The 55,161-nt window shown below is 65.5% G+C and carries 53 protein-coding genes and 2 tRNA genes (1 of these 55 running past the window's edge); 23 read left to right on the forward strand and 32 right to left on the reverse strand.

Going from position 1 to position 55,161, the window contains the following annotated elements; all coding sequences use genetic code 11:
* Positions 1-44: 44 nt before the first annotated feature.
* The 4 genes from BraRD5C2_RS28430 to BraRD5C2_RS28445 form a co-directional block, all read right to left on the reverse strand.
* Positions 45-209: a hypothetical protein gene (locus BraRD5C2_RS28430; protein WP_223974327.1), complete on the reverse strand. Its 165-nt coding sequence runs from the start codon at positions 207-209 to the stop codon at positions 45-47.
* 179 nt (positions 210-388) lie between these two features.
* Entirely contained in the window at positions 389-736 is a 348-nt protein-coding gene (locus BraRD5C2_RS28435) for a hypothetical protein (protein ID WP_223974328.1), read from the reverse strand.
* 191 nt (positions 737-927) lie between these two features.
* The gene (locus tag BraRD5C2_RS28440; protein WP_223974329.1) at positions 928-1,611 is read right to left on the reverse strand and encodes a haloacid dehalogenase type II; all 684 of its coding nucleotides are present in this window, start codon (positions 1,609-1,611) and stop codon (positions 928-930) included.
* Between the two features lie 82 nt (positions 1,612-1,693).
* A complete protein-coding gene (locus BraRD5C2_RS28445; RefSeq protein WP_223974437.1) occupies positions 1,694-2,299 on the reverse strand; it encodes a CGNR zinc finger domain-containing protein in 606 nt (201 codons plus the stop codon).
* Positions 2,300-2,467: 168 nt separating this feature from the next.
* On the opposite strand from BraRD5C2_RS28445, the gene BraRD5C2_RS28450 reads away from it, so the two are divergent.
* The 5 genes from BraRD5C2_RS28450 (at position 2,468) to BraRD5C2_RS28470 (ending at position 6,016) form a co-directional block, all read left to right on the forward strand.
* Positions 2,468-3,163 (forward strand): alpha/beta fold hydrolase, encoded by a 696-nt coding sequence (locus tag BraRD5C2_RS28450; protein WP_223974330.1) that lies wholly within the window; start codon positions 2,468-2,470, stop codon positions 3,161-3,163.
* Between the two features lie 30 nt (positions 3,164-3,193).
* Positions 3,194-3,793, forward strand: a complete 600-nt coding sequence (locus BraRD5C2_RS28455; RefSeq protein ID WP_223974331.1) for a TMEM175 family protein — start codon at positions 3,194-3,196, stop codon at positions 3,791-3,793.
* A 43-nt stretch (positions 3,794-3,836) separates the two neighbouring features.
* A complete protein-coding gene (locus tag BraRD5C2_RS28460; protein WP_223974332.1) occupies positions 3,837-4,691 on the forward strand; it encodes an alpha/beta fold hydrolase in 855 nt (284 codons plus the stop codon).
* 31 nt (positions 4,692-4,722) lie between these two features.
* Positions 4,723-5,493, forward strand: a complete 771-nt coding sequence (locus tag BraRD5C2_RS28465; RefSeq protein WP_223974333.1) for an SDR family oxidoreductase — start codon at positions 4,723-4,725, stop codon at positions 5,491-5,493.
* A 73-nt stretch (positions 5,494-5,566) separates the two neighbouring features.
* The gene (locus BraRD5C2_RS28470; RefSeq protein ID WP_223974335.1) at positions 5,567-6,016 is read left to right on the forward strand and encodes a tautomerase family protein; all 450 of its coding nucleotides are present in this window, start codon (positions 5,567-5,569) and stop codon (positions 6,014-6,016) included.
* Between the two features lie 4 nt (positions 6,017-6,020).
* Here BraRD5C2_RS28470 and BraRD5C2_RS28475 read toward each other — a convergent pair whose 3' ends face one another.
* The 3 genes from BraRD5C2_RS28475 to glf form a co-directional block, all read right to left on the reverse strand.
* Positions 6,021-7,322 carry a PQQ-dependent sugar dehydrogenase gene (locus BraRD5C2_RS28475; RefSeq protein WP_223974337.1) on the reverse strand — a complete coding sequence of 434 codons (1,302 nt, stop codon included), beginning with the start codon at positions 7,320-7,322 and terminating at the stop codon, positions 6,021-6,023.
* 365 nt (positions 7,323-7,687) lie between these two features.
* Positions 7,688-8,959: a serine hydrolase domain-containing protein gene (locus tag BraRD5C2_RS28480; protein WP_223974339.1), complete on the reverse strand. Its 1,272-nt coding sequence runs from the start codon at positions 8,957-8,959 to the stop codon at positions 7,688-7,690.
* Positions 8,960-9,024: 65 nt separating this feature from the next.
* Positions 9,025-10,233: a UDP-galactopyranose mutase gene (gene glf, locus BraRD5C2_RS28485; RefSeq protein WP_223974341.1), complete on the reverse strand. Its 1,209-nt coding sequence runs from the start codon at positions 10,231-10,233 to the stop codon at positions 9,025-9,027.
* Positions 10,234-10,445: 212 nt separating this feature from the next.
* On the opposite strand from glf, the gene BraRD5C2_RS28490 reads away from it, so the two are divergent.
* The gene (locus BraRD5C2_RS28490) at positions 10,446-11,678 is read left to right on the forward strand and encodes a hypothetical protein (protein ID WP_223974343.1); all 1,233 of its coding nucleotides are present in this window, start codon (positions 10,446-10,448) and stop codon (positions 11,676-11,678) included.
* A gap of 74 nt (positions 11,679-11,752) precedes the next feature.
* Positions 11,753-12,913, forward strand: coding sequence for a caspase family protein (locus BraRD5C2_RS28495; protein ID WP_223974344.1), 1,161 nt, complete (start codon positions 11,753-11,755; stop codon positions 12,911-12,913).
* Positions 12,914-12,954: 41 nt separating this feature from the next.
* Here the strand turns inward: BraRD5C2_RS28495 and BraRD5C2_RS28500 are convergent, their stop codons facing one another.
* The 3 genes from BraRD5C2_RS28500 to BraRD5C2_RS28510 form a co-directional block, all read right to left on the reverse strand.
* Positions 12,955-13,518, reverse strand: a complete 564-nt coding sequence (locus BraRD5C2_RS28500; RefSeq protein WP_223974345.1) for a DUF488 domain-containing protein — start codon at positions 13,516-13,518, stop codon at positions 12,955-12,957.
* Positions 13,511-13,720, reverse strand: a complete 210-nt coding sequence (locus BraRD5C2_RS28505) for a hypervirulence associated TUDOR domain-containing protein (RefSeq protein ID WP_223974346.1) — start codon at positions 13,718-13,720, stop codon at positions 13,511-13,513. The genes BraRD5C2_RS28500 and BraRD5C2_RS28505 overlap by 8 nt, the downstream gene beginning before the upstream one ends.
* Before the next feature lie 170 nt (positions 13,721-13,890).
* Complete coding sequence (locus BraRD5C2_RS28510) at positions 13,891-14,331, reverse strand: cupin domain-containing protein (RefSeq protein ID WP_223974347.1); 441 nt, start codon at positions 14,329-14,331, stop codon at positions 13,891-13,893.
* Between BraRD5C2_RS28510 and pdxR the strand changes: the two genes are divergently transcribed.
* From pdxR to BraRD5C2_RS28530, 4 genes are all read left to right on the forward strand, one after another.
* On the forward strand, positions 14,323-15,798 hold the full coding sequence (gene pdxR / locus BraRD5C2_RS28515; RefSeq protein WP_223974348.1) for a MocR-like pyridoxine biosynthesis transcription factor PdxR: 1,476 nt from the start codon (positions 14,323-14,325) through the stop codon (positions 15,796-15,798). The genes BraRD5C2_RS28510 and pdxR overlap by 9 nt on opposite strands.
* Before the next feature lie 652 nt (positions 15,799-16,450).
* Entirely contained in the window at positions 16,451-18,094 is a 1,644-nt protein-coding gene (locus BraRD5C2_RS28520; RefSeq protein ID WP_223974349.1) for a hypothetical protein, read from the forward strand.
* 68 nt (positions 18,095-18,162) lie between these two features.
* Positions 18,163-20,364, forward strand: coding sequence for an AAA family ATPase (locus BraRD5C2_RS28525; protein ID WP_223974351.1), 2,202 nt, complete (start codon positions 18,163-18,165; stop codon positions 20,362-20,364).
* Entirely contained in the window at positions 20,345-21,148 is an 804-nt protein-coding gene (locus tag BraRD5C2_RS28530; protein WP_223974353.1) for a hypothetical protein, read from the forward strand. Before BraRD5C2_RS28525 ends, BraRD5C2_RS28530 begins: the two co-directional genes overlap by 20 nt.
* 261 nt (positions 21,149-21,409) lie before the next feature.
* Here the strand turns inward: BraRD5C2_RS28530 and BraRD5C2_RS28535 are convergent, their stop codons facing one another.
* The 3 genes from BraRD5C2_RS28535 to BraRD5C2_RS28545 all read right to left on the reverse strand — a co-directional run bounded on the left by BraRD5C2_RS28535 (position 21,410) and on the right by BraRD5C2_RS28545 (position 25,303).
* Positions 21,410-23,047: an autotransporter outer membrane beta-barrel domain-containing protein gene (locus BraRD5C2_RS28535; protein WP_223974355.1), complete on the reverse strand. Its 1,638-nt coding sequence runs from the start codon at positions 23,045-23,047 to the stop codon at positions 21,410-21,412.
* 2 nt (positions 23,048-23,049) lie between these two features.
* The gene (locus BraRD5C2_RS28540; RefSeq protein WP_223974356.1) at positions 23,050-24,513 is read right to left on the reverse strand and encodes an autotransporter outer membrane beta-barrel domain-containing protein; all 1,464 of its coding nucleotides are present in this window, start codon (positions 24,511-24,513) and stop codon (positions 23,050-23,052) included.
* Positions 24,514-24,643: 130 nt separating this feature from the next.
* Positions 24,644-25,303 (reverse strand): peroxiredoxin, encoded by a 660-nt coding sequence (locus BraRD5C2_RS28545; RefSeq protein ID WP_223974358.1) that lies wholly within the window; start codon positions 25,301-25,303, stop codon positions 24,644-24,646.
* Between the two features lie 169 nt (positions 25,304-25,472).
* Between BraRD5C2_RS28545 and BraRD5C2_RS28550 the strand changes: the two genes are divergently transcribed.
* On the forward strand, positions 25,473-27,062 hold the full coding sequence (locus tag BraRD5C2_RS28550; RefSeq protein WP_223974360.1) for a winged helix-turn-helix domain-containing tetratricopeptide repeat protein: 1,590 nt from the start codon (positions 25,473-25,475) through the stop codon (positions 27,060-27,062).
* A 61-nt stretch (positions 27,063-27,123) separates the two neighbouring features.
* Here the strand turns inward: BraRD5C2_RS28550 and BraRD5C2_RS28555 are convergent.
* The 13 genes from BraRD5C2_RS28555 to BraRD5C2_RS28615 all read right to left on the reverse strand — a co-directional run bounded on the left by BraRD5C2_RS28555 (position 27,124) and on the right by BraRD5C2_RS28615 (position 36,384).
* Positions 27,124-27,199, reverse strand: a tRNA-Phe gene (locus BraRD5C2_RS28555).
* 140 nt (positions 27,200-27,339) lie between these two features.
* Positions 27,340-27,522 (reverse strand): DNA gyrase inhibitor YacG, encoded by a 183-nt coding sequence (yacG, locus tag BraRD5C2_RS28560; RefSeq protein WP_223974362.1) that lies wholly within the window; start codon positions 27,520-27,522, stop codon positions 27,340-27,342.
* A 233-nt stretch (positions 27,523-27,755) separates the two neighbouring features.
* Positions 27,756-28,385: a Maf-like protein gene (locus tag BraRD5C2_RS28565; protein WP_092123132.1), complete on the reverse strand. Its 630-nt coding sequence runs from the start codon at positions 28,383-28,385 to the stop codon at positions 27,756-27,758.
* A gap of 195 nt (positions 28,386-28,580) precedes the next feature.
* Positions 28,581-29,045, reverse strand: coding sequence for an arsenate-mycothiol transferase ArsC (locus tag BraRD5C2_RS28570; RefSeq protein ID WP_212317204.1), 465 nt, complete (start codon positions 29,043-29,045; stop codon positions 28,581-28,583).
* A 63-nt stretch (positions 29,046-29,108) separates the two neighbouring features.
* Positions 29,109-29,615 carry a UPF0262 family protein gene (locus BraRD5C2_RS28575; RefSeq protein ID WP_092123128.1) on the reverse strand — a complete coding sequence of 169 codons (507 nt, stop codon included), beginning with the start codon at positions 29,613-29,615 and terminating at the stop codon, positions 29,109-29,111.
* On the reverse strand, positions 29,612-30,907 hold the full coding sequence (gene hisD / locus BraRD5C2_RS28580; protein WP_223974364.1) for a histidinol dehydrogenase: 1,296 nt from the start codon (positions 30,905-30,907) through the stop codon (positions 29,612-29,614). Before hisD ends, BraRD5C2_RS28575 begins: the two co-directional genes overlap by 4 nt.
* 164 nt (positions 30,908-31,071) lie before the next feature.
* Positions 31,072-31,500, reverse strand: coding sequence for a DUF2948 family protein (locus BraRD5C2_RS28585; RefSeq protein ID WP_223974439.1), 429 nt, complete (start codon positions 31,498-31,500; stop codon positions 31,072-31,074).
* A gap of 89 nt (positions 31,501-31,589) precedes the next feature.
* Positions 31,590-32,249: a Rossmann-fold NAD(P)-binding domain-containing protein gene (locus tag BraRD5C2_RS28590; RefSeq protein WP_223974366.1), complete on the reverse strand. Its 660-nt coding sequence runs from the start codon at positions 32,247-32,249 to the stop codon at positions 31,590-31,592.
* Positions 32,250-32,300: 51 nt separating this feature from the next.
* Positions 32,301-33,125: an alpha/beta fold hydrolase gene (locus BraRD5C2_RS28595; RefSeq protein WP_223974369.1), complete on the reverse strand. Its 825-nt coding sequence runs from the start codon at positions 33,123-33,125 to the stop codon at positions 32,301-32,303.
* 140 nt (positions 33,126-33,265) lie between these two features.
* A complete protein-coding gene (locus BraRD5C2_RS28600; protein ID WP_223974370.1) occupies positions 33,266-33,766 on the reverse strand; it encodes a hypothetical protein in 501 nt (166 codons plus the stop codon).
* A gap of 171 nt (positions 33,767-33,937) precedes the next feature.
* Complete coding sequence (locus BraRD5C2_RS28605; protein WP_223974371.1) at positions 33,938-34,246, reverse strand: UBP-type zinc finger domain-containing protein; 309 nt, start codon at positions 34,244-34,246, stop codon at positions 33,938-33,940.
* A gap of 163 nt (positions 34,247-34,409) precedes the next feature.
* A complete protein-coding gene (locus BraRD5C2_RS28610) occupies positions 34,410-36,107 on the reverse strand; it encodes an FAD-dependent oxidoreductase (protein ID WP_223974372.1) in 1,698 nt (565 codons plus the stop codon).
* Between the two features lie 34 nt (positions 36,108-36,141).
* Positions 36,142-36,384, reverse strand: a complete 243-nt coding sequence (locus tag BraRD5C2_RS28615) for a hypothetical protein (RefSeq protein ID WP_374708054.1) — start codon at positions 36,382-36,384, stop codon at positions 36,142-36,144.
* Positions 36,385-36,658: 274 nt separating this feature from the next.
* Here BraRD5C2_RS28615 and BraRD5C2_RS28620 point away from each other — a divergent pair.
* A tRNA-Thr gene (locus tag BraRD5C2_RS28620) sits at positions 36,659-36,733 on the forward strand.
* A 50-nt stretch (positions 36,734-36,783) separates the two neighbouring features.
* On the opposite strand, the gene BraRD5C2_RS39445 is transcribed toward BraRD5C2_RS28620, so the two are convergent.
* A complete protein-coding gene (locus BraRD5C2_RS39445; protein WP_263010018.1) occupies positions 36,784-36,909 on the reverse strand; it encodes a hypothetical protein in 126 nt (41 codons plus the stop codon).
* Between the two features lie 101 nt (positions 36,910-37,010).
* Between BraRD5C2_RS39445 and BraRD5C2_RS28625 the strand changes: the two genes are divergently transcribed.
* The 6 genes from BraRD5C2_RS28625 to BraRD5C2_RS28650 all read left to right on the forward strand — a co-directional run bounded on the left by BraRD5C2_RS28625 (position 37,011) and on the right by BraRD5C2_RS28650 (position 47,033).
* A complete protein-coding gene (locus tag BraRD5C2_RS28625; RefSeq protein WP_223974373.1) occupies positions 37,011-37,331 on the forward strand; it encodes a hypothetical protein in 321 nt (106 codons plus the stop codon).
* A 227-nt stretch (positions 37,332-37,558) separates the two neighbouring features.
* Positions 37,559-38,305, forward strand: coding sequence for an outer membrane protein (locus BraRD5C2_RS28630; protein WP_223974374.1), 747 nt, complete (start codon positions 37,559-37,561; stop codon positions 38,303-38,305).
* A gap of 237 nt (positions 38,306-38,542) precedes the next feature.
* A complete protein-coding gene (locus tag BraRD5C2_RS28635) occupies positions 38,543-40,687 on the forward strand; it encodes a methyl-accepting chemotaxis protein (protein ID WP_223974375.1) in 2,145 nt (714 codons plus the stop codon).
* A 241-nt stretch (positions 40,688-40,928) separates the two neighbouring features.
* A complete protein-coding gene (locus BraRD5C2_RS28640; protein ID WP_223974376.1) occupies positions 40,929-41,993 on the forward strand; it encodes an MBL fold metallo-hydrolase in 1,065 nt (354 codons plus the stop codon).
* Between the two features lie 186 nt (positions 41,994-42,179).
* Positions 42,180-43,409, forward strand: a complete 1,230-nt coding sequence (hemA, locus tag BraRD5C2_RS28645; protein WP_223974377.1) for a 5-aminolevulinate synthase — start codon at positions 42,180-42,182, stop codon at positions 43,407-43,409.
* A 114-nt stretch (positions 43,410-43,523) separates the two neighbouring features.
* Positions 43,524-47,033: a PAS domain-containing hybrid sensor histidine kinase/response regulator gene (locus BraRD5C2_RS28650; protein WP_223974378.1), complete on the forward strand. Its 3,510-nt coding sequence runs from the start codon at positions 43,524-43,526 to the stop codon at positions 47,031-47,033.
* Positions 47,034-47,050: 17 nt separating this feature from the next.
* On the opposite strand, the gene BraRD5C2_RS28655 is transcribed toward BraRD5C2_RS28650, so the two are convergent.
* Positions 47,051-48,457 (reverse strand): MFS transporter, encoded by a 1,407-nt coding sequence (locus BraRD5C2_RS28655; protein ID WP_223974379.1) that lies wholly within the window; start codon positions 48,455-48,457, stop codon positions 47,051-47,053.
* 94 nt (positions 48,458-48,551) lie between these two features.
* On the opposite strand from BraRD5C2_RS28655, the gene BraRD5C2_RS28660 reads away from it, so the two are divergent.
* On the forward strand, positions 48,552-49,187 hold the full coding sequence (locus BraRD5C2_RS28660) for a helix-turn-helix transcriptional regulator (RefSeq protein ID WP_223974380.1): 636 nt from the start codon (positions 48,552-48,554) through the stop codon (positions 49,185-49,187).
* Position 49,188: 1 nt separating this feature from the next.
* Here BraRD5C2_RS28660 and BraRD5C2_RS28665 read toward each other — a convergent pair whose 3' ends face one another.
* The gene (locus tag BraRD5C2_RS28665) at positions 49,189-49,863 is read right to left on the reverse strand and encodes a response regulator (RefSeq protein WP_223974381.1); all 675 of its coding nucleotides are present in this window, start codon (positions 49,861-49,863) and stop codon (positions 49,189-49,191) included.
* Positions 49,864-50,217: 354 nt separating this feature from the next.
* Between BraRD5C2_RS28665 and BraRD5C2_RS28670 the strand changes: the two genes are divergently transcribed.
* The gene (locus tag BraRD5C2_RS28670) at positions 50,218-51,843 is read left to right on the forward strand and encodes an MFS transporter (protein ID WP_374708056.1); all 1,626 of its coding nucleotides are present in this window, start codon (positions 50,218-50,220) and stop codon (positions 51,841-51,843) included.
* Positions 51,844-51,950: 107 nt separating this feature from the next.
* Here the strand turns inward: BraRD5C2_RS28670 and BraRD5C2_RS28675 are convergent, their stop codons facing one another.
* The 3 genes from BraRD5C2_RS28675 to BraRD5C2_RS28685 all read right to left on the reverse strand — a co-directional run bounded on the left by BraRD5C2_RS28675 (position 51,951) and on the right by BraRD5C2_RS28685 (position 53,770).
* Positions 51,951-52,424 carry a secondary thiamine-phosphate synthase enzyme YjbQ gene (locus BraRD5C2_RS28675; protein ID WP_223974385.1) on the reverse strand — a complete coding sequence of 158 codons (474 nt, stop codon included), beginning with the start codon at positions 52,422-52,424 and terminating at the stop codon, positions 51,951-51,953.
* Between the two features lie 181 nt (positions 52,425-52,605).
* On the reverse strand, positions 52,606-53,115 hold the full coding sequence (locus BraRD5C2_RS28680; RefSeq protein WP_223974386.1) for a hypothetical protein: 510 nt from the start codon (positions 53,113-53,115) through the stop codon (positions 52,606-52,608).
* 31 nt (positions 53,116-53,146) lie between these two features.
* Positions 53,147-53,770 carry a 2-hydroxychromene-2-carboxylate isomerase gene (locus BraRD5C2_RS28685; protein WP_223974387.1) on the reverse strand — a complete coding sequence of 208 codons (624 nt, stop codon included), beginning with the start codon at positions 53,768-53,770 and terminating at the stop codon, positions 53,147-53,149.
* A gap of 276 nt (positions 53,771-54,046) precedes the next feature.
* Between BraRD5C2_RS28685 and BraRD5C2_RS28690 the strand changes: the two genes are divergently transcribed.
* Both BraRD5C2_RS28690 and BraRD5C2_RS28695 read left to right on the forward strand, forming a co-directional pair.
* The gene (locus BraRD5C2_RS28690) at positions 54,047-54,418 is read left to right on the forward strand and encodes an AtpZ/AtpI family protein (protein ID WP_223974388.1); all 372 of its coding nucleotides are present in this window, start codon (positions 54,047-54,049) and stop codon (positions 54,416-54,418) included.
* A gap of 72 nt (positions 54,419-54,490) precedes the next feature.
* Positions 54,491-55,161, forward strand: the 5' portion of a protein-coding gene (locus tag BraRD5C2_RS28695) for a F0F1 ATP synthase subunit A (RefSeq protein WP_223974389.1). 79 nt of this gene lie beyond the right edge of the window; the window shows 671 of its 750 coding nt (coding positions 1-671); it begins with the start codon at positions 54,491-54,493; its stop codon lies off the right edge, out of view.

Below are 55,161 nucleotides of genomic sequence, written 5' to 3' on the forward strand. Positions count from 1 at the left end.
TACGCTGACGCTAACGCGCTCTACAAGGCTGATGCTTCAGGTGCCTACTTGCCCCAGGTCGCCTTCCTGATCCGCCCCTTGCCGCCGCATTTCTTGCAGGGCTCGGGATAGATCTTCCGTCCCGGCTCGCCCGGCTGCTTCACCTCCGGAAAGCCTGTCCCGTTACACGCGTCACACTTCTCTTCATTGGAAATAAGGTGCTTCACCATCAACCGTCCCGGATTGAAGAATCAGAACCCCGCGGGCGCGGACTTCTGCCACCTATCGAATACGAACGGCGGCGGGTTGTGGTTTCAGGTGCATGGCTGCCCTGCGTAGCGACGCAGCAGACAGATCGGGGGAACGACAACGGCACCATCGCCGTTGTCGGCTTCTTATTGACGGCACCTCACTTCGCCTTGAGCGCCTTCTCGTGGCTCTCGAGTGCGGATGCCATCAGCTTCGGCAGTTGCGCGGCATAGACCTCGATGAAGGTGGCATCGCCGCAGGCCTCCGGATCGCGCGCGGCCTGCTCGGCGACGCGCGCGGCCTTGGCTTCGCATTTCGCGAACATGTGCCAGAACCAGTCCGGGCTCTTGCCGAGCGCCGGCCTGTGCTTCTTGATGACGGCGGCGCCGACCGCGCTCATCGCGTTGACGACGCCGGCGCCCAGCGTGCTGATGGCCCGCGCGTTCAGGATATCCTCGCGCGATTGCGCGGTAGCGTTGCTTGCGGTCGCTCGTCCTTTGGCCGGCATGCTCAAGCTCCTTGTCGATCCCTGGTCCGTCCTGTGCGGCGGACAAAAGCATCGGCCGGGGAGGTTGAGGAAGGCTCAAGGGGCATGGTTGAAAACCGCTATGGATTTCATTCCGGTTTTAGGCGCTTCCGAGCGATCGGGCCTGGAGGGGATTTTGACCTCCCCTCCGCCGTGGAATCCGTCAGCGACCGTTACCCATTGGCACCGTAGCGGTGGATCAGCTGGTCGGCGACGTCGTCGAGATTATCTCCGACCATCTGCGGCTGCGGACCGACGCCAAGCACATCGTTGCCGGGCCGCTTGATCAGCGCGGCCTCCCAGCCGGCGGCGACTGCGCCGAGCGTATCCCAGGTGTGGCAGGCGATCAGGCAGAACTCCGACGGCTTGGCGCCGAGCTGCTGCTCGACATAGCCGTAGGCCTGCCGCGACGGCTTGTGATGCTTGACGCCGTCGGCGGAAAAGCGCCGCTCGAACAGATCGACGATGCCGCCGTTGGTCAGCTGCCGCGTCTGCACTTCCAGCAGATTGTCGGTCAGCGTAAACAGCCGAAAGCCCGCCGCGCGCAGCTTGCGCAGCGCCGCCGGCACTTCCGCATGCGGCGGCATGGTGGAGAATTTCTCGGTCAGCTCCCTCTTGTCTGAATCAACGATCCTGATGCCGCGGGTGTCGGCCAGCATCTTCATCACGGCCGCGCCGATGTCGGTGAAGGGCACGTAGCAGCCTGCCACCGTGAGCGAGGCCGAGTACATGATGAAGTTCGCGAACCACAGCCGCATCGCGCTCTTGTCACCAAAGATGCGCGCGAACACCGGCTCCATGGTCTCGAGGTCGAGCAGCGTTTCGTTGACGTCGAATACGATCAGAGGAAGCGCCATTCTGGTCTCCATTTGCTTGGGTTTGGTCTCGCCTTTCCTTGGAGCATGATCTCTTCGGAAAACCGCTACGCACTTTTCCGGATCATGCTTCCCTGTCCTTGATCCGGCTGCGATGCGCGGCCTGCTTGGCGCGATTGCCGCAGACCGCCATGCTGCACCACCGGCGCGCACGCGCACGCGTGTGATCGGCAAACATCAGCGTGCAGGCAGGGCCTTCGCACGCCTTGATGTCGGAAAAGCTTTCCTCGCAGACGACCTTGGCCATCGCCTCGCCGATCGGCAGCAGCAATGTTTCGGCCGAGCGCCAGCGCCGCGTCCGCTCCAGCGCGAAGCCGTCATGATCGTCGTGACGATGCGCCACGATCCTGCTGAACGCCTGATCGCTTTCGAGCAGCCGGTTCAACGGCTCCAACTCCTTAAGCGCCCGCGGCGTCAGCGGCCGGCCCATATGCTTGCGGACGAAGCCGCGGAACCATTCGCGCAGATCGCGCGCCTGACCGGCGACGCGGTCGAACTCGCCCGGCGCCGCACGCGCCTTCAGCTCGTCGAGCACATCCGACGGCACCAGCTTCGCCTGTGCGAGCCACCGCAGCAGGCCGTCGCCATCGGCGATCCAGTCGACCGGCGTATCGACCGGGGTCGCGATCGAATTGATGAAATCGAGGCCCAGGCTATCGGCGATGAACATCGCGGGCGGGTGGGGTTGCACGGCGGCACTCTCCTGGACGGCTTTCTCTGAACTCGGCTCGGAATAACCTGCTTAATGGACGTTGACAAGTTACGAACATTGAGCCACAAGCGACGTAACCTGTCAATTTGGATTTTACTGGTTACTACTAAAACAAGGGAGCTCAGGATGTCGAACAAGGATGTCAGCGTGGTGCTTGCCCATGGCGCGTGGGCGGACGGGTCGAGCTGGGCGCGGGTGATCACGGCGCTCGACGCCGAGGGCATCACCGCCGTGGCGGCACCGCTGCCGCTGACGTCGCTCGCCGACGATGTCGCCGCGCTGAACCGCACGCTGGACCGCGTCGAGGGACCGGTCGTGCTGGCGGGCCATGCTTACGCCGGCGCTGTGATCGCCGAGACCCGCTCGCCGCGCGTCAAGGCGCTGGTCTATGTCGCGGCGCTGGCGCCGGACGAGGGCGAGACGGTGGCTGACGTGTTCTATCGCGCACCGCCGCATCCGTTCGCGCCAAAACTCGCGCCCGATGCCAACGGCCTGATCTGGTTGCCTGAGTCCGCTTTCGCATCGGCCTTCGCGCAGGGCGCGCGGGCCGATGATCTCGCGGTGCTCGCCGCCGTGCAGCGGCCGATCTCGCCGGCCTGCATCACGGTGCCGGTCGGCCGTCCCAACTGGAAGGACGTCCCGAGCTGGTTCCTGGTCGCCGAGGACGACCGGATGATCGCGCCCGAGACCCAGCGCAGCATGGCCGCGCGGATGAAGGCCGCCGTGCGTTCACATGCCGTCGATCACACCCCGATCGTGACGGCGCCAAAGCTCGTCGCCGACATCATCCGGGAAGCGATCTACGGCGTTACAGAGCACTGACGTCTTTGATCAAAGGACAGGAGCGCTGCCATGCAGGAGAAACATTTATCGGCCGACCGGCTCGGCGCGTTTTCCGATGCGGTGATCGCCGTCATCATCACGGTGATGGTGCTGGAGCTGAAAGCGCCGGACGGCTCGCGGTTCGCCGACCTGCTGCCGCTGTGGCCGACCGCGATCAGCTACGCGGCGAGCTATCTGTTCATCGCGGTGATCTGGGTCAATCATCACCATCTGCTGCATCTGGTGCGGCAACCGACGCCGCGGTTGATCTGGCTGAACTTCGTCCATTTGTTCGCAGTCTCGCTGCTGCCGTTCGCGACCGCCTGGGTCGCACGCTCGCACATGGCCGCGGCGCCGGTGGTGGTCTATGCGGTGATCTTCCTCCTCATTGACCTCGCCTATCTCGCCTTCGAGCGCGCGGTGCTGGCACAGGCGGATCAGAGCATGATGCCCCAGCAGGTGCGGACATGGACCCAGCGCCGCACGCTGCTCGCGCTGCTGGTGTTCGCGGCCGGCGCCGCCATCGCCCCCTTCGTGCCGCTGCTCGGCTTCGCCACCGTGTGCTGTGCGCTGCTGCTCTACCTCAGACCCGAGGCGATCAGCGGGTTTGCGAAGCAGACCAAATCCTAACCCGCCAACCACACCACCACATCGCGACCACAAGGAGTGACAGATGTCCGATATCAATTACCGCACGGCCGATGTAGACGGCTTCAAGGTGTTCTATCGCGAGGCCGGTTCGCCGGGCGCGCCAAAACTGCTGCTACTGCACGGTTTCCCGAGCGCGGGACACATGTTCCGCGATCTGATCCCGTTGCTCGCGGACAAGTTCCACATCGTGGCGCCCGACCTGCCCGGCTTCGGCCAGTCCGACATGCCGCCGCGCGAGACGTTCAGCTACACCTTCGACAACATCGCCGGCGTGATCGACCGCTTCACCGAGGTGATCGGCTTCGATCGCTTCGCGGTCTATGTGTTCGACTATGGCGCGCCGACCGGCTTCCGCCTCGCGCTCAAGCATCCGGAGCGGATCACCGCGATTATCTCGCAGAACGGCAACGCCTATGAGGAAGGCCTCAGCGACGGCTGGACTCCGATCAAGGCCTATTGGCAGGACCCCTCGCAGGCGAACCGCGACGCGCTGCGCGCCTTCCTGACGCCGGAGACCACGCGCTGGCAGTACACTCACGGCACATCGGATCCGGCGGCGATATCACCTGACGGCCAGAACCTCGACAATTACTACATGGCACGGCCCGGCGCGCATGACGTGCAGCTCGATCTGTTCGGCGACTACAAGAGCAACGTCGCGCTCTACCCGGCCTTCCAGTCCTACTTCCGCACCCATCAGCCGCCGTTCCTCGCGGTGTGGGGCAAGAACGATCCGTTCTTCCTGCCGCCGGGCGCCGAGGCGTTCAAGCGCGACAATCCGAAGGCGGTGGTCAAATTCCTCGACACCGGCCACTTCGCGCTGGAAACCCATGCCGCCGAGATCGCGCAAGCCATCCGCGAGTTCCTGAGCCGCTGACATCGCGCGCCGATCACCCCAGGGAATGCACATGACCAGATCCGTCGCCATCGTGACCGGCGCAAGCTCCGGCATCGGACGTGCCACCGCGCTGCGGCTCGCGCGGGATTTTTCTGCCATCGTCCTCGTCGCGCGCAGTGGTGAGAAGCTGCGCGAGGTCGCTCAGGAGATCGAATCCAGCGGCAGCTCGCCGCTGGTGCTCGATCTCGACCTGGCCTCGCCGGCGGCCGCCGACGACGCCGTCAAGGCCGCGCTGGATCGCTTCGGCCGCATCGACGCGCTGGTCAATGTTGCGGGCTCAGTACCCGGGCTCGATCTGTTCGAGATGACCGACCAGCAGTGGGATGCGGGCCTCGCGCTCAAGTTCCATGGCGCCAGGCGGCTGACGATGCACGCCTGGGACGCGCTGAAGGCATCGCAAGGCGCCGTGATCTTTACCTCAGGCAATGCCGCAATATTGCCGCGCGCCGGCGCGGCTGCGGTGGGTGCGATCAACGCTGCGATCGAGGCGCTGGCAAAGGCATTCGCCGAGCGCGGCATCGACGACGGCGTGCAGGTGAACTGCGTGTCGCCGGGCGCCATCATGACCGGACGCCGCCTTGCGATGCTGGAGAAATCAGCGACAGCCAGGCAGGTCGACATCGACACCGCCAAGGCAGGCTTCCTCAAGCAGGCTGGCATCAAGCGCTTCGGTTCGCCGGAAGAAATCGCCGACCTCGTCGCGTTCGCCGTGTCGCCGCCGGCGCGCTGGATGACCGGTACCGTGCTTCGCATGGATGGCGGCGAGATCAGGACCGTGTGAGACAGCACTCGACGCGTGAGAGCAAATGCGTGATCCTCGCAGCCTCGACTGACATCCAAGCGAGGTCACGCCAATGCCAACCTATACCTGCACCAGTGCGCAAGGCCGCCTCAGCGCGGAACAGAAGGGCCGGATCGCGGGCGAGATCACCCGGATCCACGCCGAGGTGACGGGCGCGCCGAGCTATTTCGCACAGGTGATCTTCAACGAGGTCACGCCCGGCAACTGGTTCATGGGTGGCGTCCCGGTCGCGCATGACCACATCTTCGTCTACGGCCATATCCGCGCCGGCCGCGCCGCCGTCGACAAGACGCGAATGATCAAACTGATGGCGGACGCGGTCGGAGCCGCCGCCGGTGTCGACAGCAAGCGCGCGGTGTGGGTCTATCTCAACGAGTTGCAGCCGCGGCAGATGATCGAGTTCGGCCATGTGCTGCCCGAGCCCGGCGACGAGCCGGCCTGGACCGACGCTCTGCCGGAAACGGATCGCGTTTTCATGCAGTCGATCACCGGGCGGCGTTGAAGCGCTACGCCCCCGTGACGCGCCAGATCACGTTGCCGACATCGTCGGCCACCAGCAGCGAACCGTCGGGGCCGAGCGCGACGCCGACCGGGCGGCCGTACGACACCTTCTCGTCGGGCGCGAGGAAACCCGACAGGATGTCGCGCGCCGGCCCCGAAGGACGGCCGTTCGTAAACGGCACAAACACCACCTTGTAGCCCGACAGCGTCGAGCGATTCCACGAGCCGTGCTGGCCGATCACCATGCCGTCGGGGAAACCCGGCAGCCTGCCCGCCGGCATCCAGCACAGCCCGAGCGAGGCGGTGTGGCCGCCGAGCGCGTAGTCCGGCTGGATCGCCTTGGCGACCATCGCCGGATCCTGCGGCACGCGATCGTCCACCGTCTTGCCCCAATAGCAATAGGGCCAGCCATAGAAGCCGCCGTCGCGCACCGAAGTGAGATAGTCCGGCGGCGTCTCGTCACCGATGCCGTCGCGCTCATTGACGACGGTCCACAGCACATTGGTGGTCGGCTCCCAGGCGAGCCCGACCGGGTTGCGCAGGCCGCCGGCGAAGTTGCGGCTGGTGCCGGCTGCGAGATCGAGCTCATAGATCGCGGCCCGGCCCTCCTCGACCTTCATGCCGTTCTCGGCGATGTTGCTGAGCGAGCCGACGCCGGCATAAAGCTTCTTGCCGTCGGCGCTCGGCAGCAGGCTGCGCGTCCAGTGTCCGTCGGGCTTGAAGGTGACGAGCTTGCGTCCCTCAACCGTGATGCGGTCCGCACCCGCGGTGTAGGGAAACGCGACCACGCCGTCGGTGTTGCCGACATAGAAGGTGTCGCCGATCAGCGCCATGCCGAACGGCTGGCGCAACCCTTCCATGAAGGCACCGCGGCTTTCGGCGACGCCGTCGCCATCGCGGTCGCGCAGCAGCGTGATGCGGTTGGCGCTGACGCCGAGCGCGGCGGCGCGGCGCATCGTCGCCTGCATCGCATAGTGGAAGACGCTGCGCGGGGTGCCTGCGATTTGCGTTGCCTCCGCGATCAGGACATCGCCGTTCGGCAGCACGTTGATCCAGCGCGGATGATCGAGCCCGGCGGCGAAGGCGTTAACCTTGAGCCCTGCCGCTGCGGTCGGAAGCTGGCCCTTGTCCCAGCCGCGCGCCGTCGGCATCTTCAGCGTCGGGATCGCGCCCTGCGACTTCGCCGCCGGAATCTGCGGCGCGCTGCCCCAGGCCGGTGCGGGCTCGGCGCCCTGCATCCGCCGCCACGCCACGGCGCCGGCCCCGATCGCCGCGACGACGCGGGCAAAAACTCCAGACGTGCTCATCAACTTCCCCTGTTATTCGCGCCCCGTTATTGCGCCCTGCCGGGCGGCCGCGGCCCGCAGCAGCATTCGCATAATGCCGGCGCTGATGACAGTAGTTATACGATCTTCGCATCCGCCATCGAATCGGGGAGACTGGCCATACGCTCCCTTGTCAGAGCGTTTTCCTCCCTGAGACCTTGCCCGCCCCGGTCGGCGGGCTTCCTTTTACGAAGCGCCAGGCTTTTCGAAGCACTGCGGGCCCGGCCGGCTGCGGGGCGTTATAGCCGGAAACGCATAGCGGCCCAGCACCGGATGCATTGGACCGGGCACAGCGACGGCGCAACCGGGCTGGCAACCGGACACATATGACGCCGCAGCGATGCGGCTTACTTCACCATCGCCCCATAGACGATGTCCTGCACGTTCTCGCGATAATATTTGCGCAGCTCGCCGGGCGCTGCGGTTCCAACCACCACGACGAGGCGCTCCTTCGGATCGCAGAAGAACTGCGTGCCGTAGGCGCCGTTCCAGGTGAACTCGCCGGGATTGCCCGGCACCGACGCCAGCCCCTCGCTGGTCCGCACCGCGACCGCCAGCCCGAAGCCGAAGCCACCGCGATGCGGCTCGACCGCGGCGACGTTGTTCTTGATCTCCGGCCCGAGATGGTTCGACGTCATGAGGTGCACAGTCTGGGGGCTGAGGATGCGCTTGCCGTCGAGCTCGCCGCCATTGAGCAGCATCTGTCCGAAGCGGACATAGTCGCCGACGGTCGCGAACGAGCAGGCGCCGCCGCAGTCGAACTTGGTCGGCGCGTCGAGCAGCTTGATGGCTTGCGGCTTGCCGGAGAGCGGATCGTTGGGGAACGGATGCGCCAGACGCGTGCGCTGGGCGTCGGTCGGGTGGAACGTCGCGTCCTTCATGCTGAGCGGCTTCCAGACATTGACTGAGAGATAGTCGCCGAGCCGCTGGCCGGAGACCTTCTCGACAACGGCACCGAGCACGTCGATCGAGAAGCCGTATTCGAACTCGGTGCCGGGCTGGTGCACCAGAGGCAGCTTGGTGATGCGGTCGATGAAGGCCTGAGTGTCGCCTTCGACCGCCGGCGCCGCGCCGTCCGGATAGAGCCGCGCCAGCGCGCTCGAGCTGTCCGGCCGGCCGCCATACATCAGGCCCGAGGTGTGGCGATAGAGATCGTGGATGAAGATCGGCCGGGCCTGCGGCTCCATCGTCAGCGAACCGTCGGCCTGCTGTACGCCCACCTTCATGTCGGCAAACCCCGGATAGAACTCGGCGACCTTGGCCTGCAGCGGCAGGCGGCCCTGCTCCATCAGCGTCAACCCGGCCACCGCCGCCATCGGCTTGGTCATCGAGGCCAGCGCGAACACGGCATCGATCGGCATCGGCGTGCCCTTGACCGGGTCGAGCTGGCCGTAGGCCTTGTAGTGCACGAGCTTGCCGTCGCGTGCGATCGCCACCACGGCACCGGGCACGCGCTTGGCCGCGATCTCGCGCGCGAAGAAGTCATCGAGCCGCGCCAGTCCCTGATCCGAGAAACCGGCCTGATGCGCCGAAGCTTCCGGCAGCGGCGGCGCGGCATGGGCGATGTTGACGGCAAGACATGTGGCGGCGACAGCCGCGGCAATGGCGATTTTTCTCATTGTTTCCTCACCGGGGACCGCGGGCGGTTGTTATGTGGTTCGCGGCCCGCGCTGGCAGGATTAGATCACGCCGGCAAGGGCGACAAGGCGTCGCGGCGCGCGGCGGTGTCACCGGGGCGCATGTCTGCGCCAGCGAAGAACGGCTCGACCTCGTGCTCGAACGTCTTCAGCGCGGCACCGATCGCCTGGTGCATGTCGAGATACTTGTAGGAGCCGAGCCGGCCGCCGAAGATGACGTTCGGATGCGATGCCGTCATGGCGTGATAGGACGTCAGCATGGCGCGGTCGGCTGCGGTGTTGATCGGATAATACGGCTCGTCGGTGCGGCCAGCGAAGCGGGAATATTCGCGGTAGATCGTGGTCCGCGCCCCGGCATGCGCGCGCTCCGGATGCAGATGCCTGAACTCGTGGATGCGGGTGAACGGCACCTCGGCGTCGGCATAGTTGATGACGGCGGCGCCCTGGAAATCAGCGACGTCATGGACCTCGCGCGCGAAGTCGACGGTGCGCCAGCCGAGATGGCCGCAGGCATAGCCGAAGAAGCGGTCGATCGGGCCGGTATAGATCACGAGCTGGCGCGGGTTGATGCGGTCGGCGACGTCGAAATAGTCGACACCGAGTTGCACCGCGATCCTGGGATGATCGAGCATCCGACGGAAGATCGCAGTGTAGCCATCGAGCGGCATGCCCTCGTAGCGGTCGGCGAAGTAGCGATCGTCGAAGGTGAAGCGCACCGGCAGGCGGCCGATGATGTCGGCCGAGAGCTCGCGCGGATCGGTCTGCCACTGCTTCTGCGTATAGCCGCGGATCAAGAGATCGTAGAGCGTGCGGCCAACCGAGGCGATCGCCTTGTCCTCGAGATTGCCGATCCCGGAGGCACCATGAGCTGCTGCCTCAGCCGCGATCACGGCTCGCGCCTGGTCCGGCGACATGATGCGGCCGAACGCGGCGCACACCGTTGCAAGGTTGATCGGCATCGAATAGACGCGACCGTTCGCCACCGTGAAGACGCGGTGGCGGTAGCCGGTGAACTCGGTAAAGCGGTGCAGATAGCGCCAGACGGTCTCGGAATTGGTGTGGAAGATATGCGTGCCGTAGCGATGCACCTCGACGCCGCTGTCGGAATCGACCTCCGAATAGGCGTTGCCGCCGATATGCGGCCGGCGGTCGAGCACGCAGACGGAGCGGCCGAGCCTGCTCGCCACCTGCTCGGCGATCACGGCGCCGAAGAAGCCGGCACCCACCACGACGACGTCGAAGCTCTCAAGCTGCATGTGGCCCCCGCTCCCCGCGCGGGCCCGGGCAGTAGCCCGCCGCGACATCCCGACGGAGCTTCAACGGCGCTGCGGCCGACTTCCGGCGAAGATTTTGGTTAAGGCCGCGATAATTTCGTGCCCGGAACAGCGGGGTCGGCCGTTCAACTGACATCATGCGAGGCGCTGGGTTTATCCGCGCGCGCAACAACAGCATCATGCGCGGGGGCCCGATGTCCGTAATCTGCGTCCTGTATTCCAGCAACACGACCTATGATTCGCTGCGCGGCATTCTCTCGATGGCGGCCGCCGAGCTCGACCGGCTCGGGCATGAGGTCAAGATGCTCGACCTGCTGGCGCCGGATTTCTCGGCCCGGCTCAATGCGCTGCTGCCGCGAAAAACCGAGACGATGGCGCTCGGCTTCTCCGGCATCGGGCTCGACATCCACACCAAGGACGGCAAACTGTTCTGGGACGTCGCCCAGATCCCCGTCTTCACCTGGTTCTGCGACCACCCCTGCTATTTTGCCAAGCGGCACGGGCTTGAGAGCCGCTATACCGCGCATGGCTACGTGTTCCCCGACCACGCCGCGTTCAACCGCGATCATCTGGGCGCAAACGGCGCCGTGTTCGCGACCCATATGGGCATCCCCGATCCCGGCTTCTTCGGCGGCCTGCCGCCCGAGAAGCGCAACGGCCGGCTGATCTTCGCCAAGTCCGGCTGGAATCCGCTGGCGCTCGAGCGCGGCTGGCGCAAGACGATGCCGCCCAAGCTGTTCGCGCTGCTGTTCGACGCAATCGCCGAGGCGCGCGGCAAGACCTGCGGCGCGTTTCCAAAGATCATCGTCGATGTCGCCGAGCGGCATCTCGTCTATCTGAAGCCGGGCGGCGACCTGTTCAACGTGATCCTGACCCGGCTCGACAACTACACAAGAGGCGTGCGCACCCGCGAGGTGGGCGCGGTGCTCGCCGACTATCCGGTCGATTTCATCGGCGGCGGCTGGAGCGATCTCGACGTCAGCGGGCGTCCGGCCCGCGTGCTCGGCGCGATGACCTTCGATGCGATGCGCGAGGGCCTCGGCAGCCATCTCGCCGCGGTCTCGCTCAATCCCAATATCGACCTGTCGGTGCACGACCGGGTGTTCTTCGCGCTCGGCGCCGGCACCGTGCCGGTGTTCGACGCCAACCGCTTCTCGACCGCGGAGATGCCGCATCTCGCCCGCTACAGCTTCGGCCAGGACACGACGAGCGTCGCTGCCGCCGTCGAGGCCCTGCTGGCCGATCCCGCCGCCGCCCAGGCGGCGACCGCAGCCACCATGAGCGAACTCTATCCGCGCTTCTCGATGCAGCGGTCGGTGCAGGATATCCACGAGATCACGATGTCGATCGCGGGCGCCGCCGGCGCCAATCTGTTGCCGGCCGAGCCGGTGCCGGCAGGCGTCTGGACACCGAAGCAGGCGGCCTGATCGCACCGCCATTTCCGTGGCCGCCTCGCGCCGGCTGCGCTACCGTGGGCCCGTCACCTTCGATCGGGTCCAGCATGAACCGCCGCGCGTTTGTCTCGGGACTGGCCATCGCCGCGGCGCTCGCGGGCTTTGCCGCGACACCGGCCGCAGCCGACGGCAAGCGGGTGGCGCTGGTGATCGGCAACGGCGCCTACAGAAGCGTGCCGGCACTGTCCAATCCGCCGACTGATGCCGGCGATATCGCCGCCGCGCTGAAGCGCCTCGGCTTCGCCGTCACCCTGATCACCAACGGAAGCTTCGACGAGATGCGGCGCGGCCTGATCGCGTTCGGGCGCAATGCCGCCGGGGCCGACATGGCCGCGGTGTATTTCGCCGGCCACGGCATGGAGATCAACGGCGACAACTGGCTGATCCCTGTCGATGCCGAGCTGAAGCGCGATACCGATGCCGCCAATGAAGCGATCAGCCTGCAAAGCGTAATGCTGCAAGTCTCCAACACTGGAAGCCTCGGCCTCGTCATCCTCGATGCCTGCCGCAACAACCCATTCGCGGCGAAGATGAGCCGCTCGCTCGCGACCCGCGCCGCCGCAAGCAATGGGCTCGGCCGCATCGAGCCGGTCGGCAACGTGCTGGTCGCCTACGCCGCGCGCGACGGCACCACCGCGCTCGACGGCAACGGCCACAACAGCCCGTTCGCCGCAGCGCTGTTGCGCAACATCGAGGCGCCGGGCGTCGAGGTCACCTTCATGTTCCGTAACGTCCGCGACGACGTGATGGAGGCGACGCGCAACGAGCAGCAGCCCTTCGTCTACGGCTCGCTGTCGCGCAAGGCGATCTATCTGGCAGCACCGCCGGCCGACGCAACGGCGCCGAAGCAGGCGAACGCGACACCGGCGGCCGCGGCTCCCGCCTTGTCGGCGCCACCAGCGACCGCGGCCGGCCCCATCGATCCCGCGCTGGTCGGCACCTGGGAAATCATGGTGGCGGCCAGCCGCGGCCAGTCGCGCTGGATCTGGCAGATCATGACCGACGGCACCTACAAATTCCACGCCGAGCCCTTCCGCTCGGCGCAATCACATGAAGGCACCGTCACCTTCGCCAACGGCCGCTGGACGCTGCACGCGCTGAAGGGACTGCGGAACTACAGCGATGCCGGCTCCTACGAAATCCACGACAGCACCGCCGTGATCACCGGCAAACTCGGCACCGGCTATTGGAAACGCAGCGTGGAGTGAGGGGCAAAGCGCGATGATGCGCCGCAAGCTTCGCCACCCGTTCATAAATCCAGTTGCCCCGTCGCCGGATAGACCACCGTGCCATCGCTCTGCACGACGGCGCCTTCGGTGAGGCGGGCGGGTTCGAGGCGGCCTTCCCCCATGATGTGGACGACGGTCTCGCCCGACGCCATGAGATAGTCGGCGACGATGCGGCGGTGGCAGCGCCACCACACGGCTTCCGAGCACATGATTGCGCAGCGCAGCCGGTGGCCCTCGTCGCGCAGATGCTGCAGGCTCGCGTGAAATTGCGGCGACAGCGCATAATCCGCGTAGTTGTGGAAGCTCTCGTTGCTCCAGAACCCATTGACTGAAGGCGGCACGCCTCGCGCCTTGCCGCGCAGCCCGCCGAGATCGGCCAGATGCTCATACGAGATGCCCGCGGCCGCCAGCGGATCGGGGAGCGCGTCCCTGTTGAACTGCGGATTGGTCCGCGACCTCGGCACCGTTCTGATGTCGACGACACGGTCGATCTTGGCCGCGGTGAGGAGGACGATGAAGTCCTCGAGACTGCGGTTGGAATGGCCGACCGTGAAGAACGGAAGCGCCGCGCTTTTGCTAGTCATGATGGAGCGCGCTGCCCTTGTGCGCCGCGACGTGATCGGTCTTGTCGCTCTTGATCTCGTATTGCGGATCGGCGTCCGAGGCACGGTGCGTGTGCCCCTTGTAATCGAAATCGCTGGTATGAACCGCGATGATGGTGCCCGAGACGCGGCCGGCCTCGGAATTCCATCTGACGTGATCGCCGACCTTGAATCGTCTGGCCATCTCGCAACCTCCGGCTTGGTTCGAGCACGGCAGGTTCTGGCGATTGGGCGCGACCAACTCCAGCAACCTGACCGGCACAGCATAGCCGGTCTCGTGGCAATCGGCGAAGCCGATACCGATTCCCAAGGCGCGAACCGCCGTGGAAGGCGACGGCGCCTTGCGAATCCCGGCTACAGGGGCTTCATCAGGTCAGCGGCGGTTGCGCCTTCCGGGGCGATGTAGATCGCAAGCAATGTCGCCGGAACGGTCGCGCTCGGATTGCGCGAGACTCGATGGACGGCGCCGGCCGGCTCCCACCAGGCGTCGCCCGCCTTGTAGGTCTGCTCCGGTCCCTCGCCGACTTGCGAGGAGATCGAGCCTGAGACGACGAACGCCATCACGCCATTGGCGTGAGCATGCGCCGGCGATCCGGTGCCGGGCGGATAATGGACTTCCACAAGACTGATCTCGCGCCTGGGATCGCCAGGTAGCACCTGCTTGATCACCTCGCGCCGGGTCGACGCGGAATTTTGCGCTTGCGCTGCCGCGTCCGCGCCGTAGGCCGCTGCGATCGCCGCGAACAGGGATAAGAGCGATGCGCGGTTGACGTCCCGTCTGGTCAAGTGTGCCATGACGATGACTGCGAGGACACCGGCGAAACGCCCGCGGGGCCTGATCCGCGGCCACCGCACGCCGCTGTACCGGCAGATCTACGAGCGCTTCCGGCAGGCGATCGCAACCGGTCAGCTCCGCCCGGCGACCGGCTGCCGTCGGTGCGCGACCTCGCCCGCGAGTTTGCAACCGCGCGCGGCACCGTGGACGCGGCCTTCGCCATGCTCGCACGCGAAGGCTACGTCGCGAGCCGCGGGCCGGCAGGCACGATCGTCTCGCCCGAACTGAACACTGCGGCAGCGACGGTGCCCGGCGATCGCCCCAATGCGTCGCGCGCCCGGCCGCAGGCGCGCGCCGAGCCGAAGCATCTTCAACTGGGATTGCCGGCGCTCGACCTGTTTCCGCGCAAGGCCTGGGCGAACATCGTTGCCCGCGAAGCCCGCCGGATCTCGTCCGCCGAGATGACATATCCGGATCCGGCCGGCCTGCAGCCCTTGCGCCAGGAGGTCGCCGCCTATCTCGCATCCTCGCGCGGGATCGCCTGCCAATGGCAGCAGATCGTGATCACCAGCGGTTTTCAGGACGGGCTCGATCTGGCGCTCCGGGTGCTGCTTCGGCGCAATGACCGGGCCTGGATCGAGGACCCGTACTTCCCGCCAGTTCGCGCCGCGCTGGACATGGCGGGCGCGAGGCTCATTCCGGTTCGCGCCGATGCGGACGGGATGCGGGTCACTGACGGCATCAGGCAAGCGCCGAAGGCCCGCATCGTCGTGGTCACGCCATCGCATCAATCTCCGCTGGGGGCTGCACTGTCGCTGCCGCGGCGGCTGGCACTGCTCGGCTGGGCCAACACCGCCGACGCCTATGTGATCGAGGACGATTACGACAGCGAATTCCGCTTCGTCGGCCGCCCGCTGCCGGCGCTGAAGAGCCTCGATCGGGAGCAGCGCGTGATCTATGCGGGAAGCTTCAGCAAGACGCTGTTTCCCGGCTTGCGGCTCGGCTATCTGGTGCTGCCCGACCAATTGCTCGGACAATTCGTCGAAGCCAGCGCAACGCGGACCGCGGGACATGGCCTGTTCGAGCAACGCGTCGTCGCGGCCTTCATGGCCGAGGGACAGTTCGCGCGGCACCTGAAGCGCATGCGCAAGCTCTATGCCGCACGCCGCGCCGCCCTGGTCGATGCGCTCGAGGCCGAATTCGGCGAGCAGATTACGATCGCGCTCAAGCCGGGCGGCATGCATCTCGTCGTTCAGTTCACAGGAGGCGTGCGCGACGTCGCGCTGGCGGAGCTTGCGAAAGCCGCCGGCTTCGGCGCCGAGGCGCTGTCGGCACGAACCATCACGCATCAATCCGTCGAGGCGCTGCTGATCGGCTTCACGAACGTGGCCGAACCGGATGCTCCGGCGGTCGCGCGGCGACTGCGGCACGAGCTCCAGCCAGGTCTGAAAACGCGGCCGGGGCGGCTGACCCTGCGCTGCGGTTGATCTCTTCCCTGCAAGCGGCGAGCAGGGCTGGTCAAAGCGGCTGGGAAGTGGGAAGCCAGTTCACTCGGAAAAAAATCCGAAACTCGCATGCCATTGAAATTGCTATTGGATTTCTCAAACTGCGAATAGTCATCCCAGAGCCGGCCAGAGTTCACGCACGGCCAAACTCGTCATGGCGGGAGGGGCATTTCAGAAGAAGGTTCAAACATTTAGGCCGTGAAGAGGCTCGTTTTCTTCGGATCGTCGCAGCCTTGAGTTCAAATCGTCGTGCGAACCTTGCGGACGTCAACCTAAGGGCCACCTGATGCGACGAATGTGAAGGACCCTACATCGGGACCGGCCTCCCGCCCTAGGCTCGATCGAGCCAGCCGGTCATGAAGGGACAAAAACGCTGATTGAAAAACAATGAGCTTCCTTCCGGGCTGAAACTTACAGCAAGCGCAGAACGATGCGTAAAGAATGTCACGATTTCATTTGGTTGACGGTCCAAATTGAGCATCCCTATGGTTGTGCGGCCAAGGAGTCGCATCTAGCGTCGGCGCCAGCCGGATTTTGATGCAAGCCCCCTAAGGACGATTTCCCGCGACGCGGCCTGACGGCTGCGCCGCCCATGCGGCTCCTTTCGGAGTCGCCAGACCTGGAGACGACTGCAATGTCTACCTCTGCATCCCCGAAACTCGCAGAATCGACCGCCGTCAACGAAGCCATCAAGGCGCGGATGGCGCCGAAGCAGGCGACGCAGGCCGCGCCGGTCGACATCACCGCCAATCCGGTGGCCAAGATCGTCTTCAATCCCGAAGCCGCGCCGGAAGAGCGCAGCCGCCAGATCGGCACCCTGCTCTCGCCCGACCTTGCCGAGGAGTGCAAGGCGTCGATCAAGCAGCTCGAGGCCTACAAGGAATATCTGGCGCAGCAACGCACGCTGATGCAGCGCAAGCTGATCGAGCTGTCGTCGACGACCGTGTTTGCCAAGATGAAGCAGACCTTTGCGGACATGAACAAGGGCGTTCTCGACTTCCGCGAGATGATACATCCGCTGGTCGACAATCTCGATGCCCTCTACACGCTGCGCACCGCCGGCGACAATGTCGTGCTGGATACCTTCGCGGAGATCGAGGACGATCGCAAGCGCGAGGCCGATTGGGACCGCCGCACGTCGGGAGTCGAATCCGAAGCGCGGCAGATCACCTCCGACAAGGAGATGCTCGAGCGCGACATCGCCAAGCTGAAGACGCAGACCGGCCTGTTCGGCGGCATCAAGAAATCCGCACAGGCCGAAATCGCCGCCAAGGAGCTCCTGATCGCCAAGCGGATCGATGACCTCAAGACCTGCCGCGACAAGGCGCAGGCGATCATCGTGGAGAAGGCCGAGCGCGACGCCAAGCAGGGCAAGTTCAAGGCCGAGAAGGACCAGGTCCGCAAGATGCTCGACATTTCGGGTCCCGAGCACGTCAAGCGCGTCGAGGGCATCATCAAGGCGGCGCTCGATTACATCGACAAGTCGCAGGTCACGGTCTCGGAGCTGCGCGACGAACTCGGAGGGATCGAGGGGCAAGCCGACAAGCTGGTCAAGATCAATTCGCAGATGATCACGGTGGTCGCGATTCTCGACAAGGGCATCGACCTCGCCTCCGCGGCGAACAAGGACAAGGTGCAGGCGCTGTCGACCGCAAAAGAGGGCGAGGACACGCTTGCCCGTCTCGAGCGCGAGCGCAAGAAGAACGATTTCGAGCGTCACGTCACCGCTCTACTCGACAGCGGGCGCGGCACCAAGAAGACCGTGGCCGATCTCGAGAAGGATGCGGTCGACGCCAACACCTTCCACGACGCCCTCGGCAAGCAGAACGTCAACCTGCGTGAACTGTCCAGCGACGGCATCGCGAGTGTCGCCACCAGCCTGAACACCACCATTCAGGCGCTCAACAACTCGGCGCTCAATGAGGCCTCGGAGAGCGTGCGCGACTCGATGCGGGCAATGAATGCGGTGACCGACGACGTCGCCAACAAGGAGGTCATCCGCCAGGCGCTGCAGGTCGACGAGCAATCGAAGCGGATCATGGAGAAGGTCGAGTCGATGTCGAACATCGCCGAATCGCTGCAGGCCGCCAACAAGCTGCGCGAAGACGGCCTCTCCAACATCCAGAGCCGGCTCGGCGAGCTCAGCGACGTCACCGCCACCGTCCGTGCGCGGCTGCAGGAGAGCATCGGCATGGACGCCAAGGATCCCGGCGCGTCGGCCGCTGCCGCGGCGCCGAAACCGGTCGACGACAAGGAGATCACGTTCGGGCAGATCTGAGCTTGTTTCCCGGACCGGCACTGCCGGTCCGGGCCTTCCCGCGTGCAGCCTGACCGATGGACATCCCCATGGCCGACAATTTTCTGATCACCGGCAGCGACAAGCTCGCCAGCCGGAAGAACTTCAAGCTGGTTGGCCGCGCGGAGAAGTTCGAGGAGCTGTGCACCATCCTGACGCGGATGGAAGCCAACAGCGTGATCGTCTCCGGTCCGAGCGGCGTCGGCATCACCACGCTGGCGCTGGCGCTGCAGGCGCGCAAGGCCGATCCCGACGCGCCGTTCGACATCGTCAACAAGCGGCTGTTCTGGCTCGACACCGACGGCCTGTTCGGGCTCGGCGACAACGACGCGATCGTCAAGCAGTTCAAGGCGATATTTGCCATCCTGAACCGCACCCCCGATAGCGTTCTGATCGTCGAGGACACGCTCGATCTGATCGATGCGCTGCGCAACAGCGGGCTAATGCACATCGTCAACGCGCTGACGGCGATGGTGAAGGCGAAGAAGACGCAGGTCTTCCTCGAGGTGCGCGAGGCCGACCTGACGCAGGTCCTCAAGTGCCATTCCGACTTCCGCGATCACTTCACGCTGATGGATCTGACCGAGCCGGTCGGCGCCGAGCTCGAGGAGATCGCGCTGCATGGCGCCAGGGATCTCGAGGAGAACTACGAGGTCCGGATCGATCCGGCGGCGGTCAAGGCCGCCATCGACATGTCGAGCAAGTATCGTTCGCTCGACACCGGCCTGACCGCGGCGCAGCCGGCGCGCACCCGCACCCTGCTCGACCGCGGCATGGCGCGCTATCTGTTGCGGGCGCATTCGACCCCGCCGCTGCTCGCGGAGCTGGAGGCGGAGCTCGCGCGTCTCGTGGCCGGCGGGCCGGCTTCCGGAAATGAGGAAAAAGCCGCTGCCGTGCGCGCCGCGATCGCGCGCCACAAGGCCGAGTTCGCCGAATACCAGGCCAGGATCAAGGGCTACTACGCGGCGCAACGCGAGGGCGAGAAGTCGATCGCGCACATGGAGGCCCAGCTGCGCACCCTCGAGGAAGAAGAAAAGAAGCGGCACCTCGACGAGCCCGCCGGCAAGGCCTCGGCGAGCGATGCCGACTTCGATCTGATCGCCAGGGCGTCCGGCTATGCGACGCCCGAGATACTCCAGCTGCGCGGCGACATCGCACGGACCCAGGCGGCCGTCGACGAAAATCGGGTGAAATACAAGGCTGTCACCAGGGAGATCAACGATCGGCTGCTGTTCACCGCAGCGATGGTGATCGATGAATTTTCGCTGATCTCCGGCATCGACGCCTCCAAGCTCAAGCAGAACGACGCCGTCAAGCTGCTCAATCTCCACGGCGCGCTGAAGCGGCGCGTGTTCGGTCAGGACGCGGTGCTCGATCACGTCGATCGTGCCGTCAAGGTCTGGCGGCGGGGACGGCGCACCGACAGGCCGCTGCCGTTCCTGTTCTGCGGCGCCAGCGGCGTCGGCAAGACCGAGGTCGCCAAGGGGTTGGCGGAGGCGTTGTTCGACACCGACAAGGCGTTGAACCGCTACGACATGGGCGAGTTCATGGAGAAGAACGACGTCACCAAGCTGATCGGCGCGCCTCCGGGCTATGACGGCTTCGCTGCCGGCGGCGAGATGACCAATTCGGTGCGGGCCAATCCGTATCAGGTCATGCTGTGGGACGAGATCGAGAAGGCTCATCCCGACATCTTCAACATCTGCCTCAACATCCTCGACGACGGGCGCTGCCGCGACAATCTGGGCCGCAAGGTCGAGTTCGGCGACGTAGTGATGCCGATGACCACCAACATCGGCGCGGATCATGCGCTGCGGGTCGGCACCGGTCCCGGCGATTTGACCCAGGAAGAGGCCTACGAGCTCACCATCCGCGACCTGAAGAAGGCGTTCCGGACGGAATTCCTGAACCGCTTCGAGGGACGCGAGAACATCATCCTGTTCCACAAGCTCAACATGGACACGATCGAGAAGATCGTGTTCCGCGAGATCTCACGCATCAACGCCTTTTACGCGGCGCAATCGATCGAGGTGCGCTTCCCCGAGGCGCAGCTGCGGGAGTTCTGCGACAAGACCTATTCGCCCGAGATCGGCGCGCGCGGCCTGCCGGGCCGCATCAAGCGCATCGAGGCCATGATCGTCGAGAAGACGATGGCGGACGGCGCCTTCGGCGGCACGCTCGACATCGGCTTCGATGCCACGAGCCGTAACTTCACGTCGAGCTGGATCCCCCATGACAGAAAAGCCGCATAACGACGCCGATGCGTTGCTGGACGGCATCGACAAGACGCTGTCCGACTTCAAGACCAAGGCCTATGAGGCCAAGAAGTCCTATGACCAGTCGGATCTCGGACGCGCCCACCGGGAGCTGAGCATGCTCGGCCGGTTCTGGTCGCAGTTCGTGCGTTCGTGCGGGTGGATCTACCTGACATTGATCGCGCCGGTCACCTGGCGGCTCTATCGCTTCGTGCGATGGGCGTTCGCGCGCTACCGCGCGCTTTGGGCGCGCTGCGTCTACACCAAGGACGCCTATGGCGATCCGCAATTCAGCAAGGCGCGCGGCGGAATGACGATCCTCGCGACGATCGTCGCCTGCTACCTCATCTACGGCGCAGCAACGGTCGCGGCGACCTTGCCGTGGTACCTTGCCACGGTGCGGCACGACGAGCAGCTGTACCTCTCCAACTCGCAGAACCTCTCAAGCTCGCAAACCGACGGCCTGGAGACCCACGAGGTCTACGGCTGCGAGACGCTGCCCTGCACCGATCAGAACACGGTGACGTTCCGGGTACGCTCGACCTGGTTCAACGAGATCTGGAGCGTGCTCCATCATGGTGCGCTGTTCTATCCCGGCTACGTCGCAGCCGCGGTCAGCCCGGTGCTGAACCGCTGCATCATCACCTCCTACGGCATCCGCAGGAAATTCCTGGTGCGGACCTGGGAACTCTATCCCGACCTCGTGCAGGTCGAATGCATGCCGACCGACGCCGGTGGAGGCAAGGACGGCAAGGTGATCGACAACAAGGACTATCGCTAGGGCCGCATCAATCGACAGGCAAGCTTGGCTCGCCACCGACCTTGAAGAACCTTCCTTCAAAGGTGAGCCCTGCCAAAATATCGCAAAACAACCCCATGCAAAGGTGCAGGCGGCCGACGCCGCTCGAAGCCCCGCTTGACACGTCGGGCAACTCAGCAGCATAATTCCATTATTCCGAAATCATGTAACCACGCGTCGTCCCGACTTGGCGAGCCCGCCCGCTTGCGATCACCGTAACACCGTTGCTGCCTCGCCGGGGCGTTACCATTGATACCTCGCCACACCCTTGCCGGCGTAGCTGCGCGTGACGCTCGAGAACTCGCCTTCGAACGTCGCGGCAGCGGACCAGCCGTTGCGCCACGTCATCTCCGCCGAAGCGGTGGTGAGCGCGGCATCGTGCGCCTGCGCAGCGCCGTTGACCACGAAGCTTGCACCGGGCAGCGCCTGGAAGGTCGCCGCAACATTGCGATCGGCGTTGAAGTCGTGCGCCCAGGCGGCGCGGCCGCGCAGCGTGAGGATCGCGTCATTGAGCGCGAACGGCCTGTCGGCGCGCAAACCGAGTTCGCTGCGCGTGGCGGTGACGCTTTTCGCGGCGTAGCTCAGCGCGAAAGTATTGGTGCCGACGATCGCCTGCTCCGCATAGGCCGGTAGATCGAAAGTGGTGAATTGGCCGGCTGCGTACGGCGTGAGGCCGACATTGCCTGTCCACGGCGCCACGAAACGATAGCCGCCTTCGAGCCTGCCGGAGTAGGCATTGGCATTGAAGCGGGCCTGAAGATGATCGGCCCCCGCAATGGTGACGGTGCGGTCAGTGGTGACGTCCTGCCAGCCATAGGCCAGCGCGCCGGTCACATAGGCCGGGCCCGAATTGTGCCGGACGAATGCGCCAGCCTGGAACAGATCGGAGCGGCCGGTGCCGCCGTTCGCGACGCTGAAGCTGGTGCCGCCGCCGGCCAGCGCAAAGCCCGCAACGGTGGAGGGTGAGAACCAGTAATCGGCGCCGGCCGTTCCACCGGCGATGCGGCTGGTGGCGGCGTTGGAGCCGAGCGCTCCGTTGCCGTCGGTGGTCTGCGAGCCGCCGAAGCCCGCGGCCCACACACTCCAGCGCGGTGCATCGGCTTGCGCGGGCGGCGCCTTGCGATAGACGGCGGCATAGGCATCGCGCTCGGCACCCGAGTGCTGGCGGGCACCGGCGTAAGCGAGCGTATCGCTGTCGTCGGCCGCATAGCCCGTCGCAGCACCGCCTGGCGAAGCGGCGGGATCGCCGCGCCCGGCCACGAACGGGTCGGTCAGCACGCCCATGAACAGGTTCATCGCGTCGAACGTGGTCTGCTGCGTGCCGGTCGCGGTCTCGCCCGAGGCCTGCGTCAGCGCATTGAGCAGAGGGGCACCCGACAGCGCGAACAGGGCGTTGAAGCCGGCCGGCATGGTGCCGCCGCCGGTCAGCGCGTTGTCGATTCCTGCCGCGACGTTCCTCTGATTGATATTGGCGTTGCCCGGCAGCGACGGCGACAGCAGACCGGGGTCGAGCGTCAGCAGCACGTCGTTGCCGACATAACTGAGCCGTGCGTTGCGCGCGAAATTGCCGGCGGTGAGAAAGTCCACGCTGGAGAACCGGCCGCTCACGCTGCCCGTCGTCACGATCGTGTAGGTCGTCGTCGCCGCAAGGCGCGCCAGCGGATCTACCACCACCTTGCCGGCGAGTGCCGCCGCGCCGGTGACGACGGTCTTGTCGGCGATGCTGCCCGACACCTGCACCAGATAGGTCGAAGCCGCGGTCAAAGTCAGGCTCCCGCTCACGGTGAGCGTGCCGATCGAATTGCCCGGCGAAAGGGTACCGCCATTGATCAGCGTCGAGCCGACCGTGCCGGTGCCGCCGAGCGTGCCGCCGCTGTTCACAGTCAGGCTAGCCGCCGAGGCGAGATTGCCGACAGCGTGCCGCCATTGACCGTCACCGGCCCTGCGTAAGTCGACGTGCCCGTGAGTGTCCAGTTGGACGATCCGGTCTTGTCGAGCAGTGTCCAGCCCGCGCCGATCTGGCTCGCGTCGAAGCTGTTGCTGCCGGAGCCGGCGAACTGGAACGTATCCGTGCCGCTGCCGACCGCGTGGCCGGTCAGCGTCGCCGCCGGTCCACTCATGATGAAGAGATTGTTGGCGCCGCCGAGGGTCACGGCGGTGCCACCGGTGCCGGTGATGCTGCCCGCATTCGTCACCGTGAAGCGGCCGGCTCTCGTCTCGAGACCGGTCGCGCCGCTGATCGCGCCGTTGTTCGTGACCGTGTTGGCGCCGCCGCTACCGCCGGCTAGCAATAGGCCGGCTTCGGTCGTGCCCTGCACGGTGGCACCGGCGCCGACCGAGATATGCGCGTTGCCGGTTCCGAGCGTACCGGCAGAAACGCCATCTATATTGGAAACGATGTTGCCGTTCACCACGACCGTGAGGTCGCTGGCATTTGTCCGGTTGAGGATCGACGCATCGATGCCGACCGTCGCCGCGAAGATCGTGCCACCGGTCTGCGACACGCTCACGCTTCCGATTCCGGCAGCTCCTCCGTTCGCGAAAATACCATAATTGAACGCGGCGCCGGCGGTACCGATATTGGCGTTCGACGTGACGTTGATGCCACTGCCAAAAGCGACGATGGCGAACGCGTTACCGGCGGCGCCGGGGACGCCGCTGGCATTCGCGATTGTCGTGTTACCGGTCAGCGTGGCGGAGACGTTGCCGCTGGAATTCAGCAGCAAGCCGGTCCCGTTGCCGTCTGTCGTCGTGAGGCTGCCGCCATTCAGGAAGACCTCGATCGCGCTGGTACCCGATTGTGTCCGCAGGGCGGTCACGCCGGAAAAGCTTGCCGTGACGGGCGCGCCGCTCGTGCCGACCTCGATGGCGCCGCTACCACCAGCGATTGTTGTGTCAATGGAGAGGCCGAAGCCCGAGGTTGAGCTGGCACTGCCGTTGCCCGAATAAGCGATGTCTCCACCGCTGGAATTGAGAGTGAGCCCGTTTCCGGCCCCCGTCACCGCGCCGTTGTTGGTGAAGGTGATGGGAGCCCCGGACTGGGTCGTGGTGATCCAGAGCCCGTTGCCGCTGATCGTCTGGCCGGCATTGACCGCGCCCACTGCGCCGCGCAAATTGAACAGCTGCGTATAGGCGTTCGACGTCGTCGATGCCCCGTCGACGTTCGTCGTGAGGATCGTCGCCGTAGTATCGCAGGTGACGGAATTTGGTAACGCTGTGACAGTGCAAGCGGCAAGTGCCCTACCTGGATCGCCGGCAATCACGGCGGCGAAGGTCCCCGAGAAGGCCGTCCCCGCGAGCAACGCGCGCCTGAGCGTCGCCCGCGATTGTTGAAACTGTTGCTGCATTGCCCCATCTGCAATTTGGTGCCCACGTTCCCGGGCCGTGATCTTGGATTCGTCAAGCGCGCACCACTGATGGGCGTCGATCGCACCTGTTGGATGGAAAGTATCCGTCAGGCATCCTCATTCAGCGGCGTCAGCGCGGCTGCGGCACGATGCGAATGTAGGGCTTCGGCGCCTTCCAGCCTTCGGGGTAAGTCTTCCTGGCGTCCTCGTCGGACACCGACCCCGCGATGATCACGTCATCGCCCTGCTTCCAGTTCACGGGCGTCGCGACCTTGTGCTTCGCGGTCATTTGCAGGCTGTCGATGACGCGCAGCACCTCGTCGAAGTTGCGGCCGGTGGTCATCGGATAGACCAGGATCAGCTTGACCTTCTTGTCGGGCCCGATCACGAACACGTTGCGCACCGTCTGATTGTCGGCCGGGGTGCGCTTGAGGGGATCACCGGAGACGGCCGCCGGCAGCATGCCGTAGAGCTTCGAAACGCTGTAGTCGGTGTCACCGATCATCGGATAGTTCGGCGCGTGACCTTGCGTCTCCTTGATGTCCGCGGCCCAGCCGGCATGGCGGTCCACCGCATCGACCGAGAGGCCGATGATCTTGACGCCACGCTTGTCGAACTCCGGCTTGATCTTGGCCATGTAGCCGAGCTCGGTGGTGCAAACCGGCGTGAAGTCCTTCGGATGCGAGAACAGCACCGCCCAGGAATCGCCAATCCAGGCGTGGAAGCCGATCTTGCCCTCGGTCGTTTGGGCCTCGAAATCCGGCGCGATATCGTTGAGCGCGAGTGTCATCGCGGTGTCTCCATGCCTCTTGTGGACCGCCACGACCCGCGGGGCCGGGAATTGCTGCCTGACTTCCACGTTCGGGTCGCCGAAGCTTGCGCCCTGGACCGGCCGGAAGTCATTGCGTAACCCTGAAAAAGTTCTTAAGCGTTTTTGAAATGGGGCGTTTATCCGGGTAATGGCTGCGACTTGCATCATTGGTCCCTTCCGTCTTGATACGCAGGCCGGGATCCTGTTTCGCGGGACCGAACCCGTTGCGCTTGGCCAGCGCGCCGTGGCCGTGTTGCGCGTGCTCGTCGAGCAGGCGGGAATCCCGGTCTCCAAGGATGCGCTGATCGAGGCCGCGTGGGTCGGCCTGAGGGTCGAGGAAGGCAACCTCCCGGTCCAGATCGCAGCCCTCCGCCGGGTCTTTGCCAACGAGCCGGACGGCGAGCGTTGGATTGAGACCCTGCCCAGGCGCGGCTATCGGTTCGTCGGCCCGGTGAGCCTCACCACGCAGGCTTCCGCCGCTGGGGCGCCACCGGCCGCGGATTCTCCCGCTGCGACCGAAACGCTTTCGCTTCTGGTCCAGCCGGCCGTCGCTGTGCTGCCGTTCCAGAACATGAGCGGCGACCCGCAACAGGAATATTTCGCTGACGGCGTCGTCGAGGAGATCATCACGACGCTGTCGCGCTTTCGCTCCCTGTTGGTCATCGCGCGCAATTCCAGCTTTACCTACAAGGGCCGCTCCGTCGACGTGAAGCAGATCGGCCGCGAATTAGGGGTTAGCTTCGTCCTCGAGGGCAGCGTGCGCAAATCGGCCGACCGCGTGCGCATCACCGCACAGCTCATCGATGCGTCAACCGGCGCGCATCGATGGGCAGACCGGTTCGATGGCGCGCTCGAGGATGTGTTCGATTTGCAGGACAGGATCGCCCGGCAGGTCGTGGGGCTCCTGGTGCCCAAGCTGGAGCACTCCGCGATCGAGCGGGCCAAGCGCAAGCCGACCGAAAGCCTCGGCGCCTACGAATATTATCTGCGCGGCACCGCCGCCATCTACCGGTTCACCATCCGCGAGGCCAATGTCGAGGCCTTGCAGCTGTTCAAGCGGGCAATCGAGCTCGATCCGGAATTTGCATCCGCCTACGGCATGGCCGCCTATTGCTACGTCAAGGACAGAACGAACCGATGGCCGACGGATGATCTCGCGCGGGACATCGCCGAGACCGATCGGCTGGCCCGTCATGCGATCCGCCTCGGCCGCGATGACGCACTGGCGCTGGCGACTGGTGCAGGTGCGCTGGCCTATGTCGTCCGCGATCTCGACACCGGCGCCGCGTGCATCGATCACGCCCTTCAGGTCAATCCGAACCTAATGTGGGCGTCCTATTTCGCCGGTTTCATCAAGAGCTGGATGGGCGAGCCGGATGCCGCCGTCACGCATCTCGCTTACGCGATGCGCCTCAGCCCGGTCGATCCGCTGATGCCGCTGATGCAGGCCGCGATGGCGCACGCTCATTTCTTCGCCGGCCGCTACGAGGAGGCGTCGTCCTGGGCCACCACGGCGCTGCAGGGTACGCCGAACCTGCTGCCGGCTTTGCGCATCGGCGCATCGGCGGATGCCTTTGCCGGACAATTGGAGCCGGCGCAAAGGACCGTGGCCCGGCTGCTGCAGATCAATCCCAACGAGCGCGTGTCCAACCTGGAGGCCATCTACGGACCCTACCGGCGTCCGGACGATGCCTGGCGATACGGCGAAGGACTGCGGCGAGCCGGATTGCCGGAATGAGTGCCGCAGGATTATCCGACTGCGGATAGTTTGTTGGCTGTGGCAGCGCTTAGCTGCTGGATGGTGCCCAGGGGCGGGATCGAACCACCGACACTGCGATTTTCAGTCGCATGCTCTACCAACTGAGCTACCTGGGCAAACCCGCGGGGCCGAAAAGGCCGAAGCGAGCGGGCGGTTTATAGAGAGGTCGGGGCGCTGTGTCCACCCGGGTTCGCGAAACGCTTCGCCGGACGCCGCCCACTTGGCGTTGTTTCCCCAACTTGTTGGAAAATCTTGGCTATTCCGGGTCCTCCGCGTCGTCCTCGCGGCCGGGAACGACATAGCGGCCGCTGAGCCAGCGGTTGAGGTCGACGTCGCGGCAGCGCGACGAGCAGAACGGGAGAAAGGCCTGCTGGGCGGGCTTGCCGCAGATCGGGCAAGTGCGCGCGGTGGCCGGGGGTGTTCGGGCTTGGTCGGTCATGGCTGGGACGGAGTTTACACCAGTTGGCGATTGAGAAGGCGGCCGCGTGTTCCACTCCGCTCCCTCTCCCGCTTGCGGGGGAGGGTTGGGGTGGGGGTATCACAACAAGTCATGTCGCGGAGAGAGCCCCCTTCCGCCGCGCGTAGCGCGTCGACCTAAGAGCGAGCTTCGCTCGTCTCGACCCCGCACGCGGGAGCGGTGCACTGCCGATGCCGCAAGAGATCTGGATTACCTTAAACCGCGACGGCGTTGAGCCAGCCGTGGCGGATCGGAAAGCCTTCGCCGCCGAGCAGGGTCACGGTTTCGTAGAGCGGCAGCCCGACGACGTTGGTGTAGGAGCCGACCATCTTGACCACAAAGGATCCGGCGATGCCCTGCACGGCATAGCCGCCGGCTTTGCCGCGCCATTCGCCGGAGCCGATATAGGCCTGGATGTCGTCGTCGCTGAGCCGCTTGAAGCGCACGCGGGTCTCGACCAGGCGCTGGCGGAACGCCTCGCGCGGCGTCACCACGCAGATCGCGGTGTAGACGCGGTGGTTGCGGCCCGACAGCAGCCGCAGACACTGCGCGGCCTCGTCGACCAGATTGGCCTTGGGTAGGATGCGGCGGCCGACCGCGACCACGGTGTCGGCGGAGATGATGAAGGAGCCGCGCAGATCGTCGTCGAGTTGCACCGACTTCAGCGCCGCATCCGCTTTCGCACGCGCCAGGCGGTTGGCGCAGGCGCGCGGCAACTCGCCCCGCCGCGGAGTTTCGTCGACATCGGCCGGACGCAGCGCGTCGGGCTCGATGCCGGCCTGGTTGAGCAGGGCCAGCCGCCGCGGCGAACCGGAAGCAAGAACGAATTTGGGACGGCCTAGCATGCGGGCTTTTGGGCTGAATCGGGGGGACGGACGCGGGCGGAACCTATCGGATGGGGCATGGATGCACAACCTTGGAACCGGCCGCGAATCGCGCTTCCCCGTGGGCGACAAGGCCCCATAAGCACAGCTGTTTGTCAGTCTGGCGACAAGGGGCCGACCCTGCGAATCGGAACATGCGGGTCCCAGCGCTGAGCCCTACAGGTTCGCTACACCGGCCTTGGTGAAGCGGCGGCGGATGCGCATCAACAGGCCGTCGCAAACCTCGCGATAGGCGGCGAGCTTCTGCTCGCGATTGCCGCTGGTGCCGGTCGGATCAGGGGTCGGCCAGTATTCGACAGCGGCGGCGAGCGTCCGGGTCAGATCCAGCGCCTTGTGGTGCGCCTCGGGCGACAGCGTGATGATGAGGTCGAAGTTCAGCCCTTCCCAGTCCTCGAGCTCCTCGAAGGTCTGCGGCTTGTGGCCGGAGATGTCCTGGCCGAACTCGGCCATCACGGCGACCGCGAACGGATCGAGCTCGCCCTTCTTCACGCCGGCGGAGCGGACATAGACGCCTTGCGGAAACATCTGCTGCAGCAGGCTTTCGGCCATCGGCGAGCGCACGGCGTTGTGCCCGCATGCGAACAGCACGGCCTGCGGGGAGCGCGCGCGCGGCGCTTCCATGCGATCAGGCTTTTTTCGACCGGGGTACGCCCCCGTCGTCTGGCGAAGTGAAGATGGTCGGGATCATGCGCCTTCACCCTTCCAGTGCAGCACAGTGATCAGCGTGAACAGCCGCCGCGCGGTCTCGAAATCGACGCGCACCTTGCCCTTGAGCCGCTCCTGCAGGGTGCGCGAGCCCTCGTCATGGATGCCGCGGCGGCCCATGTCGATGGCCTCGATCTTGTCCGGTGTCGCGGTACGGATCGCCTGATAGTAGCTGTCGCAGATCATGAAGTAGTCCTTCACGACGCGGCGAAACGGCGTCAGCGACAGCAGATGCGCCACCACGGGCGCGCCGTCCTCTTTCCTGATGTCGAACATCAGCCGGTTGCCGGTGATCGCGATGTGCAGGGTATAGGGCCCCGGCCCGGCTGCGCCTTCGGGCGCGAACAGGTTCTGCTCGACCAAATCGTAGATGGCGATCGCCCGCTCATGCTCGATGTCGGGACCGGAACGGCCGATCGATTCCTCGTCGAGCGTCACCGCGACGATGCGATTGTTGGAATCCTCGTCGTCTGGTGGCTTGTTCATGAGAGGTTGAGGCGCAATCCGACGGAACGTGAATGGGCATCGAGACCCTCGGCCTGGCCGAGCGTCATCGCGGCGGGCCCGAGCGCACGAAGCTGATCCGGCCCGCACCGCAGGATCGAGGTTCGCTTCATGAAGTCAAGCACCCCGAGGCCCGAAGAGAATCGCGCCGAGCGTGCGGTGGGCAGCACGTGGTTGGAGCCGCCAACATAGTCGCCGATCGCCTCCGGCGTATGGGGCCCGAGGAAGATCGCGCCGGCGTTGCGGACCTGTTTCGACAGGCCCTCGGCGTCCGCGGTCATGATCTCCAGATGCTCGGCCGCGACCGCATTGGCGAGTTCGACCGCGTCGTCGAGCTTTGCCACCATGATGATCGCGCCAAAATCGTCCCACGAGGCGCGCGCAATCGCCGCACGCGGCAGCGTCGCCAGCTGCGCCTCGACCGCACGCTCGACATCGGCGGCGAGCCGCGGGCTGTCGGTGATCAGGATCGACTGCGCGCTGACGTCATGCTCGGCCTGCGCCAGGAGATCGGCCGCGATCCAGTCCGCATTGCCGGTGTCGTCGGCAATGACCAGCACCTCGGAGGGGCCAGCGATCATGTCGATGCCGACCTTGCCGAACACCAGCCGCTTGGCCGCGGCAACATAGGCGTTGCCGGGGCCGACGATCTTGGCGACCGGCGCGATGGTCGCGGTGCCATAGGCCAGCGCCGCCACCGCCTGGGCGCCGCCGACCCGGTAGATTTCCGAGACGCCGCCGAGACCCGCTGCTGCGAGCACCAACGGGTTGAGCTTGCCGTCCGGCGCCGGCACCACCATGACGACCCGCGGCACGCCGGCAACCCGGGCCGGCACCGCATTCATCAGCACCGAGGACGGATAGGCCGCGGTACCGCCGGGCACGTAAAGCCCGACCGCATCGACCGCGCTCCAGCGCCAGCCGAGCTCGACGCCGACGGCGTCAGTGAAGCGCTCGTCCTTGGGCAGCTGGCGACGGTGGAAGGTCTCGATCCGGTCGCGCGCGAAGGTCAGCGCCTCGACGGTCTTGGGGTCGCAGGCCGCAACCGCAGCGTCGATCTCGGCGGCGGTGATGCGCAGGCCGGCGGCGTCGATGTCTAGCCGGTCGAACTTCTTGGTCGCCTCGAGCAGCGCCGCATCGCCGCGGGCCGCCACGTCATCGACAATGGCGCGGGTGGCGCGCTCGACGTCGGCCGACACCTCGCGCTTGGCCGCCAGGAATTCGCGGAAACGCTGGTCAAAATCGGCGCTCTGTCGGTCCAGGCGAACGGGCATGGCGGCTTTCTGAAGAGGAATTCGGGTCCCTGCTCAATGGCGCGGCGGATAATGGCCGTCAACCCTTGGGGCTGCGTCATTCCGGGGCGATGCGAAAGCATCGAACCCGGAATCTCGAGATTCCGGGTTCGGTCCTGCGGACCGCCCCGGAATAACGAGCTCAATTACCCCGCCCCCACCCCGAGGTCGTCTTCCCCGAGATCGGTCAATTCGCACTCCAGGCACTCCACGTCGAGCCGCAGCGCTCCGCCCTGGCCGAACATCAGCAGCGCGCTGCCGCCCGGCGGGTCGGAGGCATGGAATTCGATCCCGAGCAATTCCAGGCTGGCCTCCGGGGCATCCAGGTCGATGTTGCGCGACTTGCATGCCAGCACCCGGTCGAACCTGAGCGCGGCGATCAGCCGGCGCGAGCAGGTGCCACCGGCCAGGGTCTGCTCCCAGTCCAGCCGGTTCAGACCGACCACGAGGCGCTTCTCGTCCTGGCGCCAGACGATGTCGGCGGGCTGGACGCGGGCGTCCTGGACATGGGCGGAGATGACCGCGAGGTCATCGGCATCGAGGGCGATCAGTTTCAGCGGTGCGGGTGGAGACATGACGGTGGTTATAACGCCTTCGGCCGCCGGAGGTACCACCTCGCCGAAGGAAATCCGGCGCAAGGGAACCGGCCCCTGCCACCGCCCCGTCAGAGGCTGTTGATGTCCTCGCTCTCCAGCACCGGCTTCGGGTAGCCGTCGCGGGCGACTTTCAGCATGGCGCGGCCGAGCTGTTCCGAGGTCGTCATGTAGCTCGGGGCAACCCGCACCAGGAACGAGAGCAGCGGCGAGGTCGCGACATAGATCGCCTGCACCCAGCCGGTCTTCGAGCTGACCCCGTGCAGCGGCTGGATACCGGCGGGCCGGAACATGTAGGCGGCCTTGAACGGCAGCTTGAGCAGGTCGTTCTCGGTGCTGCCCTTCACCCGCGCCCACATCACCGCGCCCTGCTCGGTGGAATCGGTGCCGCGCCCGGTGACATAGGTGAACACCATGCCGGGATTGAGCCGCGCCAGCGTTGTCGCCGCTGCCAGGGTGATGTCGTAGGTCAGATGGCGGTAGCGCGCCTCGTCCATGCCGATCGAGGAGACGCCGAGGCAGAAGAAGCACGCGTCATAACCCGTGAGCTGCGGCTCGATCACGCTGTAATCTGTGAAATTGTCGTGGATCAGCTCGACGAGCTTTGGATCGCGCTGCCCGGTCGGGCTGCGCCCCACCGCGAGCACGCGCTCGACGCCGGGATCGAGCAGGCACTCGCGCAGCACGCCCTGCCCGACCATGCCGGTCGCGCCGAACAGGATGACTTTCATATTGCGTCCTCTTCCCCGGCTTTACCGGATGCGCTCACGCGCAGCCGCCCGTCAGCCCTTGATGAACGCCAGCAGATCCTTGTTGATCGTCTCGGCTTCGGTGGTCGGCATGCCGTGCGGAAAACCCTTGTAGGTCTTCAGCGTGCCGTTCTTCAAAAGCTTGGCCGAGAGCGGACCGGAATCGGCGTAGGGCACGATCTGGTCGTCGTCACCATGCATCACCAGCACCGGCACGTTGATCTTCTTCAGATCCTCGGTGAAGTCGGTCTGCGAGAATGCGACGATGCCGTCGTAATGCGCCTTGGCGCCGCCCATCATGCCCTGCCGCCACCAGTTCTGGATCACGGCTTCCGACGGTTTTGCGCCGGGCCGGTTGTAGCCATAGAACGGCCCGGCCGGAATATCGCGATAGAACTGCGAGCGGTTGGCCGCGAGCTGGGCCTGCAGGTCGTCGAACACCGACTTCGGCAGCCCGCCGGGATTGGCCGCGGTCTGCACCATCAAGGGCGGCACCGCGCTCAGGATCGCGGCCTTCGCCACCCGGCTCTCGCCGTGGCGGGCGATGTAATGCACCACCTCGCCGCCACCGGTGGAATGGCCGACATGGACGGCATTCTTCAGGTCGAGATGCGCGGTGACGGCCGCGAGGTCGTCGGCATAGTGGTCCATGTCATGGCCGTCGGCGACCTGGGCGGAACGGCCGTGGCCGCGGCGGTCGTGGGCGACCACGCGAAAGCCGTGCCCCACGAAGAACAGCATCTGCGCGTCCCAATCGTCCGACGACAGCGGCCAGCCATGACTGAACACGATCGGCTGACCCGAACCCCAATCCTTGTAGAAGATGTCGACGCCGTCTTTGGTGGTGATGGTGGGCATCTGATTGCTCCTCTTGTTGCGTTACGTCATTCCGGGGCGACGCGCAGCGTCGAACCCGAAATCTCGATCGATTGACTCTGGATTCCGGGTTCACGCTAGCGCGTGCCCCGGAATGACGTGGCATGAACAAATGTGTCAGATCAGGCGAACGTGACCGGCCTGAATCGGCGCCAGGCGCCGATGATCACCACGGCGAAGAACACCAGCACGATGCCCTGCACCACCGCAAACACCGGCCCGGACGGCGGGTTCGGCGGCACCGCCGGCGCCAGCGCCTGTAGCGCGGGCACCTTGAGGAAGCTCTGGATCACGAGCACGAAGACATTGAGATAGAGCGAGACCATCGCGGTCACGATATAGATCGGGCGCCAGGCGCCCTTGAGCTGCATCGCATACAGCGCGATGCAGGCGATCGCGAGCAGCACCAGCGAGAGGCCGCCGATGATGTGCGAGGGCAGCAGCTTCTCGGTCACCAGAGGCGGGATCACGAAGCCGGTGGCGTTGGTCAGAATCGTGAGGATGAGGAAGATCGCGGTCAGCCCGAGCATCGCCCGCGAGCCGAGCAGGCCGAACATCACGATCACGCCGGCGACGATGGCGATCAAACTGATAATGACGTGCACAAGCACTAACGTCGTCATGTGGCGCACTCCCCGCTGAGACCCGCGCACGAGGTTACGATGCGTGCCGGAAAATTGCTACATGGTTCGATAGCAGGACGGCTGACATCTCATGAAAATTCGTCGGCGCCGACACTTGCCGAAAATTGTCGCACGCGTGTCGTACGCACGTGCGCCTCGTGAGACATTGAATCAATAATAGCGCGGGATCGGCCCGTTATGCGGCGTCTTGCGCTTCGACAGGTCGAACAGCACCTCGTCGACATAGCACCAGCCCCAGCCTTGCGGCGGATCGTAGCCCTCGATCACGGGATGCCCGGTGGCGTGGAAATGCGCCGTCGCATGCCGGTTCGGCGAGTCGTCGCAGCAGCCGACATGACCGCAGGTCCGGCAGATCCGCAAATGCAGCCAGCGGCTGCCGCTCTTCAGGCATTCCTCACAGCCGAGCGCGCTCGGCGTGACGTCCTGGATGCCGGCGATATGGGTGCAGCCTTTTGTCATTTGCGATCTCTTACTTTGTGCGCCTCTTCAACCCGTCATCCTGAGGCGCGAGCGGAGCGAGCCTCGAAGGATGGACGGCCCAGCTGGTGGCCGATTCATCCTTCGAGGGCTGCTGAAGAAGCGGCCACCTCAGGATGACGGGGATAGTGCCGTACCGACATTGCTACAACGACGGACTGCCGTCATCGGCGAGATAGCCATGCAGCGCGGCAACGACCTGCGCGCCCTCGCCGATCGCGCCGCCGACGCGCTTGACTGATCCGGAGCGGACGTCGCCGACCGCGAACACACCGGGCACCGAGGTCTCGAGCAGCGGCACCGCGGGCGCGCCCTCGCCGTTCTGCACGCCGGTCATCACGAAGCCGCCGCGATCGACCTGCACGCCGCAGCCCTCGAGCCAGCCGGTCGCCGGATCGGCGCCGACGAACAGGAAGAGATTGCGGATATCCATGGTGAACTCGTCGGGCGCGAGCCGGCTGCGCCAACGGACGCGCTCCAGCGTCTCCGCGCCTTCGAGCCCGGTCACCTCGGTGTTGAACATCAACTCGATGTTCGGCGTCGCCTCGATGCGCTCGATCAGATAGCGCGACATGCTGGCCCCGAGCCCGCCGCCGCGGATCATCATGTTGACCCTGCGCGCATGCGCCGACAGGTACACCGCGGCCTGGCCTGCGGAGTTGCCGCCGCCGACCAGCACGACATCCTGGTTGGCGCAGAGCCGCGCCTCGATCGGCGAGGCCCAGTACCAGACGCCGCGGCCCTCATAATTCTCGAGATGGTCGATCGCCGGTCGGCGATAGCGCGCGCCGCTCGCGACCACCACCGACTTGGCGCGCAGCGTGTGCCCGCAGCCGGTGGCGAGCGCGAACGCGCCCGACGCCTTCGAGCAGTCTAGCGATTTGATCGAGACCGGGATCAGCATCTCGGCGCCGAACTTCTGCGCCTGGTTGAAGGCGCGCCCGGCCAGCGCCTGGCCGGTGATGCCGGTCGGGAAGCCCAGATAGTTCTCGATCCGCATGCTGGCGCCGGCCTGGCCGCCGAAGGCGCGGGAATCGAACACCGCGACCGACAGGCCCTCGGAGGCCGCATAGACCGCGGTGGAGAGCCCAGCCGGGCCGCTGCCGACCACCGCGACATCGTAGATCTTGTCCTGCGCGCTGTTGCCGATCATGCCGAGCGCCATCGCAAGCGCGGTCTCGGACGGATTGCGCAGCACGGTGCCGTTGGGACAAACCACCAGCGGCAGCTCGGCACGCGTCGGCGAATAGCGCGCCACGAGGTCGGCGGCATCCTTGTCGGTCTCGGGATCGAGCACGTGATGCGGCTGGCCGTTGCGCGCCAGGAAATTCTGCAGCGGCGCCATGTTGCCGACCGACGCCGAGCCGATCAGCACCGGCCCGCCGGCGCCGCCCTGGATCAGGCTGACGCGGCGCAGGATCAGCGCGCGCATGATGCGCTCGCCGAGATCGGCCTCGGCGACCAGCAGCGCGCGCAGCCGCTCGGGCGGCAGCAGCAGCGTCTCGACGGGACCCTCGGCATGGCCGTCGACCAGCGCGGCGCGTCCGGAGAGCTGGCCGATCTCGGCAAGGAATTGCCCCGGCCCCTGGTCGATGATCGGCGTGACACGGCCGAGGCCATCGCGCTGAGAGATCGACACGCAGCCCGACAGCACGACGAACATGCCGGGCCCCCGCTTGCCGGTCTCGAACAGCGCCTCGCCATCCCCATACGACCGCGGCTCGCCGAAACGGCGCATCCGCTCGATCTCGTGCCCAGTCAGGGTCGGAAAGGTCTGCTCGTGGCGCGGAAAGGCGGTGGCGCGCGCGTTGAGGGGAGTGATCATCGTGTCGTCTACAGCCATCGACCTGCTTCCTCGCAGCCAAGTTGCGAACCGGCTAACGCTCCGGTCCGTTTTCGTCCGCGTCATCTAGGTGAGTGGCGGGCAATTCGGAAGACGCGGCCTCGTCGCGACCGCGCGCCTGCGATTTCCGCCGCTTCAGGTTTTCGCGCAGCGCCAGCTTGAGACGATCCTGTCGTGAATCCTTCACGCGGGCTCCGGCCTGCCCGCCGCCCTTGCCTTGATCGCCTGTCATTGCCGAAACTCTCAAACCGCCGACGTCCTGCGCGAGGCCGACCATAGCCAATGGCCGCCGCCCGCGCACCCTGCCCGGTCGGCCAGTTGCGCCAGGCGGCATGATTCGGCGGCCGGGCGGATCAGGAGCTTTCCGACTGGAACGGAACCCGATCGGACCGAAATCGGCCGGATTGGACGGAATCGCTAGCGAGGAACGCCGATTTCTGCCTATTTCGCCGCCAACAGGGACGCTGTTTCGCTTGCGCCAACGGGAGGCCTGTGGCAAGAACCGCCCGCTTGGACGGGCCCATGGGGCCGATTCAATTTTTCCCGGGCACGCTGCCGTAGCTCAGTGGTAGAGCACTCCATTGGTAATGGAGAGGTCGACAGTTCAATCCTGTCTGGCAGCACCATTCTCCCAGCGATTGCTGCCATCATTGCGGGCATCGCCGCGTTCACCGCATCAATGCGCGAGCAGCAGACCTGCCCCACAGATCATCAACACGACGTAGAACGCGAACACACTGCCGACCCATTTCCAATCGATCTGTCCGTGTTCGGGGCTGAGGCTTTCGATGATGCCGTGCATGATGGTTTCCTTGAGAAGTCGCATGCGCGGCGTATAGACGGCTCCCCGAGCACATCATGTGACTCACTTCACACTTTACTGTCGCGGAGCGGACCCTAAGCGTGACCGGCCCAGAACTCAGAAAATTACGCAAACATCTCGGCGAGGCGCTCGGCCGGGAGCTGACGGCGGCGGATATGGCGAAGCTGTGCGGGCTGCCGGCGGCCGGCGGCGCCGAAAAGCTCCGCAAATGGGAAGTCACCGGCCCGACCCCGAAGGTCGCAGGCCTGCTGCGCGTGCTGGCGATGGCGAGCGAGCACTATCCGATCCTGGAGAAGTTCGACGTGTTCGATCGCCATGACGTTCCGGTCAGGGATCGCGCCGCACGCCGCCAGGCGTTCCGCGAGCAGATGCGCGATGACGTGCGCAAGCGATTGGACTAGCGGGCGGCCTGGTTAACAGGAGAAGCGCGTCGCGCACGGCGCGTTAAGCCTTCCGTCATTCCGGCTTAAGCGTTCGTTAGGCACAACAAAACGTTTCACCGCGAAGGGTGCGACTTAACGCGCCAAGTCGTCTTCCGGTGACAGCATTTTATTCAAATGCGGTCTAACGCATCGCCATGGATGGCGCCATTCACGCTGCGCCTCATGACTTGTCCGGAGACTGCCCCATGAAGAAGTTCCTGCTCGCAACCGCAGCCGCAGCTGTTGCCGTCGCTGCCGTTGGCGCGACCGCCCAGGCCGCCGATCTCGGCTCCCGTGGCTATTACCAGAAGGCGCCCGCGCCTGTTTACGCCGCGCCGCTCTACAACTGGACCGGCTTCTATCTCGGCGGCCATCTCGGCGGCGTGTTCTCGCAGAACAACACGTTCAACGGCCTCGCGCTGTCGGACTCCAGCGCCCGCTTCATGGGCGGCGTCCAGGGCGGCTACGACTGGCAGCTGTCGCCGATGTGGGTGATCGGTCTCGAAGGCCAGTATTCCTGGGTCGGCAGCCACCAGCTCAACGCGATCTTCCCGGGCGGTTACGTCTACAACAACAATCAGCGCGGCATCGCCTCGATCACCGGCCGCGTCGGCTACACCTGGGGCCCGGGCCTGATCTATGTGAAGGGCGGTTACGCCTATTCCGACAACAGCGAAACGGTGACGCTCGGCGGCGCGCAGGTACCCTTCGCGCTCAGCGACAACCACAGCAACGGCTGGACCATCGGCGGCGGCGCCGAATACATGTTCGCGCCGAACTGGTCGGCCAAGGTCGAGTACCAGTACTACGACTTCGGCGACAGCCGCTTCACCGCGCCGGGCGCGCTGGTGCCGGTCGGCAGCTTCCACAATGACGAGCACACGGTGAAGGCGGGCCTCAACTACCGCTTCAACCTCGGCAACCTCGGTGGCCCCGCTTACGGCCGGTACTGAGATTACTGATCACCACAACCAAGAGTGGAAAGGCCGGCTCGCGCCGGCCTTTTTGCATCCGAACGCGCGCATCTGTTCCGCACAGCGAACCAACACCGCGTTGGCGCGCGGCAGCCGCGAAAAATCCCGCAGATCGTCGCAATTTTCCCGATTTTGTTAACCCGCCGCACCGATACTCCCGCGCCGGGGAAACATCCAAGAGTAGTGGCCAAGAGTACGGCCAGGGGGCACGGGGCAATGGCGTTTCGTTTCAAGCTCGGCAAACCAAATCTCAAGCGTATCCGCCTGCCGCAGATGGGCGTCAGGGGCAGCCTGTTCGCGGCGTTCGCCGTGATCGCAGGCATGGCGCTGGTGATCAGCGCAGGCGCCGGCATCGTGCTGCATCAGCTCGGCGGCACCATGAGCGATCTCTCCGGCCGCGACATTCCGCGGCTCGCCGCGAGCCTGCAGCTTTCCGCGCAGAGCGCCTCGCTCGCAGCCCAGGGGCCCGGCCTGCTCGCCGTGCAGAGCGAGGATGCGCTGAACGACCGCACCAAGAAGGTGCAGGAGGTCGCGCAGCAAACCAATGCCAAGCTTGGCGAGATCATCGAACTCGGCGCCGACAAATCCGTCGTCAGCGCGCTGCAGGAGAACGTCAAGAACACCGACGAGGCGACCAAGAGCCTGATCTCGGCCGCGCATGAGCGGCTCGATGTCGGCGCGCTGCGCGACAAGCAGTACAACGCGCTGCGCAAGGCGCAGGGCGCTTTCGTCTCCGCCGCCGGTCCGGCGATGCTCGACGCGCAGACCCGGCTCAACGCCATCCTCGGCGCGGCCGATGTCTCCGCCGACGCTGCCGCCGAAGCGGCCCGCACCGTCGGCCAGATCGGCAACGTGCTCGCGGCCGGCAATCTGATGGCCGCCGACATGACCGCGGCGCTGTCGGCCAATTCCAGCGAGACGCTCGATGCCATCGAGGCGGAATTCAAGAAGGGCCGCGACCGCGTCAAGTCCAACCTCGAGGACCTGCCGAACAATCCGGCGATCGTTGCCGTGCGCGACACCGCCGAGAAGCTGCTCGTGCTCGGCGAAGGCAAGACCGGCGTGTTCAAGATCCGCCAGAAGGAACTCGACGCGATCGATTACGGCCAGACCATCCTGGAAGAGACCCGCAAGCTCAATGTCGGGCTCGGCATCAGCGTCCAGCAGCTGGTCGACGCCGTGCAGAAGGAGACCGACTCCGCGACTTTCCAGGCGCGGCAGCAGATCTCGCTCGCGACCACGGTGATGATCGGATTGGGCGCGCTGACCTTGGTCGGCTCGTTCCTGTTCGTCTGGCTCTATGTCGGACGCAACATCCTGCGCCGCATCCGCGGCCTGCAGCGCTCGATGCAGCTGTTGTCCGACGGCGACCTCGACACCGAGATCCCGCAGAGCCGCCAGCGCGACGAGATCGCCGTCATGGCCGACTCGTTGCAGGTATTCCGCGAGAGCATGATCGAGAGCCGCGAGCTCACCGAGAATCAAAACAAGGACCGCTCCGCCAAGGCCGAGCGCGCCTCGCGCATGGAGACGCAGATCGTCGCGTTCGAGTCCAATGTGCGCGGCGCGCTGGGCAGCCTGCAGACCGCGGCGAACTCGATGCAGTCGACCGCGCAGAGCATGTCGGCGACCGCCGACCAGTCGAGCGCATTGGTCAACGCGGTGGCCTCGGCCGCCGAGGAGACCTCGGTCAACGTGCAGACGGTGTCGGCCGGCACCGAGGAGCTGTCGTCGTCGATCTCCGAGATAGGCCGCCAGGTCGTCACCTCGGCCGAGATCGCCCGCAAGGCGGTCGAGGAAGCCAGCGCCACCGACACGACCATGCAGGGCCTTGCCGACAATGCCGCGCGGATCAGCGTCGTGGTCGACCTGATCCAGACCATCGCCTCGCAGACCAATCTCCTGGCGCTCAACGCCACCATCGAGGCGGCGCGCGCCGGCGAGGCCGGCCGCGGCTTTGCCGTGGTCGCCTCCGAGGTGAAGAACCTGGCGAGCCAGACCGCCAAGGCGACCGAGGAGATCCGCCAGCAGATCGTCAGTATGCAGGAGGTGACGACGACGGCGGTCACCGCGATCCGCAACATCTCGAGCACGATCGGCGAGATCAACGACGTCACCACCGCGATCGCCGCCGCGGTCGAGGAGCAGGGCGCGGCGACCCGCGAGATCGCGCGCAACATCCAGCATGCCGCCGGCGGCACCAGCGAGGTGTCGAGCAACATCGTCGGCGTCTCGACCGCCTCGGCCGAGGCCGGCACTGCTGCCGGCGAGGTGCTCAGCGCCTCCGACGCGCTGCGCCGCGAGGCCGACGTGCTGCGCTCCGAGATCGACGGCTTCCTGTCGAGCATCCGCGCGGCGTAAGCGAGCGCCGTCATTCCGTGGCGCCTCGAAGAGGCGACCCCGGAATCTCGAGATTCCCCGGTGCGCAATTGCGCACCTGAGGTTCTATGCTTCGCATAGCCCCGGAATGACGGACGCACACTTGCAGGACTCGTCCGTTTGATCCGGGTTACGGAAATTCCCCGATTTCCCACCCCATTCTCCGGACGACTATCTGATTTTTCGGCTGGCGCGGCGGCCCGGGTCCCGCTAAGTCGGTAGCATGCATACGAAGACCGACAGCCTGCCCTCCTCGGCGGAGGCATTGCGATACCCTTGGGAGAACCATCCCGGCCACGACCAAGTCGTGGAGGTGGCCCCCGGCGTGCTGTGGGCGCGGCTGAAGCTGCCGTTCCGCCTCAACCATGTGAACATCTATCTGCTCGCCGATGGCGACGGCTGGACCATGGTGGATGCCGGCTTCGGCAATGAGGAATCGATCGCGGCCTGGACCACGCTGTTCGAGGGACCGCTGAAGCACGTCAAGGTCAAGCGGCTGATCGTGACGCATTCGCACCCTGATCACGTCGGTCTCGCCGGCTGGATCACCGAGCGCTTCGACTGCCCGCTGTACATGTCGCAGGTGGAATATCTGCAATCGGTCTATCACCAGAACCGCGGCACCGAAGAGCGGCGCAACGCGCAGCGGCTGTTCTTCCGCCGTCATGGCATGGACGAGGACCTCACCGAGAAGCTGCTCGGCCGCGGCCAGGATTACCTGAAGCGCGTATCGGTGCTGCCGCCGTCCTATCACCGCCTCACCCACGGCGACGAGGTCGTGATCGGCACGCGGCGCTTCAAGGTGATCACCGGCGGCGGACACGCGCTCGACCAGGTGATGCTGTATTGCGCGGCCGACAAGCTGTTCCTGTCCGCCGACCAGGTGCTGAGCAAGATCTCGCCCAATGTCAGCGTCTGGGCGGTCGAGCCCGAGCAGAACTCGCTCGGCGAATATCTGGCCTCGCTGGCCAGCCTGACCACCACCCTGCCCTACGACGTGATGGTGCTGCCCGGCCATGGCGTGCCGTTCTATGGGCTGAAGACCCGGATCAAGCAGCTCGCCGATCACCATGAGGAGCGCTGCCGCCTGATCGCCGAGGCCTGCCGCGAGGTGCCGCAGACCTCCAAGGAACTGGTGCCCGTGGTGTTCCACAAGCACGTGCTGGACGAGCATCAGATGGGCTTCGCCGCCGGCGAACTGGTCGCCCACGTCAATTACATGCTGGTCGAGGGCCGCCTGACGGCCGAGATGCACGCCGACGGCATGCTGCGCTTCAAAACGACTTGAGCGCCGGGCCGGGCGGCAAGGCATCGCCCGGCGATTTGACCGAAATCAAGCCAAACCGAGCCAGCTAGGGCAATTTGCCCAACCGCGACGCATGCCCAGATGTGGGCCAGTGCATAGACATTAGAGCTGGAAAAGCTCTAAGAAGAGGCAGGTTTTCCGGTCAGGTTCCGCTTTCTGGGTTCGCCGATGAATTACAGCCAGTTTTTCCAAACCGCCCTCAACCGCCTGCATGACGAGCGGCGCTACCGGGTGTTCGCCGACCTCGAACGGATCGCGGGACGCTTCCCGCACGCGACCTGGCACTCGCCGAAGGGCAGCCGCAACGTCGTGATCTGGTGCTCCAACGACTATCTCGGCATGGGCCAGCACCCGAAGGTGGTCGGCGCCATGGTCGAGACCGCGACCCGGGTCGGCACCGGCGCCGGCGGCACCCGCAACATCGCGGGCACCCATCATCCGCTGGTGCAGCTCGAGGCGGAGCTCGCCGACCTCCACGGCAAGGAAGCCTCGCTGCTGTTCACCTCGGGCTATGTCTCGAACCAGACCGGCATCTCGACGCTCGCCAAGCTCGTTCCGAACTGCCTGATCCTGTCGGACGCGCTGAACCACAATTCGATGATCGAAGGCGTGCGCCAGGCCGGCTGCGAGCGCCAGATATTCCGCCACAACGATGTCGCGCATCTCGAAGAACTGCTGATCGCCGCCGGTCCCGACCGGCCGAAGCTGATCGTCTGCGAGAGCCTTTATTCGATGGACGGCGACGTCGCGCCGCTCGCGAAGATCTGCGATCTTGCCGAGAAATACGGCGCCATGACCTATGTCGACGAGGTTCATGCGGTCGGCATGTACGGCCCGCGCGGCGGCGGCATTGCCGAGCGCGACGGCGTGATGCACCGGATCGACGTGCTCGAGGGCACGCTGGCGAAGGCGTTCGGCTGCCTCGGCGGCTATATCGCTGGCCGCGCCGAGATCATCGACGCGGTGCGCTCCTATGCGCCGGGCTTCATCTTCACCACCGCGCTGCCGCCGGCGATCTGCTCCGCCGCAACCGCTGCGATCCGCCACCTGAAGACCTCGAACTGGGAGCGCGAGCGCCACCAGGACCGCGCCGCCCGCACCAAGGCGATCCTGACCGCCGCCGGGCTGCCGGTCATGTCGAGCGACACCCATATCGTGCCGCTGTTCGTCGGCGACCCGGAGAAGTGCAAGCGCGCCTCCGACCTGCTGCTCGAGGACCACGGCATCTACATCCAGCCGATCAACTATCCGACGGTCGCCAAGGGCACCGAACGGCTGCGCATCACGCCCTCGCCCTACCATGACGACGGCCTGATCGACGCACTGGCCGAGGCCCTGCTCCAGGTCTGGGACCGGCTCGGCCTGCCGCTCCGCCAGAAGTCGCTGGCCGCCGAGTAACCCTATCCGCGTCCACCCCCGAATTTGGGCCGGCCGTGCATCGCACCGCCGGCCCTTTGCGTTATAATCCTGGCACCCGGCCCTCCCAGCGGCCGGGACAGGAGATGAGCAGCGATGCTGCACGACTGGGGCGTCATCGCCACGGCGTTCGCCTACATCGGATTGTTGTTCTTCATTGCCAGCCGCGGCGACCGGAGGTCGGCGGGGGCGCGCGGCCGCGCCAGCCAGTGGATCTATCCGCTGTCGCTCGCGATCTACTGCACCTCCTGGACCTTCTTCGGCTCGGTCGGCTTCGCCACCCGCACCAGCGTCGACTTCCTGGCGATCTATGTCGGCCCGATCGTGATGATCGGGCTGTGCACGCCGCTGCTCCGCCGCGTCATCGCGCTCGCCAAGTCGCAGAACATCACCTCGATCGCCGACTTCATCGCCGCGCGCTACGGCAAGAGCCAGGCGGTCGCGGCCACCGTGGCGCTGATCGCGATCATCGGCTCGGTGCCCTACATCGCGCTGCAGCTCAAGGCGATGGCCTCATCGCTGGAAACCATCCTGAGCGAGGACCAGGCGTTCTCGAAAATCCCGATCATCGGCGACATCGCGCTGATGGTGACGCTGGCGATGGCGGTGTTCGCGGTGCTGTTCGGCACCCGCCACACCGACGCGACCGAGCACCAGCACGGACTGATCCTGGCGATCGCCGCCGAATCCATCGTCAAGCTGGTCGCCTTCATCGCCGCCGGCGCCTTCGTCACCTTCTGGATGTTCTCACCTGTCGAGCTCTACGAGCGCGCCCTGAAGACGCCGGAGGCGGTGCGCGCGATCGAATATGTGCCGTCGATCGGCAACTTCCTGATCATGACGCTGCTATCGTTCTGCGCGGTCATGCTGCTGCCGCGCCAGTTCCATGTCAGCGTGGTCGAGAATTCGACGCCGGGCGAAGTCACCCGGGCGCGCTGGCTGTTCCCGCTCTATCTCATCGTCATCAATATCTTCGTGATTCCGATCGCGATCGCAGGCCTCGTCATCTTCCCGTTCGGCGCCGTCGATGCCGACATGTTCGTGCTGGCGCTGCCGATCGAGGGCAATGCGCAACTGCTCAGCCTCGCGGTGTTCGTCGGCGGACTTTCGGCGGCGACCGCGATGGTGATCGTCGAATGCGTCGCGCTGTCGATCATGGTCTCCAACGACATCGTGCTGCCGCTGGTGCTGCCGCGCAGCGACGACGCCCGCACCGGTCAGAAGGACTTTGGCGACTTCCTCCTGAAGGCGCGCCGCTTCTCGATCTTCGCCATCATGGTACTGGCGTATTTCTACTATCGCGCGCTCGGCAACACCCAGCTGGTCGCAATCGGCTTGCTGTCCTTTGCCGCGATCACCCAGCTCGCGCCGGCGTTCTTCGGCGGGCTGTTCTGGCGCCGCGCCACCGCACGCGGCGCCATGGCGGGCATGCTGGTCGGCTTCGCGATGTGGCTCTACACGCTGTTCATCCCGAGCTTCCTGGAAAACTCGACCACCGGCCTGATGCTGCTGCAGCATGGGCCGTTCGGGATCGAGGCGCTGCGGCCGCAGGCGCTGTTCGGCGCCGATTTGCCGCCGCTGCTGCACGGCGTGCTGTGGAGCCTTGCGCTCAACATCATCACCTACGTCTTGTTCTCCCTGGCGCGCGCGCCGTCCTCGATCGAGCTGTTGCAGGCCGACGTGTTCGTGCCCAACGCACTGGCCCCGATCGCACCGAGCTTCCGGCGGTGGCGCACCACGGTGACGGTGCAGGACATCGAGAGCACGGTGACGCAATATCTCGGCCCCGACCGCACCCGCGAGGCGTTCGCGGCATTCGCCCTCGACCGCAATATCGTGCTGCTGGCATCGGCGCCGGCCGATTTCGAGCTGCTGCAGCACGCCGAGCGGCTGATCGCCTCCTCGATCGGGGCAGCGTCCTCGCGCCTCGTGATGTCGCTGCTGCTGCAGCGGCGGACGGTGTCGGCCAAGGCCGCGCTGAAGTTGCTCGACGATTCGCACGCCGCGCTGCATTTCAACCGCGAGATCCTGCAGACCGCGCTCAATCACGTGCGCCAGGGCATCGCGGTGTTCGACGCCGATCTGCAGCTGATCTGCTCCAACCGCCAGTTCTCCGAACTGCTCGCGCTGCCGCCGCATCTGGTGCAACTCGGCATCCCCTTGCCCGAGATCCTCGAATTCATGGGCGCGATCAGCCCGCCGCCGGCCGGTGACAGCAACAACCTGCTGCAATTGCGGCTGCGCGCCTACACCACCGAGGGCGAGCCCTATCTGGAACGCTTTGCCGATCGCCATCTGGTGATCGAGGTGCGGGCCAACCGCATGCCGGGTGGCGGGCTCGTCATCACCTTCTCCGACGTCACGCCGAGCTTCGAGGCCGCAGAGGCGCTGGAGCGCGCCAATGCGACGCTGGAAAAGCGCGTCCGCGACCGCACCGAGGAGCTGACCCGGCTGAACTCGGAGCTCGCGCTGGCCAAGGGCATCGCAGAAGACGCCAACGCCTCCAAGACCCGCTTCCTCGCGGCGGCCAGCCACGACATCCTGCAACCGCTCAACGCGGCGCGGCTCTATGTCACGAGCCTCGTCGAGCGCCAGAACGGTGGCGAGGATTCGCGCCTGGTCGAGAACATCGACGACTCGCTCGAGGCGATCGAGGACATCCTGGGCGCGCTGCTCGATATCTCCAGGCTCGATGCCGGCGCCATGACGCCGGCGATCACGAGCTTCCGGATGGCCGATTTGATGCGCTCGCTGGAGATCGAGTTCATGCCGATCGCCCGCGACAAGGGCCTCGATCTGCGCTTCATCGCCTGCTCGCTGCCGGTCGAATCCGACCGCTCGCTGCTGCGCCGGCTGTTGCAGAACTTCATCTCCAACGCGATCAAATATACCCCGCGCGGCCGCGTGCTGATCGGCTGCCGCCGCCGCGGCGACACACTCCAGATCAGCATCTTCGATACCGGCGTCGGCATTCCCGTGCAGAAGCGCGGCGAGATCTTCAAGGAATTCCATCGCCTCGAGCAAGGCGCCCGGATCGCCCGCGGCCTCGGCCTCGGCCTGTCGATCGTCGAGCGGCTGGCGCGCGTGCTCAACCACCGCATCGCGATTTCGGCCAATGTGAGCGGCGGCTCGGCGTTCTCGGTCACCGTGCCGGTCGCGACCGCCGTGAACCATACCGCGGCCGTCACCACCGCCACGCCGCTGTCGAAGACGCCGATGAGCGGCTCGCTGATCGTCTGCATCGAGAACGATCCCGCCATTCTCGACGGCATGAAGACGCTGCTGACGGCGTGGGACGCCGAAGTGATCGCGGTGCTCGATGCCGACGGCGCGATCAGCGCGATCGAGGCCGCCGGCGGCCGCGTCACCGGCGTGCTGGTCGACTATCACCTCGACCGCGGCAACGGCGTCGCCGCGATCCGCGAGATCCGCCGCCGCTTCGGCGACGGCATTCCGGCGATCCTGATCACCGCCGATCGCAGCCCCGCGGTGCGTCTGGCCGCGCGCGAGGAAAATATCGCGGTGCTGAACAAGCCCGTGAAGCCGGCCTCGCTGCGCGCGCTGCTCGGACAATGGCGCACCCAGCAGATGGTGGCGGCGGAGTAGCCTTAAGACCGGCCGGCTTACGGCCTGCGCAGCGCCCGCAGGCGGAGCCCGGCGGCGAGGGCGAGCATGGCCGGCACCACGAAGCTCGCCGGCACCCAGAAGGCGGCGCGTGCCATCGTCGCGTCGGCAATCGCAGCCGACAGGCCGCTGGCATTCGCGATCAGGCCAGCGATCGCCGCGCCGAACGCAAAGCCCATCTGCTGGATGGTCGGCACCGACGAGGCCGCGACCACCTCGTCGCCTGCCTTGGCACTGTCCATGATGCGATGTGCGACGAGCGGCCAGCACTGGCCGATACCGGCTCCCAGCAGCGCGATCGCCACGACCAGCAGGATGATGGACGCCGCGCCGTTTGGACCGAGCCAGCCGATCGCGACAAGACTAGCTGCCATGATCACAGGACCGGTCAGCATCAAGCGGTCCGCGCGGCGGGCCGAGACGCCGGCCGTCAGCAGCGAGGCGGCGCTCCAGCCCAGCGACGCGCAGGCGACCGTGAAGCCGGCCGAGAGCGGATCGAAGCCGTGCAGCTGCTGCAGGAACATCGGCACGTAGATCTGCAACGGACTGAAAGTAATGCAAAGCAGCAGCGCGAGCCAAAGCCCGACGCCGGTGCCGGTGCGCCAGGAGAACGCGTCACTAGGCAGCAGCCGGGGTGACGCCAGACGATCGAGCCGGATCATCGTGACAAACGAGACGATCGCCGTGACGATCAGGCCGAGCTTCAGCAAGGACGATCCGGCAGCAGAGGTGGCCGACGTCGCGGCGATGGCAAGGCAGATCAGCGCGACACGGCCGAGCGGCAAGCGCGCCGGCGACGCGCGCTGCGCCGCCGTGACCGGCGGCAGCACGAAGAAGGCAGCGATCGCCAGCACGGCGGCCGTTGCGGCGCTGGCGACAAAGGCGCCGCGCCAGCTCGCGAAATGCGCGAACAACCCACCGACCAGCGGGCCGATCAGCACCGACATGCTCCAGCTCGTCGACATCAGCGCGATGGTTCGCGACCACATCTGCTCGGGAAACGTGCCGCGCACCAGCACATAGGCGACGGCAGCCTCGAGGCCGCCGCCGAATCCCTGGATCAGCCGGCCGGCCACGATCCAGCCCATCGCGGGGGCCAGCGAACACAGCACGGCGCCGACGCCGAAGATCGCAACGCCGACGCAGTAGACCTGCCGGGCGCCGAGCGCGGTGGAGAGCACACCAACGCAGCTCGCCGCGACGATGGAGGACGCCAGATAGGCCGTGGTCGGCCAGCTCAGCATGCTGACACCACCGAGTTCGCCGACGATCGACGGCAGCACCGTCGTCAACATCAGCACGTTCATGGATTGCAGCAGCACACCGCCGAGCAGGACGGCCAGTGTCGGGATCCATTCGCGCTTGAGGAGCGATCGCCACCCCGCGCGGACTTGTTGTTGCTCCATGTCGGAGTTCTCCTTCCGGACTGGCGCCAAGGCAGTTGCACGCGGCGGCGATTTCCGGTTATTTTAGATAGTATCTTGTTTCTAAAATAGGCCGATGGGTCAAGACGACATAAACAGCCAGGATCGCATCCTGTTCGAACTGAAGACCCGCGGCCCGCAGACCGCCGCCGGCATCGGCGCGCGCCTCGACATGACGCCTGCCGGCGCGCGCCAGCACCTGCTCAAGCTCGAAGCAGCTCGCCTCGTCGAAAGCGGCGATGAACGCGAAGGCCGCGGGCGGCCGCGCAAATATTGGCGTCTGACGGCGGGCGGCCACGCGCGCTTCCCCGACCGCCATTCCGACCTCACGCTGGATCTGTTGCGATCGATGCGTGAGGTGTTTGGCGAGCACGGCCTGGAGACGCTGATCGCGCATCGCGAACGCGCCGGCATTGCCGACTACCGGAAGGCAGTCGGAACCGAGGGCTCACTCCGACAGCGGCTCACGGCGCTCGCTCGGATCCGGAGCCGGGAAGGCTATATGGCGAGCGTGGTCAAGGACGCCGGCGGATTCCTGCTGATCGAGAACCACTGCCCGATCTGCGCAGCGGCGGCTGCCTGTCAGGGCCTCTGCCGCTCCGAACTTGCTGTGTTTCGCGCGGTGTTGGGCAGCGACGTCGTGGTCGAGCGCGTCGATCACATCCTGGCCGGTGCGCGGCGCTGCGCGTACCGGGTCGTGCCGGCCGCGTAACTCAGCTCGACGGCGTGCCCTGGCGCCACTGGCCGCCGGCGATCTTGGCGGCGGCGATCACGGCCTGGGTGCGGCTTTCGACGCCGAGCTTCTGCAGGATGGCCGAGACATGAGCCTTGATGGTCGCTTCCGAGACGCCGAGCTCGTAGGCGATCTGCTTGTTGAGCAGCCCCTCGGACAGCATCATCAGCACCCGCACCTGCTGCGGGGTCAGCGTCACCAGACGGTCGCGCAGCCGCGTCATGTCGGGATCGCCGGCCGCCGACAGATCGGTGTCCGGCGGAACCCAGACGTCGCCCTCCATCACCTTCATGATGGCGTCACGCAGCGTCTCGACGCCGAAGCGCTTGGGGATGAAACCGGAGGCGCCGAAATCGAGCGAGCGCCGAATGGTTCCGACATCGTCGCTGGCGGAAACGATGACCACAGGAATCGCCGGATACTGCGCCCGCAGATAGATCAGGCCGGAGAAGCCGCTGATCCCCGGCATGCTCAGGTCGAGCAGGATCAGGTCGACCTCGGAGTCCCGTTCCAACAGCGCGGTCAGGTCCTCGAACGATCCGGCCTCGCTGATGGTGGCCGAACTCACGACGCTGGACACCGCCTGACGCAACGCATCGCGGAACAGCGGATGGTCGTCGGCGATGACAAGATGAGTATTGGCAGCAGCAGTCATCTCAGTCCCACAAGCGGGCTTTGGGAAGCCCGCGCCGTTCGGTTGTCGCCCGCGTGGCAGTATCACGCAAGCCCTTGATAATACCAGATGCCAACTCAGTTAACCCGCCAAGCTTGTGCGCCGCAACAGACGCACGCGGGGACGTTCCATCCAGCTCACGCCTGCAAAGATAAGTTCAAGCGTGTAAAAGCCAAAAGTCTTATTGGGACGGGTTTCACTGCGATGTTACCCTCGACTTAAGCCTAAGGTCCATTCGGACCTAACCCGCCAGCCGGGGGCGAGCATGGCAGCAATAATTCGGGGGGAGCAATCCAAATGTCCACTATGACTGCAACTTCGGCGCGGCCCGCCGGCATGACGAAGGATGAGCGTTTCGTCATCCTGGCGTCGTCGCTCGGCACCGTGTTCGAATGGTACGACTTCTATCTCTACGGTTCACTGGCCGGCATCATCGGCGCGCAGTTCTTCTCCGACTATCCGCCGGCGACGCGCGACATCTTCGCGTTGCTGGCCTTTGCCGCGGGCTTCCTGGTGCGTCCGTTCGGCGCCATTGTGTTCGGCCGGGTCGGCGACATCGTCGGCCGCAAATACACCTTCCTGGTCACCATCCTGATCATGGGCCTGTCGACCTTCATCGTCGGCCTGTTGCCCAGCGCCAAGACCATCGGCATCGCGGCGCCGATCATCCTGATCTCGCTGCGCCTGTTGCAGGGCCTCGCGCTCGGCGGTGAGTACGGCGGTGCGGCGACCTACGTCGCCGAGCACGCGCCACAGGGCAAGCGCGGCTACTACACCTCGTTCATCCAGACCACGGCAACGCTCGGACTGTTCCTGTCGCTGCTGGTGATCCTGTTCACGCGAACCTTCACCGGCGAGAAGGACTTCGCCGATTGGGGCTGGCGCATTCCGTTCCTTGTGTCCGTGCTGCTGCTCGGCATCTCGGTCTGGATCCGTCTGCGGCTGAACGAATCGCCGGTGTTCCAGCGGATGAAGGACGAAGGCAAGACCTCCAAGGCGCCGCTGACCGAAGCCTTCGGGACCTGGAGCAACGCCAAGATCGTGATCCTCGCCCTGCTCGGCCTGACCATGGGCCAGGCGGTGATCTGGTACACGGGTCAGTTCTACGCGCTGTTCTTCCTGCAATCGATCCTGAAGGTCGACGGTTACACCGCCAACCTCCTGATCGCCTGGTCGCTGCTGCTCGGCACCGGCTTCTTCCTGGTGTTCGGCGCGCTGTCGGACAAGATCGGCCGCAAGCCGATCATCCTGGCCGGCTGCCTGATCGGCGCACTCACTTTGTTCCCGATCTTCAAGATGATCACGACCAACGCCAACCCGGCGCTGGAAAAGGCTTATGAGACGGTCAAGGTGCAGGTGGTTGCGGATCCCGCGGGCTGCGGCGATCTGTTCAACCCGGTCGGCACCCGCGTCTTCACGGCACCCTGCGACACCGCCCGCGCCTTCCTCGCCCAGTCGTCGGTGAAGTACTCCACCGTACCGGGCCCGGCCGGCTCGCCGGTGAAGGTCACCGTCAACGACAAGGAAGTGCCGTACACGGACGCCAAGACGTCGAACCCCGCAATCCTCGCGGCGGTGCAGGCGGCGGGCTATCCGAAGGTGGGTGACGCCGGGATCGTGAAGATGTCGAACCCGTTCGACGTCTTCCGTCCGCAGGTGGCCTCGGTCATCGGGCTGCTGTTCATCCTGGTGCTCTACGTCACCATGGTCTACGGCCCGATCGCCGCCATGCTGGTCGAATTGTTCCCGACCCGCATCCGCTACACCTCGATGTCGCTGCCCTATCATATCGGCAACGGCTGGTTCGGCGGCCTGCTCCCGGCGACTGCGTTCGCGATCACAGCCTCGACCGGCGATATCTACTCCGGTCTCTGGTATCCGGTCATCTTCGCGGCAATCACGGTCGTGGTCGGCGCGCTGTTCATTCCGGAAACCAAGGACGTCGACATCACCAAGACCTGACGGTCGACACCGTAATCAAAATGCATCGGCCGCGGAGCGATCCGCGGCCGATGTCGTTTTGGAAGCCAGAGCCTGAAAACCAGGCCTTGGAAGCGAGGTACAACCCGTCAGCGCGTGGCGCCGATGAATTGCAGCACGATCTCGCGCCGGTGTGGGTGGGCGCGATGCTCGATCAGATAGATGCCCTGCCAGGTGCCGAGAGCCATCTCGCCATCGAGCACCGGGACCTGCAGCGAGGTCGCCGTCAGCATGGTCTTGATATGCGCCGGCATGTCATCGGGACCTTCGGTGTCGTGACGCCAGCCGCCGTCTTCGGGCGCCACGCGATCGAGCGCCGTCATCAGATCGACCAGCACGGTCGGATCGGCATTCTCCTGGACCGTCAGCGAGGCCGAGGTGTGACGGATGAACAGGGTCACCGCGCCCTCGCCGGCACCCACCTCGCGCAGGAATTTTGCGACCTCGCGCGTGATGTCGGTGAAGCCGGCGCCGGACGTTTCGACCGTCAGGCGCGACGACACGATGCTGGTCGCCGCGACCGAGGATGGTGCCGAGCGCGACGTTTGCTTCGATGAGCTCATCTGCAGTCTCTCAACTCGTCGTCCCGGCCTGGTGCGCAATTGCGCACGGGGCCGGGACCCATACTCCGCGGCCCCTCACGTTCAAAGACTCGGAGTGGATATCCTTTGTAACCAATACGCTTCGGTGGTTATGGGTCCCGGCTTTCGCCGGGACGACACCGTGGATGTTGCAAACGCCGTATCAAATCTTGCCGCCATTGACGTCGCGCTGCACGCGGTTGGCCATCTCGATCAGCCGCCGCCAGGCCCGCTCCACGAACGACATCATGCGATCCATGTCGCGGTCGCTCGGCAGCGGAATCTCGATCTTGCGCTCGCCCTCGGCGACCTTCGGCTCAGCCTTCTTCAACGAATCCGATTTCGGCAACGCCTCGTCGGTCTTGGCCGATGGCGCACGCGCGGCGAGCTCGCCCTTCAGTCTGTCATTGTCGGCCTGCAGCCGCCCGATCTCGGCATCCAGCGCCGCGCGCTCGTCCGGCACCATGTAACAGGCCCAGCCGGCGCTGGAATTGGTGCAGGTCGACACCGCGCCGGTGCGGGTGTCGAGCCGCAGGAAGCCATCGCCGGCCGGCGACAGCGCGTAGCGGCCGTTCTCGGTATCGGGCGCGGTTTGCGCGAGCGCGGCGCCACTTGAGATCAGGATGGCAACGATTGCGATGGACAATTTCGAAGATGACATCGCGATGGGCATGGCTTGCTCCGCCTCAACCTGACTCCTGCCCCTAGACCACAGAGCTATAGGGCTTGCGGCCTGACTTCAACGCGTCCTCGAGCAATTCGATCCGGTCCTGACCCCAGAACACCTCGCCATCGAGCACATAGCCCGGCGAGCCGAACACGCCGGCGTCCAATGCAGTCTGGCGATTCTGCTCATAGGCCGCGCTGATCGCATCCGAGCCCGAGCGCTCCACCAACTGCCGGCCAGGCAAGCCTGCATCGTCGGCGAGCTTCACCAGCGTCGCAGCATCGGCAAGGTTGAGCTCGAGCTCCCACACCGCGGGATAGGCGCGTTGCAAAAACGGCTCGGGATCGAGGCCTGCCTCGAGCATCGCGATCACGACGCCATCGGCAAGCCGCCCATTGAACGGCCAGTTGGCCGGCTGCAGGTGAAAATTCAGCCCGCGCTTGTCGCGCCAGCGCTGCAACTCGATCATCCGGTAGCGCTGGCGCACCGGATGGCGCTGGGCGAGCGGCAACCCGCCGGTCTTCGAGAACAAATCGACCAGCAGCACGGGCCGGTAATTTACCTTGAGATCGTAAGCGCTTACGAGCCGCACGAAGGGCTTGTGACCGATATAGGCCCAGGGGGATTGCAGCGAGAAGTAGTAATCGATCTGGCGTGACATGCGGAACCTTGATTGCGCAAGAGGATGAGGACTTTCAGCGATCCCAGCAGAGCGGGAAATGCCGCGCAACATCGCTTCACAGCATACAAGCTGTTGCACTGCGAACACTGCGTCACTCTGACCTTGAATATCTTCAAATAAATCCAGCAGAATCAAAGCAATAACTGGTTACGACGCAATCTTGACTTGATTAGACGCGGTAAGTATGGTCCGCGCGGCTTTTGACGGGGACGGGCGCAATTTCCATCATCCGCGGCTTCGGTTAGTGTTTGCAGCATGGCTGAGAACACCAACGACGGCGCAGGTGGAAGTCGCGATCATTCGCCTCCTGACGAAGCTGCGCTTTCCGCAAGGCTCGGAAGTCTCGATCATCGGTTGTCAGAAATTCGCGACAGCCGCAGGAGCAAGACTGATCAATCCGGTACTGAAAGCGGGGACAGTGCCGCCAGAGCTTCGGCGATGGCGCTCGGTTTTCGTCTTTCCTCGGAGCTGATCGCGGGCGTTGCCGTCGGAGCGGCGATTGGCTGGGGATTCGACCGTTTGCTGTCGACGTCGCCATTCGGCTTCATCGTGTTAACGCTGCTCGGCTTCGTCGCCGGCGTTGTCAACGTGGTGAGGTCCGCGGGCGTGGCCTCGGGCAAGCGCTGAGCGCTGGCGGGAAGTCACGACATTTGAAATTCGATTACCGGCACGATGGCCGGTGGACCAAGAGCCGCGCGGATGAAAATCGACCCGATCCACCAGTTCAATATCGAGCCCCTCTTCACGCTGGGCCACATCGGCAATCATACGATCGCCTTCACCAATTCGTCGCTCTTCATGCTCATCGCGGTGCTGCTGATCGCGCTCCTGATGCTGGCGAGCGGCCGGGAACTGGTTCCAGGACGGCTGCAGTCGGTCGCCGAAATCTCCTACGAGTTCGTCGCGTCGACGATTCGCAGCACGGCCGGCTCGGAAGGCATGAAGTTCTTCCCGCTGATCTTCTCGCTCTTCATGTTCCTGTGCGTCTCGAACCTGGTCGGCGTGATCCCCTACACCTTCACGATCTCGAGCCACCTGATCGTCACCGCAGCCCTTGCGCTGCTGGTGTTCTTCACCGTCCTGATCTACGGCCTCTACAAGAACGGCCTGAAATTCTTCAAGATCTTCGTCCCCTCCGGCGTTCCGATCTACATCCTGCCGCTGGTCATGTTCATCGAGATCCTGTCGTTCTTCCTGCGGCCGGTCTCGCACAGCGTTCGTCTGTTCGCCAACATGCTGGCCGGCCACATCGCGCTCAAGGTGTTCGCGGGCTTCGTCGCGATGCTCGGCTTCTCGCTGGGCGCGCTCGGCTGGTTCGGCGGCGTGCTGCCGCTGGCGCTCACGGTCGCGCTGTACGCGCTCGAACTGCT

This window comes from Bradyrhizobium sp. RD5-C2, assembly GCF_019972155.1.
GTDB lineage: Bacteria > Pseudomonadota > Alphaproteobacteria > Rhizobiales > Xanthobacteraceae > Bradyrhizobium.

Bases quoted from the DNA above. Each gene is read 5' to 3' on its own strand.
- BraRD5C2_RS28430 (WP_223974327.1), bottom strand. From the start codon at position 209: ATGGTGAAGCACCTTATTTCCAATGAAGAGAAGTGTGACGCGTGTAAC.
- BraRD5C2_RS28435 (WP_223974328.1), bottom strand. From the start codon at position 736: ATGCCGGCCAAAGGACGAGCGACCGCAAGCAACGCTACCGCGCAATCG.
- BraRD5C2_RS28440 (WP_223974329.1), bottom strand. From the start codon at position 1,611: ATGGCGCTTCCTCTGATCGTATTCGACGTCAACGAAACGCTGCTCGAC.
- BraRD5C2_RS28445 (WP_223974437.1), bottom strand. From the start codon at position 2,299: ATGTTCATCGCCGATAGCCTGGGCCTCGATTTCATCAATTCGATCGCG.
- BraRD5C2_RS28450 (WP_223974330.1), top strand. From the start codon at position 2,468: ATGTCGAACAAGGATGTCAGCGTGGTGCTTGCCCATGGCGCGTGGGCG.
- BraRD5C2_RS28455 (WP_223974331.1), top strand. From the start codon at position 3,194: ATGCAGGAGAAACATTTATCGGCCGACCGGCTCGGCGCGTTTTCCGAT.
- BraRD5C2_RS28460 (WP_223974332.1), top strand. From the start codon at position 3,837: ATGTCCGATATCAATTACCGCACGGCCGATGTAGACGGCTTCAAGGTG.
- BraRD5C2_RS28465 (WP_223974333.1), top strand. From the start codon at position 4,723: ATGACCAGATCCGTCGCCATCGTGACCGGCGCAAGCTCCGGCATCGGA.
- BraRD5C2_RS28470 (WP_223974335.1), top strand. From the start codon at position 5,567: ATGCCAACCTATACCTGCACCAGTGCGCAAGGCCGCCTCAGCGCGGAA.
- BraRD5C2_RS28475 (WP_223974337.1), bottom strand. From the start codon at position 7,322: ATGAGCACGTCTGGAGTTTTTGCCCGCGTCGTCGCGGCGATCGGGGCC.
- BraRD5C2_RS28480 (WP_223974339.1), bottom strand. From the start codon at position 8,959: ATGAGAAAAATCGCCATTGCCGCGGCTGTCGCCGCCACATGTCTTGCC.
- glf (WP_223974341.1), bottom strand. From the start codon at position 10,233: ATGCAGCTTGAGAGCTTCGACGTCGTCGTGGTGGGTGCCGGCTTCTTC.
- BraRD5C2_RS28490 (WP_223974343.1), top strand. From the start codon at position 10,446: ATGTCCGTAATCTGCGTCCTGTATTCCAGCAACACGACCTATGATTCG.
- BraRD5C2_RS28495 (WP_223974344.1), top strand. From the start codon at position 11,753: ATGAACCGCCGCGCGTTTGTCTCGGGACTGGCCATCGCCGCGGCGCTC.
- BraRD5C2_RS28500 (WP_223974345.1), bottom strand. From the start codon at position 13,518: ATGACTAGCAAAAGCGCGGCGCTTCCGTTCTTCACGGTCGGCCATTCC.
- BraRD5C2_RS28505 (WP_223974346.1), bottom strand. From the start codon at position 13,720: ATGGCCAGACGATTCAAGGTCGGCGATCACGTCAGATGGAATTCCGAG.
- BraRD5C2_RS28510 (WP_223974347.1), bottom strand. From the start codon at position 14,331: ATGGCACACTTGACCAGACGGGACGTCAACCGCGCATCGCTCTTATCC.
- BraRD5C2_RS28520 (WP_223974349.1), top strand. From the start codon at position 16,451: ATGTCTACCTCTGCATCCCCGAAACTCGCAGAATCGACCGCCGTCAAC.
- BraRD5C2_RS28525 (WP_223974351.1), top strand. From the start codon at position 18,163: ATGGCCGACAATTTTCTGATCACCGGCAGCGACAAGCTCGCCAGCCGG.
- BraRD5C2_RS28530 (WP_223974353.1), top strand. From the start codon at position 20,345: ATGACAGAAAAGCCGCATAACGACGCCGATGCGTTGCTGGACGGCATC.
- BraRD5C2_RS28540 (WP_223974356.1), bottom strand. From the start codon at position 24,513: ATGCAGCAACAGTTTCAACAATCGCGGGCGACGCTCAGGCGCGCGTTG.
- BraRD5C2_RS28545 (WP_223974358.1), bottom strand. From the start codon at position 25,303: ATGACACTCGCGCTCAACGATATCGCGCCGGATTTCGAGGCCCAAACG.
- BraRD5C2_RS28550 (WP_223974360.1), top strand. From the start codon at position 25,473: ATGGCTGCGACTTGCATCATTGGTCCCTTCCGTCTTGATACGCAGGCC.
- yacG (WP_223974362.1), bottom strand. From the start codon at position 27,522: ATGACCGACCAAGCCCGAACACCCCCGGCCACCGCGCGCACTTGCCCG.
- BraRD5C2_RS28565 (WP_092123132.1), bottom strand. From the start codon at position 28,385: ATGCTAGGCCGTCCCAAATTCGTTCTTGCTTCCGGTTCGCCGCGGCGG.
- BraRD5C2_RS28570 (WP_212317204.1), bottom strand. From the start codon at position 29,045: ATGGAAGCGCCGCGCGCGCGCTCCCCGCAGGCCGTGCTGTTCGCATGC.
- BraRD5C2_RS28575 (WP_092123128.1), bottom strand. From the start codon at position 29,615: ATGAACAAGCCACCAGACGACGAGGATTCCAACAATCGCATCGTCGCG.
- hisD (WP_223974364.1), bottom strand. From the start codon at position 30,907: ATGCCCGTTCGCCTGGACCGACAGAGCGCCGATTTTGACCAGCGTTTC.
- BraRD5C2_RS28585 (WP_223974439.1), bottom strand. From the start codon at position 31,500: ATGTCTCCACCCGCACCGCTGAAACTGATCGCCCTCGATGCCGATGAC.
- BraRD5C2_RS28590 (WP_223974366.1), bottom strand. From the start codon at position 32,249: ATGAAAGTCATCCTGTTCGGCGCGACCGGCATGGTCGGGCAGGGCGTG.
- BraRD5C2_RS28595 (WP_223974369.1), bottom strand. From the start codon at position 33,125: ATGCCCACCATCACCACCAAAGACGGCGTCGACATCTTCTACAAGGAT.
- BraRD5C2_RS28600 (WP_223974370.1), bottom strand. From the start codon at position 33,766: ATGACGACGTTAGTGCTTGTGCACGTCATTATCAGTTTGATCGCCATC.
- BraRD5C2_RS28605 (WP_223974371.1), bottom strand. From the start codon at position 34,246: ATGACAAAAGGCTGCACCCATATCGCCGGCATCCAGGACGTCACGCCG.
- BraRD5C2_RS28610 (WP_223974372.1), bottom strand. From the start codon at position 36,107: ATGGCTGTAGACGACACGATGATCACTCCCCTCAACGCGCGCGCCACC.
- BraRD5C2_RS28615 (WP_374708054.1), bottom strand. From the start codon at position 36,384: ATGGTCGGCCTCGCGCAGGACGTCGGCGGTTTGAGAGTTTCGGCAATG.
- BraRD5C2_RS39445 (WP_263010018.1), bottom strand. From the start codon at position 36,909: ATGCACGGCATCATCGAAAGCCTCAGCCCCGAACACGGACAGATCGAT.
- BraRD5C2_RS28630 (WP_223974374.1), top strand. From the start codon at position 37,559: ATGAAGAAGTTCCTGCTCGCAACCGCAGCCGCAGCTGTTGCCGTCGCT.
- BraRD5C2_RS28635 (WP_223974375.1), top strand. From the start codon at position 38,543: ATGGCGTTTCGTTTCAAGCTCGGCAAACCAAATCTCAAGCGTATCCGC.
- BraRD5C2_RS28640 (WP_223974376.1), top strand. From the start codon at position 40,929: ATGCATACGAAGACCGACAGCCTGCCCTCCTCGGCGGAGGCATTGCGA.
- hemA (WP_223974377.1), top strand. From the start codon at position 42,180: ATGAATTACAGCCAGTTTTTCCAAACCGCCCTCAACCGCCTGCATGAC.
- BraRD5C2_RS28650 (WP_223974378.1), top strand. From the start codon at position 43,524: ATGCTGCACGACTGGGGCGTCATCGCCACGGCGTTCGCCTACATCGGA.
- BraRD5C2_RS28655 (WP_223974379.1), bottom strand. From the start codon at position 48,457: ATGGAGCAACAACAAGTCCGCGCGGGGTGGCGATCGCTCCTCAAGCGC.
- BraRD5C2_RS28660 (WP_223974380.1), top strand. From the start codon at position 48,552: ATGGGTCAAGACGACATAAACAGCCAGGATCGCATCCTGTTCGAACTG.
- BraRD5C2_RS28665 (WP_223974381.1), bottom strand. From the start codon at position 49,863: ATGACTGCTGCTGCCAATACTCATCTTGTCATCGCCGACGACCATCCG.
- BraRD5C2_RS28670 (WP_374708056.1), top strand. From the start codon at position 50,218: ATGACGAAGGATGAGCGTTTCGTCATCCTGGCGTCGTCGCTCGGCACC.
- BraRD5C2_RS28675 (WP_223974385.1), bottom strand. From the start codon at position 52,424: ATGAGCTCATCGAAGCAAACGTCGCGCTCGGCACCATCCTCGGTCGCG.
- BraRD5C2_RS28680 (WP_223974386.1), bottom strand. From the start codon at position 53,115: ATGCCCATCGCGATGTCATCTTCGAAATTGTCCATCGCAATCGTTGCC.
- BraRD5C2_RS28685 (WP_223974387.1), bottom strand. From the start codon at position 53,770: ATGTCACGCCAGATCGATTACTACTTCTCGCTGCAATCCCCCTGGGCC.
- BraRD5C2_RS28690 (WP_223974388.1), top strand. From the start codon at position 54,047: ATGGCTGAGAACACCAACGACGGCGCAGGTGGAAGTCGCGATCATTCG.